Below are 57671 nucleotides of genomic sequence, written 5' to 3'. Positions count from 1 at the left end.
GCCGCACCTCGACGCCCTCCCGGCGCGCCGCCCAGCAGGCCACATTGGCGCCCGCGCCACCCGGCACCGTCCGGATCACCGCCGGCGTGTCCGTGCCCGTGGCGAGCGGCCCCCGGTGCCGGGCCACCACGTCCGTGATCACCTCACCGGCGACCAGCAGCGCCCCGCCCCGCACGACGCGCCTCACTCCCCGGCGGTCCACGCCGCCGCGACACGCGCCGCCAGACGCACGTTGCCCCGCACCGCGGCCAGATTCGCCGCCAGCGAGGCACCGTCGGTGCCCCGGACCAGATGGCCCAGCAGGAACGGTGTGACCCCCTGCCCCGACACCCCCTCCGCCTCGCACGCGCGCAGCGCCTCGTCCAGCACCCGTGCGTGCACCCCCGGATCCAGCTGCTCGCTCTCCGGAACCGGGTTGGCCACGACCAGCGCCGACCCCGGCCCGCCGAGCGCGTCCTGCGCCCGCATCGCCTCCGCCACCTGCCCCGGCGTGTCCAGCCGCCAGTCGACCGGATGCCCGGAGTCGGACAGATAGAAGCCCGGAAAACGGTCCGTGCCGTACCCGGCGACCGCCACCCCCAGGGTCTCCAGCCGCTGCAAGGTCGCGGGGACGTCCAGGATCGACTTCACCCCCGCGCACACCACGGTGATCCGGGTACGCGCCAGCAGCCCGAGGTCGGCCGACTCGTCCTGCGTCACCGTCCACTCCCGGTGCACCCCGCCGAGCCCTCCGGTGGCGAACACCCGTATGCCCGCACGCTCCGCCAGCAGCGCCGTGGCCGACACGGTCGTCGCCCCGCTCGCCCCGGCGGCCACCGCCAGCGGCAGATCACGGTGGCCCAGCTTGCGGATGCCGTCCTCGTTCGCGACCCGCTCCAGCTGCTCCTTGTCCAGGCCGGCCCGGGGGCGCCCGTCCAGCACGGCGATCGTCGCCGGGACCGCGCCCTCCTCCCGCACGACCGCCTCCAGCTCCAGCGCCACCTGGAGATTGCGCGGCCGGGGCAGCCCGTGCGCGATGATCGTGGACTCCAGGGCCACCACCGGCCGGCCCGCGGCGACCGCCTCCCGCACCTCTTCGGACACCATCAGCACCACGTGCCTGCCTCCTGTCTGCCGCCTCCCCTCATCTCTGGCGGGCCGCGCCCGCCGCCAAACCCCTTGCGTGCTGCCGCGCGGGTCACGGAGGCTGGCACACATGACGGACCACACGACTCGTCTCGACCACATCGTGCTGTGGGTGCGCGACCCCGTAGCCGCCGCCGGCTTCTACGAGGAGGCCGTCGGCCTCGACCCCGTCCGGCTCACCGACTACTCCGCGGGCGAGGCACCCTTCCCCTCGGTGCGGGTCAACGAGGACACGATCCTCGACCTCATGCCGCTGACCATGGCCGCACGCATGACCATGCTCCCCGGCGCCGCCGAAAGCTCCGGCCACCCCGTCAACCACGTCTGCCTGTCCCTGCCGGCCGACGGTTTCGACACCCTCCGCAGCCGCCTGCTGGAGCGGTCCGTACCGGTCACGGACCTCTCGCACGACTCCTTCGGGGCGCGCGGCCCGGCGAAACGCAGCTTCTACTTCCGCGATCCGGACGGCAACGTGTTCGAGGCGCGGCACTACGACTGACCGACCGGTGGCTCGCGTCCGGTGTGCCCGCGCCGTCAGAACAGCGGCTCGGGCAGCACACCCTCCAGGGCCAGCAGCCGCCGCTTGGTCTCCAGCCCGCCCCCGAACCCGCCGATGCCGCCGTCACGCTCCACCACCCGGTGACAGGGCACGACCACCGGCAGGGGATTGGCGCCCATCGCCGCCCCCACGGCCTGCCCGCCCCCCGGCTGCCCCACCCGGCCGGCCAGATCGCCGTACCCGACGACCGTGCCGAACGGCACCCCGGCGGCCAGCTCCCGCAGCACCTCGCGGTGGAAGCCCGATATCAGCGACCAGTCCAGCGGCAGCTCGAAGGACTGCCGCTCACCCGCGAGATACGCCTCCACCTGGCGTATCGCCTCGGCCAGCAGCGCGGAGCCGGACTGCCCGGCCGCCGCGCTGCCCAGCTCGGCCGGTTCCGCGCCGAACCGGGACGCCAGCCGCTCCAGGGCGCGGTCGCGCACCTCGTCCGCGGCGTGGAAGACGACGTTGACCAGGCCCTCGCGGGTCGCGGCCAGCAGCAGCGGGCCGATGGCGGTGCCCACGACGGTCCACACGACCGGCTGCTCGTCCTGCCCGTGGCTGTCCATGCGCCTCACCGTACGACCCGCCACTGACAACGCCCGGGCGGACGCCGCTGACCCGGACGGACGCTCAGCCGCCCACCGCGTCGCGGACCACGTCCGGCTTGTTGCTGATGATGCCGTCCACCCCGAACCCGGCGACCCGGCGGGCCGCGGCCGCGTCGTTCACGGTCCAGGTCAGCACCTCCATCCGCGCACCGTGCGGCCCCCGGAAACCGTGCACGGCGGCGACGTACGGGGCGGAGAGCGAACCGTGCGAGGGGTTGATCTGATCGGTGAAGGCCGCGTACGAGGCCAGGTCCGCGACGGGCGGCGTCCCGAGGAACCCGGTCTTCACCGCCGGCTTCAGAGCGTGCACCGTGCGCACGCTGTCCGCGCTGAAACTCTGCACGACCAGCCGGTCCCCCACGTGACCGGGGTCGAGCCACCCCTCGTTGCCGAGGACCTTGAGCGTCTCCCGTTCTATGCCCGGATAGAGCTGGGGGTTCTTGAGCTCCAGCAGCAGTTTCTGGTCGTAGCGCTCCATGCGGTCCAGGAACTGCTCGAGCGTCGGGACGCGCGCGCCCGCGTACGCGGCGTCGAACCAACTGCCCGCGTCCAGCCGGGCGATCTCCGCGGCGGTGAAGTCCTTCACCTTCCACGGGGCCCGGTCGGGGAAGACCTCCTCGACATCGGTGGTGCGCTGCAGGCTGTCGTCGTGCAGCACGACGAGTGCGCCGTCCTTGGTGCGCTGGACGTCGTTCTCCACCCACTCGACGTCCAGGGCGGCCGCCTTGTCGACGGCCGCGAGCGTGTTCTCGGGCGCGTACGCGGAGGCCCCCCGGTGGGCGACGACCACCGGGGCGCCCGCGTTCTCGGCGGCCCGCGCGGGGGAGAGCGGAAGCAGAAGGGCGGCGACCGCCAGGAACGCGGTGGTCGATGCGGTGACAGCGCGTGCGTGCATGCGTACTCCTCGCGTCGAGCGATCACGGTCAGCTCAACTCTGACAGCAGACGGTCGATTCGAGACGGGCACAGGATGACCACGGATTGAACGGAGTTGCCCGAACTCCGCACACTGGTGCCACACACCTGGGGCAAGGGCGTGTTTCTTTGCCGGAAAGTCGTTCGACCATTCCGGTGGGGGTCATACTCTCTGCGTCACCCGGGCCGCCCTCGCGGTCCTGGGAGGGGGGCTCACATCGGAACACCGCGGGACGTACAGGGCGGGAAGGGCAGCCGCGCATGCAAGGCACGGTCGACGGATTCAGCTACGGCCTGGTCACACCGCTGGTGGCCTTCCTCATGGCCTGCCTCGGCGGCGCCCTGGGCCTGCGCTGTGTCACCAGATCCATGACCGCCCCCCGGCCCTGGCGCCCCGCCTGGCTCGCCCTGGGCTCCGTGGCCATCGGCTCCGGCATATGGACGATGCACTTCATCGGCATGATGGGCTTCGCCATAGAGGGCACACCCATCCACTACGACCGGACCCTGACCTTCGCCAGCCTCGCCGCCGGCATCGTCATGGTGGGCACCGGGATCTTCATCGTCGGCTACCGGGGAGCCTCCGGAACGGCCCTGTTCACCGGGGGCACCGTCACCGGCCTCGGCATCGCCTCGATGCACTACCTAGGCATGGCCGGCATGAGCCTCGACGGGCGGCTGGAGTACGACACCGTCGTGGTCGCCGCCTCCGTGGTCATCGCCATGGCCGCCGCCAGCGCCGCCCTGTGGGCGGCGGGCCAGGGGCGGGGCTTCCTGTGGAGCGTGGGCGCGAGTCTCGTCATGGGGGTCGCGGTCACCGGCATGCACTACACCGGCATGGCCGCCCTCGACGTGCACGTCCACGGTACGGCCGTCCCCGCCGAGGGGGAATCCGCCGCCGCCCTGCTCGGCCCGCTGATGGTCGGCCCGCTCGCCTTCCTCGTCCTCGCGGGCATCGTCGTGATCTTCGACCCGCTGATGGTCACCGGCAGGTCCCGCGGACCCCGCGCCGAGCACACGCCCGGCATCCCCGCCCACTCCCCGGCCCACCGCCCCACGCGCTCACGGCTGCGCCGCCGCGGCCCCGTGGAACACCGCTCCCGGACCCCGCAGCGCCGCTGATCCGGCCCCGTTGTCAGCGGCGGGTCGTACGGTGGATGGCATGCGGCCCGTTTCCCAGATCGAACGCACGGTGGCGCCCTTCGAGGTCGTCAGTCCCTACCAGCCCAGCGGCGACCAGCCGACGGCCATCGCCGACCTCGCCCGGCGTGTCGAAGCAGGCGAGAAGGACGTCGTCCTGCTCGGCGCGACCGGCACCGGCAAGTCCGCCACCACCGCGTGGATGATCGAGAAGCTCCAGCGCCCCACCCTGGTCATGGCGCCGAACAAGACCCTGGCCGCCCAGCTGGCCAACGAGTTCCGCGAGCTGCTGCCGAACAACGCCGTCGAGTACTTCGTCTCGTACTACGACTACTACCAGCCCGAGGCGTACGTCCCGCAGTCGGACACCTACATCGAGAAGGACTCCTCCATCAACGAGGAGGTCGAGCGGCTGCGCCACTCGGCGACCAACTCCCTGCTCACCCGCCGTGACGTCGTCGTGGTCGCCTCCGTCTCCTGCATCTACGGCCTGGGCACACCGCAGGAGTACGTGGACCGCATGGTCCCGCTCCGCGTCGGCGACGAGTACGACCGCGACGAGCTGCTGCGCCGCTTCGTCGACATCCAGTACACGCGCAACGACATGGCCTTCACCCGCGGCACCTTCCGCGTGCGCGGCGACACCATCGAGATCTTCCCGGTCTACGAGGAGCTCGCCGTCCGCATCGAGATGTTCGGCGACGAGATCGAGGCGCTGTCCACGCTCCACCCGCTCACCGGCGAGATCATCAGCGACGACCAGCAGCTGTACGTCTTCCCCGCATCCCACTACGTCGCCGGCCCGGAGCGGCTGGAGCGCGCGGTCAACGACATCGAGAAGGAACTCGGCGCGCGCCTGAGCGACCTGGAGAAGCAGGGCAAGCTCCTGGAGGCCCAGCGACTGCGGATGCGCACCACGTACGACATCGAGATGCTCCGCCAGATCGGCTCCTGCTCCGGCGTGGAGAACTACTCGATGCACTTCGACGGCCGTTCGCCCGGCTCCCCGCCCAACACCCTGCTGGACTACTTCCCCGACGACTTCCTCCTCGTCATCGACGAGTCGCACGTCACCGTCCCGCAGATCGGCGCCATGTACGAGGGCGACGCCTCCCGCAAGCGCACCCTGGTCGACCACGGCTTCCGCCTTCCCTCCGCCCTGGACAACCGTCCCCTGAAATGGGAGGAGTTCCAGGAGCGAGTCGGCCAGACCGTCTATCTCTCGGCCACCCCGGGACAGTACGAACTCTCCCGCTCCGACGGCTTCGTCGAGCAGATCATCCGCCCCACCGGCCTCGTCGACCCCGAGGTCGTGGTCAAGCCCACCGAGGGCCAGATCGACGACCTGGTGCACGAGATCCGCGCGCGCGTGGAGAAGGACGAACGCGTCCTGGTCACCACCCTCACCAAGAAGATGGCCGAGGACCTCACCGACTACTTCCTGGAGCTCGGCATCCAGGTGCGCTACCTGCACAGCGACGTCGACACCCTGCGCCGCGTGGAGCTGCTGCGCGAGCTGCGCTCCGGGGAGTACGACGTCCTGGTCGGCATCAACCTGCTGCGCGAGGGACTCGACCTGCCCGAGGTGTCCCTGGTGGCGATCCTCGACGCCGACAAGGAGGGCTTCCTGCGCTCGGGCACCTCCCTGATCCAGACCATCGGCCGCGCGGCGCGCAACGTCTCCGGCCAGGTCCATATGTACGCCGACAAGATCACCCCGGCGATGGAGAAGGCCATCGACGAGACCAACCGCCGCCGGGAGAAGCAGATCGCCTACAACCAGGCGAACGGCGTCGACCCCCAGCCCCTGCGCAAGAAGATCAACGACATCGTCGCGCAGATCGCCCGCGAGGACATCGACACCGAGCAGCTGCTCGGCTCGGGCTACCGCCAGGCCAAGAAGGACGGCGGCGGCACCAAGGCGCCCGTTCCGTCCCTCGGCGGCAAGGCCGCGAAGAGTGCCAGGGGCGCCGGGGGCAAGGCGGCCGAGACCGTGCCGACCGACCGCCCCGCGGCCGAACTCGCCGGGCAGATCGAGGACCTGACCACACGGATGCGAGCCGCCGCGGCGGACCTCCAGTTCGAGATCGCCGCCCGGCTGCGCGACGAGGTGTCGGAGATGAAGAAGGAACTGCGGCAGATGCAGGAGGCCGGCCTGTCCTGACGTCCGGGCACGGGATGTGTTGCAAGAACGACACAAAGTGCGGGCCTGGGTGCGTCACTGTCAGTGCCCCTGCGTAGGGTTCTGACAACCGCGGTTCCGCGGCAACAGGGGACAGCTCGAGAGGGGAAACAGCGCGTGACCGTCAATATGACCAAGGGTCAGGCCATCAGTCTGCAGAAGGACGACGGAGGCAGCCTGACCGCGGTGCGCATGGGTCTCGGCTGGCAGGCGGCTCCCCGTCGCGGCCTGTTCGGCTCGCGCACCCGTGAGATCGACCTGGACGCCTCGGCCGTCCTCTTCGCCGACAAGCAGCCCGTCGACGTCGTCTTCTTCCGTCACCTGGTGAGTGACGACGGCTCCGTGCGCCACACCGGTGACAACCTCGTCGGCGGTGTCGGCCAGGGCGGCGACGACGAGGCCATCCTCGTCGACCTGTCGCGCGTCCCGGTCCACATCGACCAGATCGTCTTCACCGTGAACTCCTTCACGGGCCAGACCTTCCAGGAGGTGCAGAACGCGTTCTGCCGCCTCGTCGACGAGACCAACGGCCAGGAACTGGCCCGTTACACGCTGGCCGGCGGCGGCGCCTACACCGCCCAGCTCATGGCCAAGGTGCACCGCACCGGCTCCGGCTGGACCATGACGGCGCTCGGCAACCCGGCCAACGGCCGCACCTTCCAGGACCTGATGCCGGCGATCCTGCCGGTCCTCTAGGCACCCCGGGCGAAAACCGGCCCCCGGCGGGGCCGGTGAGCGGCACACGACCCATCACATGCGACGCAGGGGGACGAACGCGATGACGGCCGAGCTGGTGCGGGGACAGAACCACCCGCTCTCCCAGTCCCGTCTGGAGATCCGGATCTCGGCCGGCACACCGGTCGTGGCCGCGGCCGCGCTCGGCGACGAGAACGGCCGGATCCACGGGACCCAGTGGGTGGCCCACCCGGGCGCCCCCACCCAGCCCGGTCTGGAGGTGTCGCGTCAGGCGGCCGCCGACCACCGCCTCGCGGTGGACCTGGACGCCATGACGGACGCGGTGCACCGCGTCAGCGTGCTGCTCGCGCTGCCCGCCGCGGGCGGCGGCCCGGGACCCGCCCGGTTCGGCGCCGTGGCGGCCCCCTTCGTCGCCGTCACCGGCCTGGACGGCGACGAGATCGCCAGCTACACCATCACGGGCCTGGAGACCGAGTCGGCCGTCGTCGCGCTGGAGCTCTACCGGCGCCAGGGCGCCTGGAAGGTGCGCGCCGTCGGCCAGGGCTACGCGGGCGGTCTGGCCGAACTCCTCACCGACCAGGCACTCCCGGAGGCCGTGCAGCTCGCCGGGAGCATCAACGAGGCGGTCGCGCGGGGCCTCGCCCGCTCCGTGCAGGCACCCCCGCCCCGCCCGTCCGACGCCGACCGCTCCCGGCCGGCCGCCACCCCCGCGGTCGGGCCCGACCAGGGCGCCACCGCACCCCAGGGCGCACCCGGCCCGGTGCCACCGTCGTACGGCGGACAGCCCTCCGGCGGGCCCGGCCCGGGCGGACCGCAGCCGGCCTACGGCGCGGCCGGCGCCGCGGACCCGTCCGCCACCACCGGCGGCCCGGTCGACTACAGCCACCCCCGCCGGCGGAACTCCGCACCGCCACCACCCCCGCCCGCCGCCCCGCAGCCCCAGCCGGGGCAGCCCGCGCAGCCCGTCGCCGGGGACGCGACCGGCTGGTCCATGGAGGAACGGCTCTACAACCAGGTCTGGGGCATGTTCGAGGACCTGGCCCGCACCACCGCCGCCTACCGCAGCGCCGTCGACTTCGCCGAGTCGCGTATGGACAAGGAGCTGGAGCAGGCCCTGTCCGACCCGCGCAGCCGCATCGGCGGTCAGGGCGACGCCGCCCGCGAAGCCGCCCGGGCCCGGCACACCCAGCTCGTCGGCCGGGCCCGGGAATCCCTCGACCGGGACCTCGCCCAGCTCGTCGCCGAGGCCGAAGTCGTCGAACCCGCCCTGCCCCCGGCGTTCGCCCGCTGGGACAACCCCGTCTGGCACGCCTACCGGGTGCCGATGGAGATACCCATGGCGCTCCGCCTGGGCGACCTGCGCCTCCCGGAGGCCGACCCGATCCGCATCCCGATGCTGCTCCGGCTGCCGCTGGAGCGCGGACTGTGGATCGACAGCGGACGGGCCGACTCCGTCGACGGTTCCTTCACCGACTCCCACGACATGCGGCGCCTCGCCATGGAGACGGCGGTGGCGCACGCCGCCCGGCTGCTCGCCGTCTACCCGGCGGGCGAGTTCACCGTGCACGTCATCGACCCGGCCGGATCCGGCGGGCAGGCACTGGCTCCGCTGACGCAGACCGGTGTGCTGACGGCCCCGCCCGCCCAGGGCGCCGCGGGTGTCACGGACGTGCTGGGCAGGCTCACCCAGCGGGTCGACCTGGTGCAGATGGCGCTGCGGGGAGGCGCGCCGGACGCGCTGCCGCCCGGCTTCGACACCTCCCAGCAACTGCTGATCGTCAACGACTTCCCGCACGGCTTTGACGACCGGGCCGTGAACCAGCTGCGCTACCTCGCCGACGAGGGCCCGTCCGTCGGTGTCCACCTGATGCTGGTCGCGGACCGCGAGGAGTCCTCGGCCTACGGGCCGCTGCTGGACCCGCTGTGGCGTTCGCTGCTGCGGCTGACCGCCGTGCCCGACGATCATCTGGCAGACCCGTGGGTGGGGCACGCCTGGACGTACGAGCCGCCGCTGGTCCCGCAGGGCAGCCAGGTGCTGCGTCAGGTGCTCACCCAGGTCGCGTCGGCCCGCCGCGCATGGAACCGATGAACTCGCACACCACCCCACCAAGATCATGTAAAGCCTTCTGAGCAGGGCTTTTGTGGATTTCTTTACTGCGATCTTTACCAGCCCTTGGTGATTGGGTACTGTTGGGCGCACGGAGGGGAGTACTCCCTGTCTGTGCGGCGACCCCGTCAATACGGATCAGGCCAGATCCCGGGGCGTCGGCCCGAAGGACCGTCCGGACGCATGGAGCGCCGGAGGCCCGGGTGGAAGAGACCTCCGGCAGCGACGACGCTGACATTGCCTGTGTGACGTATCTGCCGGAGGCGCAGTGGATGTTTCCATGACCCTGTGGGTCCTGACGATCGTGGGCCTGTGTGCCCTCATCGCGGTCGATTTCTTCATCGGCCGCAAACCGCATGACGTATCCATCAAAGAAGCCGGTATCTGGACCATCGTCTGGATCGTCCTGGCCGCGCTCTTCGGCGTCGGCCTGCTGATCTGGGGCGGGGCGCAAGCAGGCGGCGAGTTCTTCGCCGGCTACATCACCGAGAAATCGCTGAGCGTCGACAACCTCTTCGTCTTCGTCCTGATCATGGCGAAGTTCGCGGTGCCGTCGCAGTACCAGCAGCGGGTGCTCCTGATCGGTGTCCTCATCGCCCTGGTGCTGCGCGCGATCTTCATCGCCGCCGGCGCCGCGATCCTCGCCAGCTTCTCGTGGGTCTTCTACATCTTCGGCGCCTTCCTCATCTGGACCGCCTGGAAGCTCATCCAGGAGGCCCGGGCCGACCAGGACGACGAGGAGTTCGAGGAGAACAAGCTGCTCAAGGCCGCCGAACGCCGCTTCGGTGTGGCCGACCGGTACCACGGCACCAAGCTGTGGATCGAGCAGAACGGCAAGCGGGTCATGACGCCGATGCTCGTCGTCATGCTCGCCATCGGCACCACGGACGTCCTGTTCGCGCTCGACTCGATCCCCGCGATCTTCGGGCTGACCCAGGACCCGTACATCGTGTTCACGGCGAACGCGTTCGCGCTGATGGGCCTCAGGCAGTTGTACTTCCTCATCGGCGGACTGCTGCGGAAGCTGGTCCACCTCTCCTACGGCCTGTCGATCATTCTCGGCTTCATCGGTGTGAAGCTGGTGCTGCACGCACTGCACGAGTCCGGGGTCCATGTCCCCGAGATCAGCATCCCCGTCTCGCTGGGCGTGATCTGCTCGGTCCTGGTCATCACCACGATCACCAGCCTCCGGGCCTCCCGCAAGCAGGCGGAGGCCGAGGCGGCCGCGGACCGGAGCGACAGCCCCGAGAAGAGCAGCATCGACGTCTGACCCCGTCGGACGCACAGGGAGACACGGGCACCGGGAGCACAGGGCAGCACATCGCCGACCACCGCTCCCGGTGCCCTTCTGTCTCCATCCGCGCCGCTCGCCGGCGCCGACCGAATTCGACTCGTACCAGGAGGCCATGCGTGACCATGACGACCCCGAGACGATCAGGAGAGCGCAGCGGAAGGACGCGCCGAGCGGCGGTGACACTCCCCGTCGCATCCACGGTCGGCCCTCGGGCGGCACGCTCCGGCAAAGTGCGGCGCGCCTTCACGTCTGCGACGATCGCACCGTGATCGCTTGGCTCAGGGCACTCGCGACCCGGTGGACGACCATCGTGCCCGTGTTCGCCGTGGTGCTGCTGCTCCTGACCTGGGGACGCGATCTGCCCGGCGGCATGGTCGTGGTGGTGACCCTGGTCCTCGCGGCGTCCGTGCTGGCCGCCGTGCACCACGCCGAGGTGGTCGCACACCGGGTCGGTGAGCCCTTCGGTTCCCTGGTCCTCGCGGTCGCCGTCACCGTCATCGAGGTGGCGCTGATCGTCACGCTGATGATCGACGGCGGGGACCAGAGCGCGACGCTCGCCCGGGACACCGTGTTCGCCGCCGTGATGATCACCGTCAACGGCATCCTCGGCCTCAGCCTGCTGGTCGGCTCACTGCGTCATGGCACGGCGGTGTTCAATTCGGAAGGCACCGGAGCGGCCCTCGCCACGGTGGCCACCCTGGCAACGCTCAGTCTCGTACTGCCGACGTTCACGACCAGCAAGCCGGGACCCGAGTTCTCCACCGTGCAACTCACGTTCGCGGCGGTCTCCTCGCTGGTCCTCTACGGCCTGTTCGTCGCGACCCAGACCGTCAGACACCGCGACTACTTCCTGCCGATAGTCAAACAGGGCGAAGCGGTCAAGCCGGAGGAGCACGCCCCCGCGCCCTCCACCCGCACCGCCATGATCAGCCTGGGCCTGCTGGGCCTGGCCCTGATCGGCGTGGTCGGCCTGGCCAAAGGAGTCTCGCCCACGATCGAGTCGGGGGTGGAGGCCGCAGGGCTGGGCCACTCCGTCGTCGGTGTGATCATCGCCCTGCTGGTCCTCCTCCCGGAGACCATCGCCGCGGTGCGCGCCGCGCGCCGCAACCAGGTGCAGACCAGCATGAACCTCGCCCTCGGCTCGGCGATGGCCAGCATCGGCCTGACCATCCCCGCAGTCGCGCTGGCCTCCCTCTGGCTCACCGGCCCACTCGTTCTCGGTCTCGGCAACACCCATATGGTGCTGCTCGCCCTGACCATGGTGGTCGGTGCGCTCACCGTGGTCCCCGGCCGGGCCACCCCCCTCCAGGGAGGGGTGCACCTGGTGCTGCTCGCCGCCTACCTCGAACTGGCGATCAACCCGTAGCGGCACCGCCCGCCCGGCGTCAGTACGTGACGGTGACGCGCCGGGCGGGCCCGTCGACCCGCACGACACCGCCGTAGGGAATCACCAGCTGCGGGTCGGTGTGGCCGAGGTCCACATCGAAGACGACGAGCGCGTCGGGCGCGTAGCACCGCATCGCCCGCATCACGGCCTCACGCTGCTCGGCGGCGTAGGCGGCGCCCTCCCCGGGAGGGAGCGGCCGCTCGAAGGACCACGTCTTCGGACGGCCCATCAACAGTGCCGCGAAACGCCCGAGCAGCCCCCGCTCACCCATGTTCCGCAGGGTGCGGAAGACCTCCTCCCCGCTCGGCAGCTCCTCCGAGGTCTCCAGGAACAGCACGCCACCGTCGTACTCGGTCAGGTCCCGCGCCACCCCGCGCCCGGCCATCAGCATCCAGCCGACGATCTCCAGACAGCCGCCCCAGGTGCGGCCCTCGACGACCCGGCCGGCGTTCACCCAGGTCCAGCCCGTGCCGGGCCGGGTCTCCGGCTCGGCGTCGAACGTGGCGGGGTCCGCCCAGTCACGGTCCAGATCGCGCCACCGTTCGGCGGGACGCAGTTCGTACGCGCCCGGGGTGAACAGAGCCGCCCGCAGGGACTCGGCCGTCTGCGGATGCAGGGCTCCGGGGCGGCCCAGCTCGACCATCACGCTCCCACCGTGGAACCCGACGATCCCGTTCTCGCGGAGAAAGGCGAGAAGGTTGGTGTTGTCGCTCATCCCGAAGAACGGCTTCGGGTTGGCGCGGACCAGCTCCCGGTCCAGCAGCGGCACCACGGTGATCTGGTCGTCGCCCCCGATCGAGGCGAAGACCGCCTTGATCCCCGGATCCGCGAAGGCGGCATGGATGTCGTCGGCACGCTCACGCGGTGTCGAGCCCATCCTGCGCGTCGCCGGATACTCGACCGGCTCCAGCCCGTACTCCTTGCGCAGCCGCTCCAGCCCCAGCTCGTACGGGAGCGGGAACAGCCCCGGAAGGCCGGAGGCGGGGGAGATCACGGCGACGCGGTCGCCCGGCGAGGGCTTGGGAGGGTACGAGAGGGTCGTCATGACGGGAGGGTAGGACCCCACAGGCCGGCAGCGCACCGTGATAAACCGGGGACGAGCAGCGGTTCCGCCGCGAGCCGTGACCACCCCGACGGACCGGAGGAACCGTGCCCCGCAACCTGGCCAACGCCCCGATCATGATCCTCAATGGCCCCAACCTGAACCTGCTCGGGCAGCGCCAGCCGGAGATCTACGGTTCCGACACGCTCGCCGACGTGGAGGCGATGTGCGCCAAGGCGGCAACCGCGCACAACGGCACGGTGGACCTGCGCCAGTCCAACCACGAGGGGCAGCTGGTGGACTGGATCCACGAGGCACGGCTGAGCCACTGCGGGATCGTCATCAACCCCGGCGCCTACTCGCACACCTCCGTGGCGATCCTCGACGCCCTCAACGCCTGTGACGGACTGCCCGTGATCGAGGTCCACATCTCCAACATCCACCGGCGCGAGTCGTTCCGGCACCACTCCTACGTCTCGCTCCGCGCGGACGGGGTCATCGCCGGTTGCGGAGTGCAGGGGTACGTCTTCGCGGTGGAGCGGATCGCGGCGCTGGCCGGTCCGGGACTGGCCGGCGCGTAAGCCCCGTCCGCCAGGAGGACGGCCCTTACCCGGATCACCAGCCCCGCGCGTGCCATTCCGGCAGGTGCGGGCGCTCGGCGCCCAGGGTGGTGTCGTTGCCGTGGCCCGGATACACCCAGGTCTCGTCCGGGAGGACGTCGAAGATCCGGGTCTCCACATCGTGGATCAGACGAGCGAACGCCTCCGGATCCTTGTGGGTGTTGCCCACACCACCCGGGAACAGGCAGTCACCGGTGAACACATGTGGGTGTCCATGGGGATCGTCGTAGACCAGGGCGATGGAGCCGGGGGTGTGCCCGACCAGGTGGCGGGCGGTGAGCTCCACCCGGCCCACGCGGATGGTGTCTCCGTCGTCGACCGGCACGTCGGTGGGGACGGGGATGCCCTCGGCGTCGTCCCGGCCGGCGTGGGTGCGGGCGCCGGTCGCGGCCACGACCTCGGCGAGCGCCTGCCAGTGGTCCCCGTGCCGGTGGGTGGTGACGACGGACGCGATGCCGTCGTCACCGATCGTGCCCAGCAGGGTCGACGCGTCGTTGGCCGCGTCGATCAGCAGCTGCTCGTCGGTGGCCCGGCAACGCAGCAGATAGGCGTTGTTGTCCATGGGGCCGACCGCGACCTTGGTGATCATCAGGTCCTTGAGTTCGTGCACGTCGGCTGGGCCGCCGACCGTCACCCGACCGCTGTACGTCATGGCCGCCAGCCTATCGCCGGAACCCGCGCGGGGTGAGATCTCACAGCGGGGGGAGCGACGGAAGGCTGCCGCCCCGCACCGCCAGCCGGGAGCCGTCCCGGCGGCCGGCGAGCCAGCCGAGCAGGTCCGCCGCCGTCCCCTCGACGGCGACCGGGCCGCCGTCCGCCCCGCCGCCGGTCGTCCAGGTCCGGCCGTCCACGGTGGCCAGGGCGGTCGACGGCACGTCCGCGTGACCGGTGAACCGCGCGGCGAGGAAGTCGATCTCCCGCACCGTGAACTCCTCCGGCAGGTCCTCCAGCTCGTAGCCGGTCCCGAGGTCCACGTGGTGCAGTTCCACCTCGGCCCACCGCCGGAACGGCACCCGTTCCGCCCGGTCCGTGACGCCGTTGCGCAGCTCCACCGTGCGCGACCAGTCCGCCGGGGCGTCGCCCGCCGCGCGGAAGCGCTCCGCGCTCTTGCGCAGATCGGCGAGCTGTGCGTCGAGGGGGCGCGGGGCACCCTCCTCGATGTCGGCGTCCCGGGCCTCGCCGGACACGTACATGGGACGCCCCTCCAGGACGTTCACCAAGGCGTCCGCGTTGCGGGCGAGGTGGGCCAGCACATGTCCGCGGGTCCACCCGGGCAGGCGTGACGACTGGGTCACAGCCGCGTTGTCCAGTGCGCCGACCGCGGTGAGCAGCCGCTCGGTAGCGGCTTGTACAGACGCCAGGTCATCAGCGTGATCAATCATGGTGCCGACCCTAGCCCTGTCACACCTTCGGGTGAAGGTGGCGAAGCGCCGCCCTAAATCGAATGCACGTGCTATAAGCTCGGAAGTGGCGTCGGGCATGCTGGAGAGCCGGGGTTTGTTGACAACCCGTGAATCCGAACCGGCGTTGTCAGTGGCTCCCCCTAGTCTGAGAAAGACGGGGGCCCCGCCCCTGTCACTTCTCTCAAGAAAGGTGCGGACCGGCGTGGCCGACCGTCTCATCGTCCGTGGAGCGCGCGAGCACAACCTCAAGAACGTCTCGCTCGACCTCCCGCGCGACTCGCTCATCGTCTTCACGGGCCTGTCGGGGTCGGGCAAGTCCTCGCTGGCCTTCGACACCATCTTCGCCGAGGGCCAGCGGCGCTACGTGGAGTCGCTCTCGTCGTACGCCCGGCAGTTCCTCGGCCAGATGGACAAGCCGGACGTCGACTTCATCGAGGGGCTCTCCCCGGCGGTCTCCATCGACCAGAAGTCGACCTCCCGCAACCCGCGCTCCACGGTCGGCACCATCACCGAGGTCTACGACTACCTGCGGCTCCTCTTCGCCCGCATCGGCAAGCCGCACTGCCCCGAGTGCTCCCGGCCGATCTCCCGCCAGTCGCCCCAGGCCATCGTCGACAGGGTCCTCCAGCTGCCGGAGGGCAGCCGCTTCCAGGTGCTCTCCCCGCTGGTGCGCGAGCGCAAGGGCGAGTTCGTCGACCTGTTCTCCGACCTCCAGACCAAGGGCTACTCCCGCGCACGCGTGGACGGCGAGACCGTGCAGCTCTCCAGCCCGCCCACGCTGAAGAAGCAGGAGAAGCACACCATCGAGGTGGTCGTCGACCGCCTCACCGTGAAGGAGAGCGCCAAGCGCCGCCTCACCGACTCCGTGGAGACCGCCCTCGGCCTCTCCGGCGGCATGGTCGTACTCGACTTCGTCGACCTCCCCGAGGACGACCCCGAGCGCGAGCGCATGTTCTCCGAGCACCTGTACTGCCCGTACGACGACCTGTCCTTCGAGGAGCTCGAGCCCCGCTCCTTCTCCTTCAACTCGCCCTTCGGCGCCTGCCCCGAGTGCACCGGCATCGGCACGCGCATGGAGGTCGACCCCGAGCTGATCGTCCCCGACCCGGACAAGAGCCTCGACGAGGGCGCCATCCACCCCTGGTCGCACGGCCACACCAAGGACTACTTCGACCGCCTGATCGGCGCCCTCGCCGACGCGCTGGGCTTCCGCACCGACATCCCCTTCGCGGGCCTGCCGCAGCGTGCCAGGAAGGCACTGCTGCACGGCCACAAGACCCAGGTCGAGGTCCGCTACCGCAACCGCTACGGGCGCGAGCGCCGGTACACCACGGCCTTCGAGGGCGCCGTCCCCTTCGTCAAGCGCCGGCACAGCGAGGCCGAGAGCGACGCCAGCCGCGAGCGCTTCGAGGGCTATATGCGCGAGGTGCCGTGCCCCTCCTGCGAGGGCACCCGCCTCAAGCCGATCGTCCTCGCGGTCACGGTCATGGGGAAGTCCATCGCCGAGGTCTCCGCGATGTCCATCAGCGACTGCGCGGACTTCCTGGGCGAGCTGAAGCTCACCGCCCGCGACAAGAAGATCGCCGAGCGCGTGCTGAAAGAGGTCAACGAGCGGCTGCGCTTCCTGGTCGACGTCGGGCTGGACTACCTGTCGCTGAACCGCGCGGCGGGCACCCTCTCCGGCGGCGAGGCCCAGCGCATCCGCCTGGCCACCCAGATCGGCTCCGGACTCGTGGGCGTGCTCTACGTCCTCGACGAGCCGTCCATCGGACTGCACCAGCGGGACAACCACCGGCTGATCGAGACCCTGGTCCGGCTGCGCGACATGGGCAACACGCTCATCGTCGTCGAGCACGACGAGGACACCATCAAGGTCGCCGACTGGATCGTCGACATCGGCCCCGGCGCCGGCGAGCACGGCGGCAAGGTCGTGCACAGCGGCTCGCTCAAGGAACTGCTCGCCAACACCGAGTCGCAGACCGGCCAGTACCTGTCCGGCAGGAAGGCCATCCCGCTGCCCGACGTCCGCCGCCCGCACGACCCGTCGCGCCGGCTCACGGTGCACGGCGCCCGCGAGAACAACCTCCAGGACATCGACGTGTCCTTCCCGCTGGGTGTGTTCACCGCGGTCACCGGTGTGTCCGGCTCCGGCAAGTCCACACTGGTCAACGACATCCTGTACACCCACCTCGCCCGCGAGCTGAACGGCGCCCGCAGCGTCCCCGGCCGGCACACGCGCGTGGACGGCGACGACCTCGTCGACAAGGTCGTCCACGTCGACCAGTCGCCCATCGGCCGCACCCCGCGCTCCAACCCGGCGACGTACACCGGTGTCTTCGACCACGTCCGCAAGCTGTTCGCCGAGACCACCGAGGCGAAGGTCCGCGGCTACATGCCGGGCCGGTTCTCCTTCAACGTCAAGGGCGGCCGCTGCGAGAACTGCGCGGGCGACGGCACCATCAAGATCGAGATGAACTTCCTCCCGGACGTCTACGTCCCGTGCGAGGTCTGCCACGGTGCCCGCTACAACCGGGAGACCCTGGAGGTCCACTACAAGGGCAAGTCCATCGCCGACGTCCTGAACATGCCGATCGAAGAGGCCATGCACTTCTTCGAGGCCGTCCCGGCGATCTCCCGCCACATGAAGACGCTCAACGACGTCGGCCTCGGCTACGTCCGGCTCGGCCAGGCCGCGACCACCCTGTCCGGCGGTGAGGCGCAGCGGGTGAAGCTCGCCAGCGAGCTGCAGAAGCGCTCCACCGGCCGCACGGTCTACGTGCTGGACGAGCCGACCACCGGTCTGCACTTCGAGGACATCAGCAAGCTGCTGACGGTCCTGTCCGGCCTGGTCGACAAGGGCAACACGGTGATCGTCATCGAGCACAACCTCGATGTGATCAAGACCGCCGACTGGGTCGTCGACATGGGCCCCGAGGGCGGTTCCGGCGGCGGTCTGGTCGTCGCGGAGGGCACGCCGGAGCAGGTGGCCGGCGTTCCGGCCAGCCACACGGGCAAGTTCCTGCGGGACATTCTGGAGCCGGGGAAGATCAGCGACGCCGCGCAGGTGAGTGCCCCGCGCAGGACCGCCACGGCGAGGAAGACGGTCGCGGCGAAGGCCGGCACCCGCAAGACCGCCACCAAGGCCGTCGACGGCGCGGCAGCCAAGAAGACGGCCGGCAAGGCCGCCGCGAAGAAGACCACGCGGGCCACCAAGGCCTGACCGGCACGGACCGCACGGACACGCGCCGTGCCGCAGGTGGCCACCGGGTCACCCCGCGGCACGGCGCGTGTCCGTGTGTCAGGTGTCCTGCGGCTCCAGTTCGTGCGCGTACGGCGGTTCCGCGCCCGCGCGGGAGCAGGTGACCGCCGCCGCGCGCGCCGCGAAGCCCAGCAGGCCCTGCCAGCCGTCCGCGCCCAGCGCGGCGAGGCCCTCGGCGCTGAGTGCGTCACGGGCCGCGAGACCGTGCAGCAGCGCCGCGTTCACCGTGTCACCGGCGCCGATCGTGTCGACCACCTCGACCCGCTCACCCGGCACCGTGTACTCGCCGCCCTCACGTGTGTACGCGGTCAGCCCGTCACCGCCCCGGGTGACCACGACCGCCGACGGGCCGGCCGCCAGCCATTCGCGCGGGGACCCGCCGAGCCAGTGGGCGTCCTCCTCGGAGAGCTTCAGCAGCGACACCGACGGCAGCCAGCCTGCGAACCGGGCCCGGTAGGCGTCGGCGTCCGGGATCAGTCCCGCCCGGATGTTCGGGTCCAGCGCCGTGAACACACCCCGCGCGGACGCGGTGCGCATCAGCTCCTCATAGGCGCTGGCGCCGGGCTCCAGCACCAGTGAGCAGGTCCCGAAGGACACCGCGCGGGCGCCGGCCGGCAGTGTGCCGGGCGTCCGGAACAGCCGGTCGGCGGTCCCCTCGACGTAGAAGGAGTACGCCGCCGAGCCGCCCGCGTCGACCGTGGCCACGGCGAGCGTCGTCGGCTCGTCGCCGCGCTGCACCGGCGACACGTCCACCCCGGTCTCCCGCAGCCGGTCCAGCAGCGCCTCGCCGAAGGCGTCACGGGACACCCGGGAGCAGAAGGCGGTGGGGGAGCCCAGGCGGCCCAGCGCCACTGCCGTGTTGTAGGGCCCGCCGCCCAGTGCCGGCGTCAACGCGGCGAGCGCACCCGCGCCGCGCGGTACCAGGTCGATCAGTGCCTCTCCGGCTACGACGATCACGAGGGGGTTCCCTTCTCCGGGGCGGTCGGACAGCCGCAGGACGTGCGGTGGACGAAGGTGCAGGGGAGCTGTTCGGTCCGTGCGGGCCGGTCCGGATCGGCGAGACGTTCCAGGAGCACCCGTACGGCCCGGGCGCCGATCTCCCTGCTGGGCTGGGCGACGGCCGTGAGGCGGGGGGAGAACAGATCCGCCCAGGGGAAGTCGTCGAAGCAGCACAGGGCGATGTCTTCTGGCACGGACAGGCCGTGGTCCCGCAGGGCACGCAGCGCGCCGATCGTCATGGCGTTGTTGGCCGTGATCAGCGCGGTGGGGCGGGCGCCGAGGGCCAGGAGGGCGGTGGTGGCCCGCTGTGCCCCCGCGGTCTCGGAGTCGCCGTGCACCACGATCCGCTCGTCGTACGGCAGCCCGGCCGCCGCCAGACCGTGCCGGTAGCCGGTGATCCGCCCGGTCGTCGTGCTGAGCCCCGGCAGTCCGGCGACCAGGGCGATCCGGCGGTGGCCGAGTCCGGCGAGGTGGGTCACCAGCCGGGCCGTCGGCTGCGTGCTCTCCGCGCAGATCTGGTCGAAGCGGAGCCCGTCGCCGTCCTCGGGCGCTTCGACCAGCCGGTCCAGGAACACGGTGGGCACGCGGTGGCGCCCGAGGTAGGCGAGAAGGTCGCGGGGCCGTGCGGACGGGGCGACGATCATGCCGTCCACCCGGCGCTCGTGGAGCAGCTGGACGACCTTGCGTTCGTGCCGGGGGTCGTCGTGGGGGTCGGCGATGAGGAGGCCGTATCCCTGTTCCAGGGCGGCGGCCTCCACGCCCTGGAGGATCTCCGTGAAGTACGGGTTGCTGATGGCGGACACCGCCAGGCCGATCGACCGGGTGCGGGAGGTGACCAGGGAGCGGGCCAGGGTGTTGGGGGTGTAGCCGAGTTCCTCGACGGCGTCGAGGACGGCCTGGCGGGTGTGGGGGAGGACCGGGCGGGTGCCGTTGAGGACGTGGGAGACGGTGGCGACGGAGACGCCTGCGGTGCGGGCCACGTCCGTCATGGTTGTCATGGCGCTCCGGTTTGGGGGCTGGGTGCTGGGTGGGGGCTGGGTGGGGGCTGGGGGCTGGGTCCCGGATGGGGACCGTATCCCATCCGGGAGGGGGCGTAAACGTTTGCGCAAGCGTTTACGCGAGCCGGGTCGCGTTGTGCCGGTGGCCGGGCTGGGCGGGGGTGTTGCGCAGCCCGGCGTTGCGGGGTGCCGTCGCGCCCACCCGTGCCGCTGGGGGTACCGCCCAGGCCTTTGAGGCACTGGGGGAGGCACGACTGCCCGCGGAGGGCGGAGGGCGGAGGGTGGGAGGGGGACCCGTTGGGGGTGGGGGTATCGTGCCTGGTGGTTGCGTTCTGTTGATGTGTTGCTTGCTGGAGTTCTCATGGCCGCCCGACCCGTCGCGAGTCGTCGTACCGTTCTGCGAGGGGCGGCACTGGCCCCTGTCGCCGGACTGGGGCTCTCAGCCTGCGGGGGTGGCGGTGAGGACAGGTCCGCTCCGCTGAGCGGGCCCGTCGAGCTCGGGCCGGAGAGCGAGGTCGCCGAGGGCGGCGCGAAGCTGTACCGGGATCACAATGTGGCGGTCAGCAGGAGCGGCGACGGCACCCTCAAGGCGTACGACACCCGCTGCACGCACGCGGGCTGCCCGATCAACAAGCTGGACGGGACGAAGCTGGTCTGCCCCTGCCACGGCAGCGAGTTCGACGTCACCACCGGCAAGGTGCTGCGCGAGCCGGCCGTGGCGCCCCTGAAGCCGCTGACCGTCGAGGTGAAGAACGGCACGCTGGTGGCCGCCCCGCAGGACTGACCGGAGTCACTCCCAGTCCCAGGCGATCCCCACGTAACCCGACCGCACGCGCGGTTCCACGAGGTGCACCGCGTGGTGCCGGCCCCGGAGCGGCAACTCCTGACGCCCCCCGCGCGGTGCCGCCGCCGAATGCTGGGTGAAGCGGTGGCAGCGCACCGGGAGCACCGCCGGGTCGAAGCCCACCTGGAGGGCGTACTGGCCGCCGGGGGAGTCCGCCCCGCGCACGTACTCGCGCGAGACCCCGGCCGTGCCGTCCTCGACGGCGTAGCGGAAGAGGAAGGTGTCGCCGGCTCGCAGCCGGGTGTCGAAGAGCAGCTCGGCGGCGAGCACACCGGTGTCCTGGTGGCGGCGGACGCGTCCGGTGCGGCAGTTCTCCAGGGCGTGTACGGTCATCCGCTCCGGCGCGGAACCGGGGTCGCCGCGGTGGACGGCCACATAGCGGTCGACGCCGTCCCGGTGTGCGCGCACGATGTGGTGCGACTCGCACTCCGCCAGCTCCCGGTGCGCGCCGATCCGTACCCGTTCGTGGTGCCCCAGGGTGTGCAGTCCGCCGTCGCGCGGGGTGCCGAAGTCCGCCAGCAGGCGTTCCAGGGCGCCCGAGGCCTCCACCAGGGAGCGGTAGGACCGGCCGGAGGAGCGGCGGCCCGCGGCGCGGTCGTCCGACTCGGCGAGCAGCCGGATCAGTGACTCCTCCGGCAGTTGCAGGATCTCCTCCAGCGCGCGTACCGCGCGCAGCGACTCCGGCCGCTGCGGACGGCGGGCGCCCTGCTGCCAGTAACTCAGGCTGGTGACGCCCACCCTCACGCCGTGGCGCGAGAGGTGGTGCTGCACCCGTTGCAGCGGCAGGCCCCGCGCGGCTATCGCGGCGCGCAGGGCGACGTGGAACGGGCCGCCACGCAGGGCCGAGTCCAGTTCCGCGGTGACGACGTCCGTGGTGATGACGTCCGCGGTGACGACGTCCGCGGTGGCGACGTGCGCGTGCTGTGTGGCGTGCGGCATGCAGGGGCCTTTCTGTGAATGTCCACAACGGCTGGTCAGACCGTTCGCGCGGGGCATCCCGGAGCCCGCCCCCGTCGGCGCGGCCGAGCCTTCACATCCGTACGCCGCCGTTCAGGCCCCGAGTTCCCCCGCATTGAAGCGTGTTGACCAAGTCCCGACAACACCTGACGCCCAACAGCGGCGCACACGTGCCGGGGGCCGCACCGGCCCCCGGGCCGGCACGGCCCTCGGGGCACGTACCGTGATGCGCTTTTCGTCCGCCCTCGGACAGGTCCTAGGACCCGGCGGATGCCTCCTGGTCGCGGAGGCGGGACAGGAGGCGCTTGGCGCGCACGATGTCCGGATCGCGCGGGTCGAGGGACTCGGGGAGCGCGTACCTCTCGTCCGCGTGGCGGCGGGACCGGGACGGTCGTCGTGGTTTCTCGATCCGCGTCTGTCGCATCCGACCAGCCCTCCGACTCGTGACCGCTCTCGTGGCCGCCCCCGCGGCCGTCTGCCGATCTCCGGGGACGGAACCCCCACCTTCCCGCTCACCGCCCGCCGTAACCCATCCGCGCGCCCACCGGGCCCCCGGCCGTCCACAGCCCCGCCGCGCTGTCGGTCCCCGCCAGTAGGGTGTGAGACATGGCCGACCCCTCCAGCTACCGCCCCAAACCGGGTGAGATCCCCGACTCACCGGGGGTCTACCGGTTCCGTGACGAGCACCGCCGGGTGATCTACGTCGGAAAGGCGAAGAGCCTGCGCCAGCGCCTGGCGAACTACTTCCAGGACCTGGCCGGACTGCACCCCCGCACGCGTTCGATGGTGACCACGGCCGCGTCCGTGGAGTGGACGGTGGTGTCCACGGAGGTCGAGGCGCTCCAGCTGGAGTACTCCTGGATCAAGGAGTACGACCCCCGGTTCAACGTCAAGTACCGCGACGACAAGAGCTACCCGTACCTCGCGGTGACGATGAACGAGGAGTTCCCGCGCGTGCAGGTGATGCGCGGTCACAAGAAGAAGGGCGTCCGCTACTTCGGTCCGTACGCGCACGCGTGGGCGATCCGCGACACCGTGGACCTGATGCTGCGGGTCTTCCCGGTGCGCACCTGCTCGGCGGGCGTCTTCAAGAACGCCGCCCGCACCGGCCGGCCGTGTCTGCTCGGCTACATCGACAAGTGCTCGGCGCCCTGTGTGGACCGCGTCTCCGCCGAGGACCACCGGGAACTGGCCGAGGAGTTCTGCGACTTCATGGCCGGCCGCACGGGCACGTACCTCCGCCGCCTGGAGCAGCGGATGACGGAGGCGGCCGAGGAGATGGAGTACGAGCGGGCGGCGCGCCTGCGCGACGACATAGGGGCCCTGAGGAAGGCCATGGAGAAGAACGCGGTCGTGCTCGCCGACGCGACCGACGCCGATCTGATCGCGGTCGCCGAGGACGAGCTGGAGGCGGCCGTCCAGATCTTCCACGTGCGCGGCGGACGCGTGCGCGGCCAGCGCGGCTGGGTCACGGACAAGGTCGAGGAGATCACCACCGGCGCCCTGGTCGAGCACGCCCTGCAGCAGCTCTACGGCGAGGAGACCGGCGACGCGGTCCCCCGGGAGGTCCTGGTCCCCGCCCTGCCGGACCCGGTGGAGCCGGTCCAGCTCTGGCTGACCGGGCGGCGCGGCTCGGGCGTGTCCCTGCGCATCCCGCAGCGCGGGGACAAGAAGGCCCTGATGGAGACCGTGGAGCGCAACGCCCAGCAGGCGCTCGTGCTGCACAAGACCAAGCGTGCCTCCGACCTCACCACGCGCTCGCGGGCGCTGGAGGAGATCACCGACGCCCTGGACCTGGACAGCGCCCCGCTGAGGATCGAGTGCTACGACATCTCGCACCTCCAGGGCGACGACGTGGTGGCCTCCATGGTCGTCTTCGAGGACGGGCTGGCCCGCAAGAGCGAGTACCGCCGCTTCCAGATCAAGAGCTTCGCCGGGCAGGACGACGTCCGCTCCATGCACGAGGTGATCACCCGCCGGTTCCGGCGCTACCTGGCGGAGAAGGAGCGCACGGGGGAGTGGACCGACGGCGAGGACCCGGGCGCCGGGACGCCGGCCGGCGGTCTCGCCGAGCCGCCCGCGAACACGCTCACCGAGGACGACGGCCGTCCCAGGCGCTTCGCCTACCCGCCGCAGCTCGTGGTGGTCGACGGCGGTGCCCCGCAGGTCGCGGCGGCCCAGCGGGCGCTGGACGAGCTGGGCATCGACGACATCGCCGTGTGCGGCCTCGCCAAGCGGCTGGAGGAGGTCTGGCTGCCGGGCGACGACGACCCGGTGGTGCTGCCCCGCAGCAGCGAGGGCCTCTATCTGCTCCAGCGGGTCCGTGACGAGGCGCACCGCTTCGCGATCACGTACCAGCGCACCAAGCGGGCCAAGCGCTTCCGCTCCAGTCCGCTGGACGACGTGCCCGGTCTCGGCGAGACCCGCAGGCAGGCGCTGCTCAAGCACTTCGGTTCGTTGAAGAAGCTGAGATCGGCGACAATCGACCAGATCTGCGAGGTTCCGGGCATAGGCCGCAAGACGGCCGAGACGATCGCCGGGGCCCTCGCACAGGCGGCACCCGCCGCCCCCGCCGTGAACACGGCGACGGGCGAGATCATGGATGACACGGAAGAACCCGGGCAGGCGACGGGTTCTCCCGGGGAGCCCGTGTCCACGGGCGTCCCGGACGAACGACGGGGGCAGGAACAATGACCGAGCACGAGACAGGGCCCGCGGCAGAGCAGGACGGGGCGCGGCAGCACACCGGCGGAACCGAGAACCGCGACAGCGCCCGCCGGAACGACGGAGCACAGGTGGAAACGGGCAAGGAAAAGGCCGGGGCGGCCGAGGCGGGCATCCCCGAGCTGGTGATCATCTCCGGCATGTCCGGGGCCGGCCGTTCCACGGCCGCGAAGTGTCTGGAGGACCTGGGCTGGTTCGTCGTGGACAACCTGCCGCCCGCGCTGATCACCACCATGGTGGAGCTCGGCGCGCGTTCCCAGGGCAACGTGGCGCGGATCGCGGTCGTCGTCGACGTCCGCGGCCGGCGCTTCTTCGACAATCTGCGCGAATCCCTCGCCGACCTCGACGGGCGGGGAGTCACCCGGCGGACGGTCTTCCTGGAGTCCTCCGACGAGGCCCTGGTGCGCCGCTTCGAGTCCGTGCGCCGCCCGCACCCCCTCCAGGGCGACGGCCGTATCGTCGACGGCATCGCCGCCGAGCGGGAGCTGCTGCGCGAGCTGCGCGGCGACGCCGACCTGGTGATCGACACCTCCAGCCTCAACGTGCACGAGCTGCGCGCCAAGATGGACGCCCAGTTCGCCGGGGAGGAGGAGCCCGAGCTGCGGGCCACCGTCATGTCCTTCGGCTTCAAGTACGGCCTCCCGGTCGACGCCGACCTGGTCGTGGACATGCGGTTCCTGCCCAACCCGCACTGGGTCCCCGAGCTGCGCCCGTACACCGGCCTCAACGAGGAGGTGGCGTCGTACGTCTTCAACCAGCCCGGCGCCAAGGAGTTCCTCGACCGGTACGCCGAGATGCTGCGGCTGATCGCCGCGGGCTACCGCCGTGAGGGCAAGCGCTACGTGACCATCGCGGTCGGCTGCACGGGCGGCAAGCACCGCTCGGTCGCGATGTCGGAGAAGCTCGCCGCCCGGCTCGCCGCCGAGGGTGTGGAGACGGTGGTCGTCCACCGGGACATGGGTAGGGAATGACACGACGCACTCCCCGGCTGAGCCGGCTGCGCAGAGCGGTCCCCGAGGGCCGCGCCGGCCGCCCGGTCGAGACCCGTGGCGCGAGACCGCGCCGCAGGGGCGCCCAGCCCAAGGTCGTCGCCCTCGGCGGCGGCATGGGCCTGTCCGCGTCGCTCGCCGCCCTGCGCCGGATCACCGGCGACCTCACCGCCGTCGTCACCGTCGCGGACGACGGCGGCTCCAGCGGGCGCCTGCGCGACGAACTGGGCGTGCTGCCCCCGGGCGACCTGCGCAAAGCGCTGGCCGCGCTGTGCGGGGACGACGACTGGGGCCAGACCTGGGCCCGGGTCATCCAGCACCGGTTCCAGTCCCAGGGCGATCTGCACGAGCACGCGGTCGGCAATCTGCTGATCGTCGCCCTGTGGGAGCAGCTCGGCGACCACGTCCAGGCTCTGGACCTGGTGGGCCTGCTGCTCGGCGCGCACGGGCGGGTGCTGCCCATGTCCGCCGTGCCGCTGGAACTCCAGGCCCTGGTCAAGGGCCACGACCCCCGGCGGCCGGAGGAGGTCGACACGGTCCGCGGACAGGCCACGGTCGCGCTCACGCCCGGCGAGGTGCAGTCCGTGCACCTGGTGCCGAACGATCCGCCGGCCGTGCCGGAGGCGGTGGAGGCGGTCCTCGACGCGGACTGGGTGGTGCTCGGACCCGGCTCCTGGTTCTCCTCGGTCATCCCGCACCTGCTCGTACCGGAACTGCTGGACGCTCTCATCGAGACGAAGGCGCGCCGGGTACTCTCGCTGAACCTCGCGCCGCAGCCGGGAGAAACCGAGGGCTTCTCCCCGCAGCGTCATTTGGAGGTTTTGGGACGACACGCCCCTAAACTCGCCCTGGACGTGGTGCTGGCCGACGAGGCCGCCGTGCCCGACCGCGACTCGCTGACGGAGGCCGCCAAGCGGTTCGGCGCCGCGGTCGAGCTGGCCCCGGTGGCCCGGCCCGACGGAAGCCCCCGGCACGACCCGGAGCTGTTGGCCGCCGCGTACGACCGTATTTTTCGGATGCATGGAAGGATCGGCCCATGGCGATGACGGCAGCGGTGAAGGACGAGATCAGCCGGCTCCCCGTCACCCGTACCTGCTGCAGGAAGGCGGAGGTCTCCGCCATTCTGCGGTTCGCCGGCGGCCTCCACCTGGTGAGCGGGCGCATCGTGATCGAAGCTGAGCTGGACACCGCGATGGCGGCGCGCCGGCTCAAGCGGGACATCCTGGAGATCTTCGGCCACAGCTCCGAGCTGATCGTGATGGCCCCGGGCGGACTGCGCCGGGGCTCGCGTTACGTCGTACGGGTGGTCGCGGGCGGCGACCAGCTGGCCCGCCAGACCGGTCTGGTGGACGGCCGGGGACGCCCGATCCGCGGTCTGCCCCCGCAGGTGGTCTCGGGGGCCACCTGTGACGCCGAGGCGGCCTGGCGCGGCGCCTTCCTGGCCCACGGCTCCCTCACCGAGCCGGGCAGGTCCTCCTCCCTGGAGGTGACCTGCCCCGGCCCCGAGGCGGCGCTCGCCCTGGTCGGGGCCGCCCGCCGGCTGCACATCGCCGCGAAGGCGCGCGAGGTGCGCGGGGTGGACCGGGTCGTGGTCCGCGACGGCGACGCGATCGGTGCGCTGCTCACCCGGCTCGGCGCGCACGAGTCGGTGCTGGCCTGGGAGGAGCGCCGGATGCGCCGCGAGGTGCGGGCCACGGCGAACCGGCTGGCCAACTTCGACGACGCCAACCTGCGCAGGTCCGCCCGCGCGGCTGTCGCGGCCGGTGCGCGGGTCCAGCGCGCGCTGGAGATCCTCGGGGACGACGTCCCCGAGCACCTCGCGGCGGCCGGCCGGCTGCGCATGGAGCACAAGCAGGCCTCCCTGGAGGAGCTGGGCGCGCTCGCCGACCCGCCGCTCACCAAGGACGCCGTGGCCGGCCGCATTCGCCGGCTGCTGGCGATGGCCGACAAGCGCGCCTCCGACCTCGGCATCCCGGGCACGGAGGCCAACATCGGCGAGGAACTGGACGACAAGCTCGTCGTCTGACGGGGTGGGTGAGCCGTCGGGCCGGTTCACCTGGCGGGCTCCGGCCGTCCGGCGAGGTCGGGCACATGGTGCTTCGCGCCGTCGGACGGTCGGTCGGTTCGACCGGCTCCTGCCGGTTCACCCGGCGATCAAGTCGTCCGGCGACCGTCTCGCCGGGCGATCCGGTCGCCCGGGCGCCGAATCGTCTCCCCGGTCGGCCCGCGCGGCAGTCCAGTCGCCTCTCCCAGCCGGGTCACCTGCCGGTTCGGTCGTCCGCCGGTCGGTTCGTCTGTCCGTGGGCTCGGCCGGAGGTCGGTTCGTCTGACGTCGAGTTGCCCGGCGGCCCGCCTCACCTGACGGCTCGGGGTCTCTGGCGGTCGGTTCGCCTGGCCGTCGGGGCCTTTGGCGCGGGGGCTGTCCGGCGGTCGGTTCACCTGACGGGCGGGTTGTCCGGCTGCCGGTTCGCCTGAGGGCACGTTGTCCGGCGCTCGGTTCGGTTGGCCGTCCGGTCGGCCGGGGGCCGGTTCACCTGGCGGCCGGTTCACCTCGCGGACGAGTCGCCCGGCGGTCTCGCCGCATCCGACCACCGAACCCTCCGACGGGGGATCAGAACCCCGGAGTCGGCGGCCACTCGGGTGAGCGGAGAGGGTTGTCATGTGTCGCGATGGCGCCCTTGACTCGATCATGTTGTGTCATGAGCCTGGCACCTGTTCGCCGCTGTGGCGGACCACTCTCTGGGGGGCTCATGAGACACAGAGCGAGATCGATCCTCGCTGTCGGCACGCTCCTGATCGGCGGAGCGAGCATCGCACCCATCGCCCAGGCACAGCCCGGTGACCCCGTGGCCTCCGACCCCGAGGAGGTCAAGGTCTTCCGCGCCGAGGTCCGCCAGGAGCAGGTGCCCCTGCTCCTGGCGGCCGGGCAGGACGGCCACGAGCTCGGCGAGCGGGTGCCCGACCGGGGCACCGCCACCGTCGAGGTCTACCTCACCGACGGACAGGCGCAGAAACTGGAGAAGCAGGGCGTCGACCTCACCGAGCACACCCTCTCCGCCCGCGCGGAGAGCCGGGTGGAGGACGCCGCCGAGGGCGTGTTCCGCCCGTACAGCGGAAAGGGCGGCCTCAAGGAGGAGATCCTGCGCACCGCGCGGGAGCACCCCGACCTCACCAAGGTCGTCTCCATCGGAAAGACGGTGCAGGGCAAGGACATCCTCGCCCTGAAGCTCACCAAGAAGGCCAAGCGGACCAAGGACGGCTCCAAGCCCGCCGTCCTCTACATGTCCAACCAGCACGCGCGCGAGTGGATCACCCCCGAGATGACCCGGCGGCTGATGCACCACTATCTGGACACGTACCGGACGGACAAACGGATCAGGAAGCTCGTCGACACCACCGAGCTGTGGTTCGTCCTCTCCGCCAACCCCGACGGCTACGACCACACCTTCACCGACGGCGCCAACCGCCTGTGGCGCAAGAACATGCGGGACGTCAACGGCGACGGAGTCATCGGCACCGGCGACGGCGTCGACCTCAACCGCAACTTCCCCTACAAGTGGGGCTACGACGACGAGGGCTCGTCCCCCCACCCCACCAGCCAGACCTACCGCGGCGCGTCCCCCGGCTCCGAGCCCGAGACCAAGGCCGTCGACGCCTTCCAGAAGCGCATCGGCTTCACCTACGGCATCAACTACCACTCCGCCGCCGAACTCCTCCTCTACGGAGTCGGCTGGCAGGTCGCCACCCCCACCCCCGACGACGTCCTCTACGAGGCCCTCGCCGGAACCCCCGGCAACTCGGCCATCCCCGGCTACCACCCGCAGCTCTCCTCGGAGCTGTACACCACCAACGGTGAGGCCGACGGCCACGCGGCCAACGTCAACGGCATGGCGATGTTCACCCCCGAGATGTCGACCTGCCAGACCGTCTCCGACGCCGACCCCGACGACGAGTGGGACGCGCGCGACTGCCGGTCGGGCTTCAACTTCCCCGACGACGAGAAGCTGATCCAGCAGGAGTTCGCCAAGAACATCCCGTTCGCGCTCTCCGTCGCCGAGTCCGCCGCCCACCCCGACCGGCCGTCCTCCGCGGTCGGCACCGAGGCCGCGGACTTCACCCCGGCCGCCTTCGGTACGTCGTACGCGCGCGGCGCCGGCCAGGAGGTCTCCGTCGTCGTCCGCAAGTCCGTACGCGACAAGGAGCTCAAGTACCGCGTCAACGGCGGCCGTACCCACGACGCGGACCTCAGGCGCTGGAGGGGCGGCGAACGGTACGGCGGTGAGGACAACCTCTACTTCGACGAGTACCGGGCGAAGGTCGGGCACGGCGATCCCGGCGACACGGTCGAGGTGTGGTTCACCGGCGAGGCCCGCCGGGGCAAGAAGGTCGCGAGCGAGCGCTTCACCTACACCGTGGCCGAACGCCCCCGCGCGGACGTCCTGGTCGTCTCCGAGGAGGGCGCGAAGGCCACGCACACACAGCGGTACGTCGACGCGCTCAGGGCCAACGGCCACCGCGCGGCGGTCTGGGACGTCGCCGAGCAGGGCGCCCCGGACGCGCTCGGCGTGCTGAGCCACTTCCGCACCGTCGTGCACCACACCGGCGCGGCCACCCCGGGCGTCGCCACCCAGCTCCAGCTGCGGGCCCACCTCAACGAGGGCGGCCGGCTGATCGAGGCGGGCGAGCAGGCCGGCGGCAGCGTCGACCTCGGCGGCGGAGCCCTCTCCGACGACTTCAGCCAGTACTACCTGGGCGCCTACAGCCGCACCTCCACCCCCGGGGCCACCGGATTCACCGGCGCCGGCAAGCTGAACGGCTTCACCGGGCCGCTCGGCGACACGCCCGGCAACCCGCTGGACGACGCCGGCGCCTACGGCGTCACCTCGGACGAACTGCCCGCCGCCCGGTACCCGCAGTTCGCGAGCGCCGGTGCCGGACGGTTCCCGGGCACGGTCAACCCGTACGGGCCCTACGCCGGCTCGTACATGGCCGCCGCCGTGCACACCGACGACGGCTACAAGCGCCTCACCCGCACGATCGACCTGACGGACGTCACGGCGGCCGAGCGGCCCGCCCTGCGCAGCCGGCTGCTGTGGGACACCGAACCCGGCTACGACCACGCCGTCGTCGAGGCGCACACCGCCGGCGCGGACGACTGGACGACCCTGCCCGAGGCCGGCGGTGCCACCCGCACCACCGTGCCCACCGAGTGCGCGGCCGGGTTCCTCCTGGACGGGCACCCCTGGCTGGAGCACTACCTGACGCTGTCCGACGACGGCTGCGCCGCGACCGGCACCACCGGGTCCTGGAACAGCCTGACCGGGTCCTCCGGCGGCTGGCAGCAGGTGGAGTTCGATCTGAGCGCCTACGCCGGGAAGACGGTCGAGGTGTCCCTCGCCCATGTCACCGACCCGGGCAGCGGAGGGCGCGGCGTCCTCGCCGACGAGGCCTCCCTGGTCGTCGGCGGCACGGCCACCGGGACGGAGGGTTTCGAGACCTCCCTGGGTGTCTGGAAGGTCTCCGGACCGCCCGCCGGCAGCCCGGCCGTACTGAAGGACTGGACCCGCACCGGAGAGCTGTTCCGGACCCATGGAGCGGTCACCACCGACGACACGGTGCTGCTGGGCTTCGGCCTGGAGCACCTGACCTCGGCGGCCGACCGGGCCGCGCTGCTCGGGAAGGCGCTGGACGCCCTCGACGGGTGACACCGCACGCCGGCGCGGGCCGGTGATCCGTAGCGAAATGGGGTGAGAAGGGTCCCTCGGTCGGGGCGGTACCTGCCCTACTGGCGGGTAGGTACCGCACTGCCGGGTATGGGACAACTCGATGTCACGGCCGGGGCCCCGGAGAGGTAGGGTCGACAGTGGTCGGGGACATCCCAAATACAGCTCGCCGGCGTCACAGCCGGCGTACCAACGAGGAGATCGGTTCGTGACGATCCGCGTAGGCATCAACGGGTTTGGCCGCATCGGTCGCAACTACTTCCGCGCATTGCTGGAGCAGGGCGCCGACATCGAGATCGTGGCCGTCAACGACCTGGGCGACACGGCGACCACCGCACACCTGCTGAAGTACGACACCATTCTGGGCCGCCTCAAGCAGGAGGTCTCCCACACCGAGGACTCCATCACCGTCGGCGACAAGACGGTCAAGGTCCTCTCCGAGCGCAACCCCGCCGACATCCCGTGGGGCGAGCTGGGCGTCGACATCGTCATCGAGTCGACCGGCATCTTCACCAAGAAGGAAGACGCCGAGAAGCACATCGCCGGCGGCGCCAAGAAGGTCATCATCTCCGCCCCGGCGAAGAACGAGGACATCACCCTCGTCATGGGCGTCAACCAGGACCAGTACGACGCGGCGAACCACCACGTCATCTCCAACGCCTCCTGCACCACCAACTGCGTGGCGCCGATGGCGAAGGTCCTCGACGAGAACTTCGGCATCGTCAAGGGCCTGATGACGACGGTGCACGCGTACACCAACGACCAGCGCATCCTGGACTTCCCGCACAAGGACCTGCGCCGCGCGCGTGCCGCCGCCGAGAACATCATCCCCACCACCACCGGTGCCGCGAAGGCCACCGCGCTGGTGCTGCCGCAGCTCAAGGGCAAGCTGGACGGCATGGCCATGCGCGTCCCGGTCCCGACCGGCTCCGTCACCGACCTGGTCGTCGAGCTCTCCCGCGAGGTCACCAAGGAAGAGGTCAACGCCGCCTTCCAGAAGGCCGCCGAGGGCGAGCTGAAGGGCTACCTCGAGTACACCGAGGACGCGATCGTCTCCTCCGACATCGTCAACGCCCCGGCGTCCTGCACCTTCGACTCCTCCCTGACCATGGTCCAGGAGGGCAAGAGCGTGAAGGTCATCGGCTGGTACGACAACGAGTGGGGCTACAGCAACCGTCTCGTCGACCTGACGGTCTTCGTGGGCAACCAGCTCTGAGCGTGGAGCGGACGGCCTGATATGAGTGCAGGGCTCGGACGGTGCGACGACGCGCCGTCCGGGCCCTGACGCACGTATCGGAGCGGACGCCCTCTTCCGATCACGAGCGAACACATTGCCGATCATGTTGCCGATCACGTTGCTCTAGCCAGGGAGCCCCTATGAAGACGATCGACGAACTCCTCTCCGAGGGTGTCGCGGGCAGGCAGGTCTTCGTCCGCGCCGACCTCAACGTGCCGCTGGACGGCACCACCATCACCGATGACGGCCGCATCCGCGCCGTGCTGCCCACCGTCAGGGCGCTCGCCGAGGCCGGCGCCCGCGTGGTCGTGGCCTCGCACCTGGGCCGCCCCAAGGGCGCCCCGGACCCCGCCTTCTCCCTCGCCCCGGCCGCCGCGCGCCTCGGCGAACTCCTCGGCGCCGGCGTCGCCTTCGCCACCGACACCGTCGGGGAGTCCGCCACCGCCACCGTCGCGGGACTCGCCGACGGACAGGTCGCGGTCATCGAGAACCTCCGCTTCAACGCCGGAGAGACCAGCAAGGACGACGCCGAGCGCGGCGCCTTCGCCGACCGGCTGGCCGCCCTCGCCGACGCGTACGTGGGCGACGGCTTCGGCGCCGTGCACCGCAAGCACGCCTCGGTCTTCGACCTCCCCGCCCGGCTGCCGCACTACGCCGGCCACCTCATCGCCACCGAGGTCGGCGTGCTCAGGAGGCTCACCGACGACGTCAAGCGCCCCTACGTGGTCGCCCTCGGCGGCGCCAAGGTCTCCGACAAGCTCGCCGTCATCGACCAGCTCCTCGGCAAGGCCGACCGCATCCTCATCGGCGGCGGCATGGCGTACACCTTCCTCAAGGCCCAGGGCCACGAGATCGGCACGTCCCTGCTGCAGGAGGACCAGCTCCCGGCCGTCCGGGAGTACCTGGAGCGCGCCGAGAAGAACGGCGTCGAGCTGGTCCTGCCGGTCGACACCGTGGTCGCGGCCGAGTTCCCCGACATGAAGACCAAGGCGCCGTCCCACCCCGTCACCGTCGCCGCGGACGCCATCCCGGCGGACCACATGGGCCTGGACATCGGTCCCGAGACCCGCACGCTGTACGCCTCGAAGCTCGCCGACGCCGGCACCGTCTTCTGGAACGGCCCCATGGGCGTCTTCGAGCACCCCGACTACGCCGAGGGCACCAAGGCGGTCGCCCAGGCCCTCATCGACTCCCCGGGATTCACCGTGGTGGGCGGCGGGGACTCCGCCGCCGCGGTCCGTACCCTGGGCTTCGACGAGCAGGCATTCGGCCACATCTCGACCGGAGGCGGCGCCTCCCTCGAATACCTCGAGGGCAAGACGCTCCCCGGCCTCGCCGCACTGGAGGACTGACCCTCAATGACCACCCGTACGCCGCTGATGGCGGGCAACTGGAAGATGCACCTCAACCACCTCGAGGCCATCGCCCACGTCCAGAAGCTCGCCTTCGCCCTGGCCGACAAGGACTACGAGGCCGTCGAGGTCGCCGTCCTGCCGCCCTTCACCGACCTGCGCTCCGTGCAGACCCTCGTCGACGGCGACAAGCTGAAGATCAAGTACGGGGCCCAGGACATCTCCGCGCACGACGGCGGCGCCTACACCGGCGAGATCTCCGGCTCCATGCTGGCCAAGCTGAAGTGCGCCTTCGTGGCCGTCGGCCACTCCGAGCGCCGGCAGTACCACGCCGAGACCGACGAGATCGTCAACGCCAAGGTGAAGGCCGCCTACAAGCACGGCATCACGCCCATCCTCTGCGTCGGCGAGGAGCTGGAGGTCCGCGAGGCGGGCAACCACGTCTCCCACACCCTCGCCCAGGTCGAGGGTGGCCTGAAGGACCTCCCGGCCGAGCAGGCCGAGACGATCGTGATCGCCTACGAGCCGGTGTGGGCCATCGGCACCGGCAAGGTCTGCGGCGCCGGGGACGCCCAGGAGGTCTGCGCCGCCATCCGCGGCAAGATCGCCGAGCTCTACACCCAGGAGCTGGCCGACCGCGTCCGTATCCAGTACGGCGGCTCGGTCAAGTCCGGCAACGTCGCCGAGATCATGGCGCAGGCCGACATCGATGGTGCCCTGGTCGGCGGCGCCTCGCTGGACGCCGACGAGTTCGTCAAGATCGTCCGTTTCCGTGATCAGTGAGCCGGACCGGGAGTAGGCCGTAGGGCCGATCCGTCGTACCCTTGCGGGGTCCAGTCGTGTGCTGGGCCCCGCGTCGTCCATCCGAATCCGAGGAAGTTGGTCCAGCCGTGGTTATGGGGTTCTCCATCGCCCTGATCGTCTTCAGCCTGCTGCTGATGCTGCTGGTGCTGATGCACAAGGGGAAGGGCGGCGGCCTCTCCGACATGTTCGGTGGTGGCATGCAGTCCTCCGTCGGCGGCTCCTCGGTCGCCGAGCGCAACCTCGACCGGATCACCGTCGTGGTCGGTCTGCTCTGGTTCGCGTGCATCGTGGCGCTCGGCGTCATGATGAAGGTGAACAACTGACCCGAGGGCGGTTTCCGCTCGCATTTCCCGTCAAGGCCCCATGTTCGGTACGCGTGGCTGAGCGCGGCCTATCATGGGGCTTGCGTCTGGATGCGAGGAAAGGTAACTCCTATCACTGGACGCGCGTTGGGCCTTACGTAGACTGAGGCGCTCGCGGCGAAGCGGAAGGCCGACTCGCTTCGCGGCACCATCACGCAGGGAGTTACGACCGTGGCAAGTGGCAACGCGATCCGGGGAAGCCGGGTCGGGGCGGGGCCGATGGGCGAGGCCGAGCGCGGCGAGTCCGCGCCGCGGCTGCGCGTCTCCTTCTGGTGCTCCAACGGGCACGAGACACAGCCGAGCTTCGCAAGCGACGCGCAGGTCCCCGATACCTGGGACTGCCCCCGCTGCGGCTTCCCGGCCGGGCAGGACCGGGACAACCCCCCGGACCCGCCGCGCACCGAGCCCTACAAGACCCACCTCGCCTATGTGCGGGAGCGTCGCAGCGACGCGGACGGCGAGGCGATCCTCGCCGAGGCCCTGGCCAAACTGCGGGGCGAAATCTAGTACCGGCCCGGACTCCGGACACCCTCGGTCCTCTTCACCGCTGATCAATTAGGTTGGGAACAGCCGGCACAGCGGGGACACCCAAGGAAGAAGGCTGAAGTCCGAGATGAACGCAGACGGCCGTACGAGGCTCAACCAGACGCCCGAGTGGACCGCACTGGCCAAGCACCGCGAGGAGCTCGGCGAGGTGCGGCTGCGCGAGCTCTTCGCCGCCGACCCCGGCCGGGGCACCGGGTACACCCTTCGGGTCGGTGACCTGTACGTCGACTACTCCAAGCATCTGGTCACCGGTGAAACCCTGAGGCTCCTGCGGGAGTTGGCCGCCGCCACCGATGTGTCCGGGCTGCGCGACGCCATGTTCCGCGGCGAGAAGATCAACACCACCGAGAACCGTGCCGTGCTGCACACCGCGCTCCGTGCCCCGCGGGACGCCGTGATCGAGGTCGACGGGGAGAACGTCGTCCCCGCCGTGCACGCCGTCCTCGACAAGATGGCCGACTTCGCCGGCCGGGTCCGCTCCGGTGAGTGGACCGGCCACACCGGCAGGCGCATCCGCACCGTCGTCAACATCGGCATCGGCGGCTCCGACCTCGGCCCCGCCATGGCCTACGAGGCGCTGCGCGCCTTCACCGACCGCGACCTCACCGTCCGCTTCGTGTCCAACGTCGACGGCGCCGACCTGCACGAGGCGACCCGGGACCTGGACCCGGCCGAGACGCTGTTCATCATCGCGTCCAAGACCTTCACCACCATCGAGACGGTCACCAACGCCACCTCCGCGCGGACCTGGCTGCTCGCCGCCCTGAAGGACGAGGCCGCCGTCGCCAGGCACTTCGTCGCCCTGTCGACGAACGCGGAGAAGGTCGCCGACTTCGGCATCGACACGGCGAACATGTTCGAGTTCTGGGACTGGGTCGGCGGACGCTACTCCTACGACTCGGCGATCGGGCTGTCCCTGATGATCGCCATCGGCCCGGACCGCTTCCGGGAGATGCTCGACGGATTCCGCATCGTCGACGAGCACTTCCGCACCGCCCCCGCCGAGTCCAACGTGCCGCTGCTGCTGGGTCTGCTGGGCGTCTGGTACAACAACTTCCACGACGCGCAGTCGCACGCGGTGCTGCCGTACTCGCACTACCTGTCGAAGTTCACCGCCTACCTCCAGCAGCTCGACATGGAGTCCAACGGCAAGTACGTCGGCCGGGACGGGCGCGAGGTCGACTGGCAGACGGGGCCGGTGGTGTGGGGCACCCCGGGCACCAACGGGCAGCACGCCTACTACCAGTTGATCCACCAGGGGACGAAGCTGATCCCGGCCGACTTCATCGGCTTCGCCGAGCCCGTCGCCGAACTGAGTGACGAACTCAAGGCGCAGCACGACCTGTTGATGGCCAACTTCTTCGCGCAGACCCAGGCCCTCGCCTTCGGCAAGACCCCGGACGAGGTGCGCGGCGAAGGCGTGCCGGAGGAACTCGTCCCGCACAAGACGTTCAAGGGCGACCACCCCACCACCACGATCCTGGCACGCGAGCTCACCCCGTCCGTGCTCGGCCAGCTCGTCGCGCTCTACGAGCACAAGGTGTTCGTGCAGGGCGCGATCTGGAACATCGACTCCTTCGACCAGTGGGGCGTCGAACTCGGCAAGGTCCTCGCCAAGCGCGTCGAGCCCGCCCTCACCGAGGGCGCGGACGTTCCCGGCCTGGACCCCTCCACCAAGGCCCTCGTCGCCACCTACCGGGAGCTGCGCGGGCGGCGGTGAGCACCCTGCGGCGCAAGCGGGCGGCAGGAGGCCGCCCGCTTACCGTAGAATCCCCGGCGATCATCGCAGCGAGCGCTCGGGGGAGCACAAGGTGGCACGTACGTCCGGAAGTTGGACCGGAGGCACACTCAGGGCCCGGACCTTCCTGAAACCCCACCACGTGGCGAAGGCGGTGTTCCACCCCGCGTGGATCCCGCCGTCGCTCGACCCGTCCATCGAGCGGCTCAAGCGCGTCCGGGTCATCGCCGGAGCGGTCGCGTCCATCGGCGTCTACACCGTCCTGGAGGGCGGTTTCCAGGTCACGGAGCTGCTGGAGAACGCGCTGACCGCCTCGGCGGTGCTGCTCCTGCTCACCCCGCTGACGGTCGGCGTGATGCTCTTCGTCTGGCGGGGCACCGGTACCGTGCGGCAGTTGAAGGTGCCGCTTCTCAACTCCCTCAAGCTGCTGCTGCTGTTCATCGGCTGCGTGGTCGCACTGGTGCTGCTGGTGCAGTCGACGAGCGCCGCCGGGGGCAACCCCCTGATGATCCTGGGGGTGGGCGCGGCCATGATGTGGATGCTCGTCTTCGTCGCCTCCGGCGCCGTGCGCGTCTCCGGCAACTTCTTCGGCACGGCCGCGGTGCACCGCTGTCTGCCCGCGCTGCTCGCCACGGTGACCACCTGGCTGATGGCGATCCCCGACCTCGTCACCGGCGATCTGCACGGGCTCAGCCTCACCATGGGCATCGTCTTCATCCTCGGCGCACCGGTGACCGTCTCGGCGATCGCCCTCGCGGAGGTGGGGCGGCTGAAGCGGCGCTACGGGGTTCGGCTGGGGGCGCATCCGGTGAGTCTGCCGCCGATGCCGCCGCCGATGCCTCCGCCCGTGCCGCCGGCGGGGCTGCCGCATGTGCCGCCCCAGGGGAATCCGTATGTCCGGGGTGGGGGCGGCTGACCGGCTGACGTCGTCGCGCCGAGGGTTTCCTCGCCCCCGCCGCCCCTTCCCGTCCCGTCCTGGGGCTCCGCCCCAGACCCCGCTCCTCAAACTCCCCCGGAGGGGGTACCCCCAGAGGGGCTGGAATCAGCCCCTCCGGCGTTTGCGGAGCCGGGGGTTCGAAGGCAGCGCCCCCGGAATGCGGGTCAGGCTGCCGCGCTCAGGGTGTCCGCGAGGCGGCGGCGGGCAGCGCGTGCGGCCGGGAGCGCGGCGAGGGCGGCGGCACCCAGCACCGCGGCCGTGCCGACGAGCAGCAGGAGTACGGGGGAGGGCCCCTGGGCGATCCCGGCGCCGATGCCGCTCGACCTCCCCTGGGCGTTGATCAGCCAGTGCGCCAGCGGCAGCCCCAGGGCCATGGCGAGCACCACCGCCACCAGGGCCGTACCGGCGGTGGCGGTGACCGTGACGGCGGTGATCTGCCGGGGGGAGAGGCCGATGGCCTTGAGCGCCAGCAGATCGCGCTCGCCCTCGCGGACCGTGCCGCCGATCGCCGTCAGCAGTTCGATCAGCCCGATCAGCGCGAGGACCACGACCAGTCCCAGCACGACCGCGCGCAGCGGGGACAGCCCGTCCGCCGGATTGGTCACCGTGTGCACGTCCAGATGGCCCCGGCCCGCCTCGGCCAGCCGGGCGGCGACCGCCTCCGGGTCGGCGCCGGACTCCAGCCGGAGCTGGTAGAGGCTGGGCCGCAGGTCCGGGTCGTTGGCGCGGAGGGTGTCCAGCGAGGTGGAGATGACCCGGCCGGCGTTCTCCGGTTCGATGCTGCGGCCGACGATGTGCAGGATCTGCGGCTGGTCGCCGACGGTCATGCGCACCCAGTCGCCGACCCGGACGTGCAGCAGATCGAGCAGCCCCTGCCCGGCCACCGCCTCGTCGGGCCCCCGCGCGGGGCGCCCCTCGGCCAGCGTGAACGGGTACGGCTCCCGGTGGGTGCCCAGTCCGCGCAGGGCGATGGTGGCGGTCTGGCCCGGGACCAGCGCGGCCACCTCCACGCCCGGGTAGGCGGCGACGACCTGCGGATCGCGCTCCAGCAGCGCGCGGGCCTCCCGGTCACCCAGCGAGGCGTCCGCGCGGACACCGAGCGCGGTGGGCATCCCCATCCGCTCGGGACTGCTGTGGAAGCGGTCGATGGTGGTCCAGGCGCTCAGCGCCACCACGATCAGCAGCAGCGGCAGCGCCAGCCTGCCCACCGCGCCCAGCGAGCGCGGCCGGAGGGTGAACGCCTTGTGCCAGCCCAGGACCAGCGCCGGTGGCACCCCCGCTCCCAGCGCCCGCCGCGCCACACCGGTCAGCCGCCCCGCCGGGGGTGCCACGGGCCGCGGCACCGGCACGGGCGGCACCCGTCCCGCCCGCCAGGCGGCCAGCCCGGTGGTGGCGCCGATGAACAGCACCGCCCCCGCCGGTACGGCGAACAGCGCCACGGTGTGCCCGGGCAGCCCCCGCCACACCTCGACCGCCTCGCCGAGCCGACCCGGCACCGCGCCGCCCAGCGCCCCGGTCAGCGCGGCGGCGGCCACCGCTCCGAGCAGGGCGTAGACCAGGTGCTGGAGCACGAAGACCCGGACGACCTGGCCGGGCGTGAAACCGATCGCCTTGAGGATGGACAGATCCCGCAGATGGCCCCGGATCCGGGTGGCGATCGCCCCGTGCACGGCGAACCCGGCGGCGACCAGCGCGCCCAGACCGAACAGGCCGAGCACCTGCCCGAGCAGCCGGTTGTCGCCCTGCGCCTCGGCGCGTGCCTGCTGCCAGGTGGCCACCTCGCCGATCGCCCCGGCGCCCAGCTCGGTCACCGCCCGCTGCACCGCGTACCCGGTGTCGCCCGGATCGGACAGCCGCAGCCCGACGACCTGACCGCCCGGTTCCGGCACGGCCGAGGGCAGGGCCCACACCAGGCCCGTGCGCTCACCCGGCCGGTAGCGCGGCTCGGCGCTGTCGGCGATCCCCACCACGGTCAGTCTCCGCGCGGTGCCGGGCACGGTGAGCGTGTCACCGGGGGCGGTCAGCAGCGCCCGGGCGAGCCGGCTCTCCAGGACCACCCCGTCCGGGGTGGCCGGGTCCAGCCAGTGCCCGGAGGTGATCAGCGGGCGGCCCACCCCGGGCCTGGCCGGAGTGCCGCGCAGTTCCACGGAGGCACGGCCGCCCTGCGAGGCGAGCGTGACGGAGGCCGTCGGGTAGGGGCCGGCGACCGACTCCACCCCGTCCAGACGGGCCAGCTTCCCGGCATCGGCGGCGGTGGTGGTGTGCAGCGTGACGTGCGCGCCCCGCGCCTGCGTGAAGACCCGCTGCCAGGGGTTGGTGGCGTAGCCGAACAGGGCCGCGGCCAGCAGCAGGGACGCGACGATGCCCGCGGTGGCGAGCACCAGGAACAGCGCCTCGCCGCGGTGCGTGCGCAGATCGGAGTGCGCCCAGCGCAGGGTCGCCCGCACCGGCGGTCAGTCCCTCGGACGACGGTCGTGACGGCGCATGTCAGTCCTTTAGCTCCAGCACACCCGATATCCCGGTCCGGCGCGGCGGTGTGCCGCCGTCCAGCTCCGCGTCGTCGGCGATCCGGCCGTCGAAGAAGCTGATCACCCGGTCCGCGGCGCTCGCCAGCCGGGCGTCGTGCGTGACCAGCAGGATCGTCTGCCCGCGCTGGTGGAAGCGGGACAGCAGCCGCATCACCTCGCGGGTGCCCTTGCTGTCCAGGCTGCCCGCCGGTTCGTCGGCCAGCAGCAGCGGCGGATGGTTGACCAGCGCCCGCGCGAGCGCGACCCGCTGCTGCTCACCGCCGGACAGCTCGCCCGGCATGCTGCGCTCCTTGCCCGCGAGTCCGAGCTCGGCGAGGAGTTCCTCCCGCCCGGCGCGGGCCTTCCTCGGAGCGACCCCGGCGAGCAGGGCGGGCAGCTCCACGTTGTCGGCGACCGACAGATCGGAGACGAGGTTGAAGAACTGGAAGACGATCCCGATGCGCCTGCGGCGCTCCACCGCCCAGCGGGCCTCGCCGTAGCCGTCGGTGCACTCGCCGTCCAGCCAGATGCTGCCCGCGTCCGGGCGCTGGAGCCCGCCGAGCAGATGCAGCAGCGTCGACTTGCCGGCTCCGGACGGGCCGGTGATCGCCACGAACTCGCCCCGCGCCACCCGCAGGTCGACCCCGCGCACGGCATGCGCCGGGGCGCCCTCGCCGTGGTGCGTCTTGACCAGGCCTTCGGCGCGCAGCACTTCAGCGGTGTGCTCGCTCACTGAAGCTCCTCCAGCTCTTCCTGGCACCGTTCCAGCCAGTCGAGGTCGGCCTGCAGATGCAGCATCGCGCCCTCGATCAGCAGATGGGAGATGCGGTTGTCCCGGTCCTCGGCGGCGGCCAGCTTCGACAGCTGCCGCATGGTGTTCAGATACTGGCGCCGCTGTCTGTTGATCAGGGCGATCTGGTCGGCGAGACCGGTCTGCGGGGCCAGGGCCAGTTTCATGAAGAACTCGTCCCGCACCCGCGGTTCGTCCGCCGTCTCCTCGTACCAGGCGCGCAGCGCCTCCCGCCCGGCGTCGGTGAGGTGGTAGACCTTCTTGTTGGGCCGGCTCGACTGCTCGATGTCCTCGCCCTCGATCAGTCCGGTCTTCTCGAGGCGGCCGAGGGTGACGTAGATCTGGCCGACGTTCGGCTGAGGGTACGCGGAGCCCAGCAGTTGCTCAAGGTCCTGCTTGAGCTCATAGCCGTGGGCCGGGCCACGGGCGAGCAGCGCCAGGAGGGGCAGCCGCACTCGTGCTCTCCTCCTCGCGTCCTGTGGGCAATGTGCCGCAGGCCCTAGTATCGCCCATACCTAACGGGTATACATGGCCTCTGACCCCGGCAAGGGTGCCCGGGTGCCGGTGTACAGGGAGGAACCTATGCGGTGGATCCATGCCGCGGGTAGGGGCCTCCTCGTCCTGGTCGTGGTCCTGACCGGTTACGTCGCCTCCGGAGCCGGGGCGGGAGAGGCGGCCGGGAGCGGTCGCGGACCGCTCACCCTGGCCACCGCCGGGGACCTCACCGGCTATCTCGGCACCGTGCTCGACGGCTGGAACCGCACGCACCCCGGCGAGCAGGTCACCCTCGTCGAGCTGCCGGACTCCGCCGACGAGACCCGCGCACAGATGATCACCGACCTGCGCGGCGGTGAGCGCGGCCGGTTCGACGTGCTCAACATCGACGTCAGCTGGACCTCGGAGTTCGCGGCCGCCGGGTGGATCAGCCCGCTGCCCCGTGACCGCTTCCCGCTCGGCACCTTCCTGCCCCCGGTCGTGGGCACCGCGACCTACGACGACCGGCTGTACGCCGTCCCCTACGTCACCAACGCCGGGCTGCTGCTGTACCGCAAGGACGTCCTCGACGCGGCGGGCGTCCCCCCGCCGCGCACCTGGGCCGAGCTGGAGCACACCGCGAAGACCCTCGCCCCCGAGCACGGACTCGGCGGCTACGCGGGCCAGTTCCTCCCCTACGAGGGTCTGACCGTCAACGCGGCCGAGGCCGTCTACTCGGCGGGCGGCACCGTCCTCGGCGACGAGGGCGAACGGGTCACCGTGAACTCCCGCGCGGCCCGGGAGGGCATCGGCTTCCTGGCCCGCGGCATCCGTGAGGGCTGGATACCCGAAGAGGCGCTGACGTACAAGGAGGAGGAGTCCAAGCAGGCCTTCCAGGACGGCAGGCTGCTCTTCCTGCGCAACTGGCCCTACGCCTACGTCGCCGCCTCCGGGCCGGGCTCCGCGGTCGCCGGCAAGGTCGGTGCCGTACCGCTGCCGGGGCCCGACGGTCCGGGCACCAGCGTGCTGGGCGGCTCCAACCTGGCCGTCAGCAGCCACGCCCGGCACCCCGACTCCGCCGCGCGCCTCATCGCGTACCTCACCAGCGAGCGCGTCCAGCGCCAGGTGCTCACCCGCGGCGCGCTGCCGCCCGTACGGGCCGACCTGTACGACGATCCCGAACTGGTCCGGCGGTTCCCCTACCTGCCGACCCTGCGCGAGAGCGTGCGCGCCGCCGCTCCGCGCCCCAAGAGCCCGCACTACGACCAGGTGAGCCTGGTGGTGCAGGCGGTGGTGCACGACGCGATGACCGGGCGGCAGACGCCCGAGGCCGCGGTGCGCCGACTGGCGGGCGAGCTCGCCGCCGTCTCCTCGCGCTAGACCGAGAAGCGGACACCTTCCCGTCACCGGGCTGCTAGTTACTTGTTAGGTAACGCCGACATCTCAACTGTGCCCGTTACATCCTCTTATCTCCCTATACGTCGACGGCAACCGCCCGGTAGCTTGGGCGACTTCATTGACACCGTCTCGACACCCCTACCTAACATGCATGCATAACGAACAGCGCTCCTCACAGACGGGTCAATGGGGTGAACAGGCACTACTGGTGGCGTGACGCGGTGATCTACCAGGTGTACGTCCGCAGCTTCCTGGACAGCACCGGTGACGGCATCGGCGATCTCGCCGGGGTCAGGGCGGGACTGCCCTACCTGAAGAAGCTCGGCGTGGACGGGATCTGGCTGAGCCCCTTCTACCCCTCGCCGCAGCACGACCACGGCTACGACGTGGCCGACTACCGCGACGTGGACCCGGTCTTCGGCGACCTCGCCGAGTTCGACCGGCTGGTGGCCGCCGCCCGCCGCCTCGGCATCAAGGTGCTGCTGGACATCGTCCCCAACCACTGCTCCGTCGAGCACCCCTGGTTCCGTGAGGCCCTCGCCGCCGCCCCCGGCAGCCCCGGGCGCGCCCGCTTCCACTTCGCCGAGGGCCGCGGACCGGACGGCGCCGAGCCGCCCAACAACTGGCACGCCATGTTCGGCGGCCCCGCCTGGACCCGCGTCACCGAGCCCGACGGCCGTCCCGGCCAGTGGTACCTGCACATGTTCACGCCCGAACAGCCGGACTGGAACTGGCGCGAGCCCGAGGTCGCCGCCGAGTTCGACCGCACCCTGCGCTTCTGGCTGGACCGGGGCGTCGACGGCTTCCGCATCGACGTCGCCGCCGGCCTGTTCAAGCACCCGGAACTGCCCGACTCCCCGGACCCGGAGGCCGACGCCCGCACCCGCGACTCGGTCAACCCGCTCGCCTGGAACCAGCCCGAGGTGCACGAGGTGTGGCGGCACTGGCGCGCGGTGTGCGAGGAGTACACCGCCCGCGACGGCCGGGAACGGCTCCTGGTCGGCGAGGTCTCCGTGCCCACCGCCCGCGAACACGCCCGCTACGTCCGCGCCGACGAACTCCACCAGGCCTTCTTCTTCGACCTGCTCGGCGCCCCCTGGGACGCCGACGCCTTCCGCAAGGTCATCTCCGAGGCCATGCAGGACATCGCCGGCACCGGCTCGACCGTCACCTGGGTCCTCAACAACCACGACCAGGTCCGCACCGTCACCCGCTACGGCGAACCCGCCCCCGAGGGCAGCGGCCTCGGCGCCGCCCGGGCCAGAGCCGCCGCCCTCCTCATGCTGGCCCTCCCCGGCGCCGCCTACATCTACCAGGGCGAGGAACTGGGCCTGCCCGAGGTCGTCGACCTGCCCGACGACGTCCTCACCGACCCGATCTTCCGCCGCACCGGCAACCGGGCCCGCATACGCGACGGATGCAGGGTGCCGCTGCCCTGGTCGGGGCAGGCCTCCCCGTTCGGCTTCACCTCCGGTGCCCTCGCCAAACCCTGGCTGCCGCAGCCCGAGTACTTCGCCGAATACGCCACGCACCGCGCCCTCGCCGACACCCGCTCCTCCTGGCACCTGTACCGCGACGGTCTGCAACTACGCGCCGCCCTGGAGCAGTTGGGCGAGGGCACCCTGCGCTGGCTGGACACCCAGCCCGGCGTCCTCGCCTTCGCCCGAGGCCACGACCTGGTCTGCGCCGTCAACTTCGGCACCGCCCCCGTACCCGCTCCGGTCCCCGGCACCCCGCTGCTCGCCAGCGGGCCCTGCCCGCCCGGAGTGCTCCCCGGCTCCACCGCCGCCTGGTGGATCGACGGCTCCTGAGAAGCAAGTCCGGTCAACTCCCGTATCCCGAAGGGACATCGATGATGATGCGACGACGTACCACCCTGCTCACCGGATGCACCGCCCTCGTCCTCGCGCTCGGCGCCACCGCCTGCGGCGGCGGCGAGCCCGTCGCGGCCGGCGGCGGCGACAAGTCGCTCGACGGCCAGACCGTCACCGTGGCCGGCGTCTGGTCCGGCAGCGAGCAGAAGAACTTCCAGAAGGTGCTCGACGCCTTCACCGAGAAGACCGGCGCCAGGACCCAGTTCGTCTCCACCGGCGACAACGTCTCCACCGTCGTCGGCAGCAAGATCGAGGGCGGCACCGCCCCCGACGTCGTGATGGTCCCGCAGGTCGGCGTGCTCAAGCAGTTCGCCGAGAACGGCTGGCTCAAGCCGCTCGACAAGAAGGTCACCGCCACGGTGGGCGAGAACTTCGCCGAGGTCTGGCGGAACTACGGCAGCGTCGACGGCACCCTGTACGGCCTCTACTTCAAGGCCGCCCACAAGTCGACCGTCTGGTACAGCCCCGAAGCCCTCGAACAGGCCGGCGTCACCCCGCCGAAGACGTTCGACGCCATGCTGGAGGACGGACGGACCGTCTCCGACTCCGGACTCGCCGCCTTCTCCGTCGCCGGACAGGACGGCTGGACCCTCACCGACTGGTTCGAGAACGTCTACCTCTCCCAGGCCGGACCCGAGAAGTACGACGCCCTCGCCGCACACGAGATCAAGTGGACCGACCCGACGGTGGTCGAGGCGCTCACCACCCTCGGCACGCTCTTCAAGGACAAGCAGCTCATCGCCGGCGGCCAGAAGGGAGCCCTCAACACCGACTTCCCCGGATCCGTGGAGAAGGTCTTCGGCCCCGAGGCCGAGGCCGCCATGGTCTACGAGGGCGACTTCGTCGCCGGTGTCGCCAAGGACCAGTTCGGCAAGGCCATCGGCACCGACGCGAACTTCTTCCCCTTCCCGCCGGTCGGTGACGGCGAGGCGCCCGTGGTCAGCGGCGGCGACGCGGCCGTCGTCCTCAAGGACGGCAAGAACGGCAAGGCCGGCATGGCGCTCCTGGAGTACCTGGCGAGCCCCGAGGCCGCCGCCGTGTGGGCCGAGGCGGGCGGCTTCCTCTCCCCGAACAAGAAGCTCGACCTCTCCTCCTACGGCGACGACGTCACCCGCGCCACCGCCGAGTCCCTGATCGCCGCCGGTGACTCGGTCCGCTTCGACATGTCCGACCAGGCCCCCGCGGCCTTCGGCGGCACCAAGGGCGCCGGTGAGTGGAAGATCCTCCAGGACTTCCTGCGCGACCCGGCCGACCCGGCGAAGACCGCGGCCGAACTCGAGGCCGCCGCCGCCAAGGCCTACGGGAACTGACGGCCATGACCGCCACCGTGGTGAAAGAGGCGAGCCCTCCGGCACCTGTGCACCCCGACGGCGCGCGCGGCCGCCGCCTGCGCCGTCGGGGGCGGGTCATCGCCCTGCTGTTCGTGTTCCCCGCGCTGCTCCTGCTGGGCGCGCTGGTCGTCTACCCCGTGCTGTTCTCCGTCGGCCGCAGCCTCTTCGACGCCACCGGCAACGAGTTCGTCGGCGGGGAGAACTACGCCGAGATGTTCCGCGACCCGACCACCCTCACGGCCATCCGCAACACGGCCGTCTGGGTCGTCGTCGCGCCCACCCTGCTCACCGGGCTCGGCCTGATCCTGGCCGTCCTGGTGGAGAAGGTCCGCTGGGCCACCGCCTTCAAGCTTCTGCTGTTCATGCCGATGGCGGTGTCCTTCCTCGCCGCCGGCATCATCTTCCGGCTCGCCTACGACGAGGACCCGGACAAGGGCGTCCTCAACGCCGCCGTCGTCTCCGTCCACGACGCCTTCCGGGGCAGCTCCTCCTACCCGGCCGCCCGGGCGCGTGACGGCGAGGGGCTGACCAAGGGGACGGACGGGTCGTACAGCACCGGCGCGGACGTCTCACCCGGCGGTACGACGGCGGCGCTGGGGCTGGTCGGCGTCGCCCCCAAGGACCTGCCGGGCGACGCCGAACCCGCCTCCGCGGCGGCGGCCGGGAAGGCCGGCGCCGACGAGGTGCGCGGCGTGGTCTACCTCGACTTCACCCCCGGCGGCGGAGGCGAACCGGGCGTCGTCGACCGGGAGGAGAGCGGGCTGCCCGGCGTCACGGTCGAAGCGGTGCGGGACGGCGGGACGGTCGCGCGGACGACCACCGCGGCCGACGGCTCCTTCCGGTTCACGGGCCTGGACAGCGGCTCGTACGCCCTGAGGCTGCCGTCGTCGAACTTCGCCGCGCCCTACGACGGCATCTCCTGGCTCGGCCCGGCGCTCGTCACGCCCGCGATCATCGGGGCGTACCTGTGGATCTGGACCGGGTTCGCGATGGTGCTGATCGGCGCGGGGCTCGCCGCCCTGCCCCGGGACGCCCTGGAAGCGGCCCGCATGGACGGCGCCAACGAATGGCAGATCTTCCGCCGGATCACCGTCCCGCTGCTGGCACCGGTGCTGACGGTCGTCTTCGTGACGCTGGTGATCAACGTGATGAAGGTCTTCGACCTCGTCTACATCATCGCGCCCGGACCCGTGCAGGCGGACGCGACCGTGCTGGCGACACAGATGTGGCTGGTGTCGTTCGGCGGCGGCAACAACCAGGGGCTGGGCAGCGCGCTCGGCGTCCTGCTGCTGCTCCTGGTCATCCCGGCCATGGTCTTCAACGTCCGCCGTTTCCGAAGGAGTGAACGATGAACGCGGTGCGGCGCGCGCTGGGCAACACGGTGGTGCAGGCCTTCCTGGTGGTCGTCGGGCTGGTGTGGATGACCCCGCTGGCCGGTCTGTTCCTCTCCTCGCTGCGGTCGGCCGAGGACACGGCCAAGGGCGGCTGGTGGACCGTCTTCACCAGCCCGGGGGAGCTGTCCTTCGACAACTACTCGGCGCTGCTGGAGAACTCGGGCATCACCCAGGCGTTCTGGAACACCGTGCTGATCTCGGTGCCGACGACCGTGCTGGTCGTGGTGGTCGCCGCGCTCGCCGGATACGCCTTCGCCTGGCTGGACTTCCCGGGGCGTGAACCCGTGTTCCTGGTCGTGGTCGCGCTGTTGGTGGTGCCCGTGCAGATCGGGCTGCTGCCCGTCGCCAAACTCTTCGGGCAGCTCGGGCTGTTCGGGACGATCCCCGGTGTCGTGCTCTTCCATGTGGCGTACGGGCTGCCGTTCGCGGTGTTCCTGCTGCGGAACTACTTCGCGGAGATGCCGAAGGAGATGCTGGAGGCCGCGCGGATGGACGGGGGGAGCGAGTGGCGGATCTTCACCCGGCTGGTGCTGCCCGTGGGGCGGCCGGCGATCGCCTCGCTCGCGATCTTCCAGTTCCTGTGGGTGTGGAACGACATGCTGGTGGCGTTGTTGTTCGCGGACAGTTCTTCGCAGCCGTTGACTGTGCAGTTGCAGTCGCAGATTCGGCAGTTCGGGAGCAATGTCGATGTGCTCGCGCCGGGGGCGTTCTTGTCGTTGATCGTGCCGGTGGTCGTGTTCTTCGCGTTTCAGCGGCACTTCGTGCAGGGGGTTATGGCGGGGTCGGTGAAGTAGGGGTGGGGCGGTGGGGGATTTCGCCCCCGCCGCCCCTTCCCGTCCGGTCGCCGGGGCTGTGCCCCAGACCCCCGTTCGGCCCTGCGGGCCTCGTCCTCAAGCTCCCCCAGAGGGGGTACCCCCAGACGGGCTGTTCAAGAGGGCGTGGGGGAGTTGGGATGCCGCTGGGGCGTCCAGGAGCCACAGGGTGCGGGTGGTGCCCTTCGCGCCTGCTGCCGGGGCCTGGATCTCGCCGGCGCCCGAGAGGGCGACGGCGGCTGCCTCCGCCTTGTCCTCGCCCGCGGCCAGGAGCCAGACCTCCCTCGCCGACCGGATGGCCGGGAGGGTCAGGGTCACCCTGGTCGGCGGTGGTTTGGGGGCGCCGTGGACGCCCACCACCGTGCGTTCCGACTCGCGGACCGCGGGGAGTTCCGGGAAGAGGGACGCCACATGGGTGTCCGGGCCGACGCCCAGCATCAGGACGTCGAACGCCGGGACCGGGTCGCCCGCGGCGGCCAGTTCCTCCGCGTAGGCGGCGGCCGCCGCGTCCACGTCCGATCCGTGCGGGCCGTCCGACGCGGGCATGGCGTGCACGCGCTTCGGGTCCAGCGGCACCGCGTCGAGCAGCGCCTCACGGGCCTGGGTGACATTGCGGTCCGGGTGGCCCTCCGGCAGGAAGCGTTCATCGCCCCACCACAGGTCCAGCCGGGACCAGTCGACCGCGTCCCGGGCCGGGGCCTGGGCCAGTGCGGCCAGCAGCCCGTTGCCGTTGCGGCCACCGGTCAGGACCACGGACGCCGCACCCCGGGAGGCCTGCGCGTCCACGATCCCGGTGATCAGCCGGGCCGCGGCGGCCCGCGCCATCAGCTCCTTGTCCCGGTGCACGACCAGCTGCGGTGTCGTACTCATTTCGCCGCCGCCTTCTTCACCGGTGCCTGCGCCGTCGCCCGTTCCGCGGGCGCTTTCGCAGCCGACTCGACGGGAGCGGGGACCGCTTCCCGTTCTCCTTTGGCCGGAGCATCGGCCCCGTCCGCGGACTTCAGGCGTTCCACGCCGTACCGCAGCGCCGAGGCGTAGGTGTCGTCCGGGTCGAGCCGGCGCAGCTCCTCCGCGATGAGCTCCGCCGTCTCCCGGCGCTTGAGCGCCACCGCACGCTTGGGCTGGCCCTGTATGGACAGCGTCGCCAGCGAGCCGTCGGCGCGGTCCAGCGCGATCGGCCCGCAGTCGGTGTCCATGCGGACCGCCGTGAGGCCCGGACCGCCGGAGTGCGAGCGCTTGACGGGGACGTCCAGCCGGTCCGCGAGCCACATCGCCAGCAGCTCACAGCTCGGGTTGAACTCCTCGCCCTCCACCTCCACGCCCTGCACCTCGCAGGCGACCTGGTCCAGCGCCGCGGCCAGCATCGAACGCCACGGCGTGATGCGGGTCCACGACAGGTCCGTGTCGCCGGGGGTGTAGGCGTCGGCGCGGGCGGCGAGCTCCTCCACCGGCTTCTCGCAGGCGTAGGTGTCGGTCACCCTGCGCTGGGCCAGCGCTCCCAGCGGGTCGCTGGCCGGGTCCAGCGGCGCGTTCACCGGCCACCACACCACCACCGGGGCGTCCGGCAGCAGCAGCGGCAGCACCACCGACTGGGCGTGGTCGGCGACCTCGCCGTAGAGCCGGAGGATGACGGTCTCGCCGGTGCCGGCCTCCGCGCCGACCCGGACCTCGGCGTCGAGCCGGGACTGGGTGCGGTCGCGCAGCGAGCGGGAGACGCGCTTGATGACGACGAGGGTGCGCGAGGGGTGCTCGTGCGAGGCGTCGCTCGCCGCCTTCAGGGCGTCGTAGGCGTTCTCCTCGTCCGTCACGATGACCAGCGTGAGCACCATGCCGACGGCCGGGGTGCCGATGGCACGGCGGCCCTTCACCAACGCCTTGTTGATCTTGCTGGCCGTGGTGTCCGTGAGGTCTGTCTTCATGGCCGGCGCCAGCTCCGTCCGTCTCGCTCGAGCATTTCGTCCGCCTCGACGGGTCCCCACGTACCCGCCGGGTACTGGGCCGGCCTGCCGTTGGCGTCCCAGTACTCCTCGATCGGGTCCAGGATCTTCCAGGACAGCTCGACCTCCTCCGTGCGCGGGAAGAGGTTGGAGTCGCCGAGCAGCACATCGAGGATCAGCCGCTCGTACGCCTCCGGGCTGGACTCGGTGAACGACTCGCCGTAGGCGAAGTCCATCGAGACGTCCCGGATCTCCATCGACGTGCCCGGCACCTTGGAACCGAAGCGGACCGTGACGCCCTCGTCGGGCTGGACGCGGATGACGATCGCGTTCGAGCCCAGTTCCTCGGTGGCGGTGGAGTCGAAGGGGGAGTGCGGGGCCCGCTGGAAGACGACGGCGATCTCCGTCACCCTGCGGCCCAGCCGCTTGCCGGTGCGCAGGTAGAAGGGGACACCCGCCCAGCGGCGGTTGTCGATGCCCAGCCGGATCGCCGCGTAGGTGTCGGTCTTCGAGGAGGCGTCGATGCCCTCCTCCTCCAGATACCCGACCGCCTTCGCGCCGCCCTGCCAGCCGGCCGCGTACTGCCCGCGCACGGTGTCCCGGCCCAGGTCCTTCGGCAGCCGCACGGCACCGAGCACCTTGGTCTTCTCCGCGGCCAGCGCGTCCGCGTCGAAGGACGCGGGCTCCTCCATCGCGGTCAGCGCGAGCAGCTGGAGGAGGTGGTTCTGGATGACGTCACGGGCGGCGCCGATGCCGTCGTAGTAGCCGGCCCGGCCGCCGATGCCGATGTCCTCGGCCATGGTGATCTGCACGTGGTCGACGAAGGACCGGTTCCAGATCGGCTCGAACATCGTGTTGGCGAAACGCAGCGCCAGGATGTTCTGGACGGTCTCCTTGCCCAGGTAGTGGTCGATCCGGAACACCTGGTCCGGCGCGAACACCTCGTGGACGATCGCGTTCAGCTCCTCGGCCGACTTCAGGTCGTGGCCGAACGGCTTCTCGATCACCGCGCGCCGCCAGGACCCGTCGGTCTGGTCGGCCAGCCCGTGCTTCTTCAGCTGCTGGATGACCACCGGGAAGGAACGCGGCGGCACCGACAGGTAGAAGGCGAAGTTGCCGCCCGTGCCCTGCGCCTTGTCCAGCTCCTCGATCGTGGCGCGCAGCCGTTCGAAGGACTCGTCATCGTCGAAGGTGCCCTGCACGAACCGCATGCCCTGGATGAGCTGCTGCCAGACCTCCTCGCGGAAGGGGGTGCGGGCGTGCTCCTTGACCGCGTCGTGCACCTCCTGGGCGAAGTCCTCGTTCGCCCACTCCCGGCGGGCGAAGCCCACCAGCGAGAAGCCCGGGGGCAGCAGCCCCCGGTTGGCGAGGTCGTACACGGCCGGCATGAGCTTCTTGCGTGACAGGTCGCCCGTGACGCCGAAGATGACCAGGCCCGACGGCCCCGCGATACGCGGGAGCCGCCGGTCCGCCGGGTCACGCAGCGGATTGCTGCTCGACAAGGTCTCAGCCCTCCGAAGGGGCGAGGCGCTGGAGCTCCGCCTCGGTCGACTTCAGCAGGTCGTTCCAGGACGCCTCGAACTTGTCGACGCCCTCGTCCTCCAGAAGCCGCACCACCTCGTCGTAGGGGATGCCGAGCGCCTCGACCGCGTCGAGGTCGGCGCGCGCCTGCTCGTAGGTGCCCGCGACGGCGTTGCCCCGGATCCCGCCCTGCTCCTCGGTGGCGAACAGCGTCGCCTCCGGCATGGTGTTCACCGTGTTCGGCGCCACCAGCTCGTCCACGTACATCGTGGCCTTGTACGCCTTGTCCTTCACACCGGTCGACGCCCACAGCGGACGCTGCTTGTTGGCGCCGGCGCGCTCCAGCGCGCTCCAGCGGTCCGAGGCGAAGACCTCCTCGTACGCCTGGTAGGCCAGCCGCGCGTTGGCGATGGCGGCCTTGCCGCGCAGCGCCTTGGCCTCGTCGGTGCCGAGCGCGTCGATCCGCTTGTCGATCTCGGTGTCCACACGGGACACGAAGAAGGACGCCACGGAGTGGATCTCCGACAGGTCCAGGCCGCGCTCCTTGGCCTTCTCCAGACCGGTCAGGAACGCGTCCATGACCTTGCGGTAGCGCTCCAGGGAGAAGATCAGCGTCACGTTGACGCTGATGCCCAGACCGATGGTCTCGGCGATCGCCGGGATACCGGCCTCGGTCGCCGGGATCTTGATCAGCGTGTTGGGGCGGTCCACCAGCCAGGCGAGCTGCTTGGCCTCGGCGACCGTCGCGCGGGTGTCGTGCGCCAGCCGCGGGTCGACCTCGATCGACACCCGGCCGTCCCGGCCGTCGGTGGCGTCGAAGACCGGACGCAGGATGTCGGCGGCGTCCCGGACGTCCGCCGTCGTGATCATGCGGATGGCCTCTTCGACGGTGACCTTGCGGGCGGCCAGGTCGGTCAGCTGCGTGTCGTAGCCGTCGCCCTCGGAGATCGCCTTCTGGAAGATCGTCGGGTTGGTGGTGACGCCCACGACGTGCTGCTGGTCCATCAGCTCGGCGAGGTTGCCGGACGTGATCCGCTTGCGCGACAGGTCGTCCAGCCAGATCGCGACGCCTTCGTCGGAAAGGCGCTTCAGTGCGTCTGTCATGGAAATTCCATCTCCTACGTGTCGTTGTGTGAGCGTCAGCGCTGGGTCGCGGCGAGCGATTCCCGGGCCGCGGCGGCCACGTTCTCGGCGGTGAAGCCGAACTCCTCGAACAGCACCTTGCCGTCGGCGGAGGCCCCGAAGTGCTCCAGGGAGACGATGCGGCCGGCGTCACCGACGTACTTGTGCCAGGTGAGGCCGATCCCCGCCTCGACGGCCACGCGCGCCTTCACGGAGGGCGGCAGGACGCTGTCCCGGTACCCCTGGTCCTGCTCCTCGAACCACTCCACGGACGGCATCGACACCACGCGCGTGGGCACACCGTCGGCCTGGAGCCGCTCCCGCGCCTCGACGGCGACGTGCACCTCGGAGCCGGTGGCGATCAGAACGACCTCCGGCTCGCCGCCCTCGGCCTCGAACAGCACGTAGCCGCCCTTCGCTGCGTCCTCGTCGGGCTCGTACGTCGGCACGCCCTGGCGGGTCAGCGCCAGACCGTGCGGGGTGCCCTTGCCGAACTCCTTCGTCCAGCGGGTGAGGATCTCCCGCCAGGCGATCGCGGTCTCGTTGGCGTCCGCCGGGCGGACCACGTTCAGACCGGGGATGGCGCGCAGCGAGGCCAGGTGCTCGACCGGCTGGTGCGTCGGGCCGTCCTCGCCCAGACCGATGGAGTCGTGCGTCCACACGTACGTCACCGGCAGGTGCATCAGCGCCGACAGCCGGACCGCGTTGCGCATGTAGTCGGAGAACACCAGGAAGGTGCCGCCGTAGATGCGGGTGTTGCCGTGCAGCGCGATGCCGTTCATCTCCGCGGCCATGGCGTGCTCACGGATGCCGAAGTGGATCGTGCGGCCGTAGGGGTCCGCCTCCGGCAGCGGGTTGTCACCGGGGAGGAACGACGACGTCTTGTCGATCGTGGTGTTGTTGGAGCCCGCCAGGTCGGCCGAGCCGCCCCACAGCTCCGGCACCACCGCGCCGAGCGCCTGGAGCACCTTGCCGGACGCGGCACGGGTGGCGACACCCTTGCCCGGCTCGAACACCGGGATCGAGTCCTGCCAGCCCTTGGGCAGCTCGCCCGCGGCGATGCGGTCGTACTCGGCGGCGCGCTCGGGGTTGTTGTCCCGCCACTGCTGGTAGGACTTCTCCCACACGGCACGGGCCGCCTGGCCCCGCTCCAGCGCCTTGCGGGTGTGGCCGATGACCTCGTCGGACACCTCGAACGTCTGCTCCGGGTCGAAGCCCAGCACCCGCTTGGTGGCGGCCACCTCCTCGTCGCCCAGCGCCGAGCCGTGGGAGGCCTCGGTGTTCTGCGCGTTCGGGGCCGGCCAGGCGATGATCGAGCGCATGGCGATGAAGGACGGCTTGTCCGTGACCTTCTTCGCCTCCTGGATCGCGGCGTGGATCGCGTGCGGGTCCAGGTCGCCGTCCGGCTTCGGGGCGACCCGCTGCACGTGCCAGCCGTAGGCCTCGTACCGCTTGACGGTGTCCTCGGAGACGGCCGTCTCGGTGTCGCCCTCGATGGAGATGTGGTTGTCGTCCCACAGCAGCACCAGGTTGCCCAGCTTCTGGTGCCCGGCCATCGAGGACGCCTCGGCGGAGATGCCCTCCTGGAGGCAGCCGTCACCGGCGATGCAGTAGACGTAGTGGTCGAACGGGGACTCGCCCGGGGCGGCCTCCGGGTCGAACAGACCGCGCTCGTAGCGGGCGGCCATCGCCATGCCCACCGCGTTGGCGACACCCTGGCCCAGCGGGCCGGTCGTGGTCTCCACGCCCGTGGTGTGGCCGTACTCCGGGTGGCCGGGAGTCTTCGAGCCCCAGGTGCGGAACGCCTTCAGATCGTCCAGCTCCAGGCCGAAGCCGGCCAGGTACAGCTGGGTGTAGAGGGTCAGGGACGAGTGACCGGCGGACAGCACGAAACGGTCGCGCCCGACCCAGTCGGCGTCCGCCGGGTCGTGCCGCATCACCTTCTGGAAGAGGGTGTACGCGGCAGGCGCCAGGCTCATCGCCGTACCCGGATGGCCGTTACCGACCTTCTGTACGGCATCGGCGGCCAGGATGCGGGCGGTGTCCACGGCCCGCTGATCCAAGTCGGTCCACTCGAGGTCTGTGGTGGTCGGCTTAGTGCTCACCCTGAGTCAGGGCTCCTCTCCACATGCATTCGGACGGCCGGTGAAATGCCCACCGGCGTGGTCGAGCCTACCCCCGTAGGACGCGCGTTCTCCCGAGTCGTTCCAGAGTGCGGGCAGTGCCGTCGATCCGCCTCCTGACTGGGAAGTTTCCGCATTCGGCAGATGAATACGGAGCCGCTCATCCGGGTGCTCAATCGAGCCGCGAGCCGCACCTCGGAGGGCGCCGTCCAACACGAGCCGACCCCCGCGAATGTCCGGGTCTGGGCAACGTCTACAGTGGCGTGGTACGCGCGAGCCTTTACCGCCACTTCACCTGGGCAGGCTTGCTGGGATGTCTCTGTAGGGGTGTACGTGACGGCCGTTGAATCCCGTCCAGCGGGAGTGCTGGGTAGCAGTCAGAGCACCGCACATCGGCCGTTCAAGGCCCGTCTGATGGCCTTCGTGGCGCTCACCAAGCCGCGGATCATCGAGCTGCTCCTCATCACCACCGTTCCGGTGATGTTCCTGGCGGAGCAGGGCGTGCCCGACCTGAAGCTGGTGCTGCTGACCTGTGTCGGCGGCTACCTGTCCGCGGGCGGCGCCAACGCGCTCAACATGTACATCGACCGCGACATCGACGCGCTGATGGACCGCACCTCGCAGCGTCCGCTGGTGACCGGAATGGTCAGCCCGCGCGAGTGCCTCGCCTTCGGCATCACGCTGGCCGTCGTCTCGACCCTGCTGTTCGGCCTCACCGTCAACTGGCTCTCCGCCTGGCTCGCCCTCGGCGCGCTCCTCTTCTACGTCGTCGTCTACACGATGATCCTCAAGCGGCGGACGTCGCAGAACATCGTGTGGGGCGGCATCGCCGGCTGCATGCCGGTGCTGATCGGCTGGTCCGCGGTCACCAACTCGATGGCGTGGGCGCCGGTCATCCTCTTCCTCGTCATCTTTTTCTGGACACCGCCGCACTACTGGCCGCTGTCCATGAAGGTGAAGGACGACTACGCGCGCGTCGGCGTGCCGATGCTGCCGGTCATCGCCGGCAACAAGGCCGTCGCCAAGCAGATCGTGCTCTACAGCTGGGTCATGGTCGGCGTGTCCCTGCTGCTCACCCCGCTCGGCTACACCGGCTGGTTCTACACGGCCGTCGCCCTCGCGGCGGGCGGCTGGTGGCTGTGGGAGGCCCACGCGCTGCTGAACCGCGCGAAGGCCGAGGTGACGGGCGGCAAGCTCAAGGAGATGCGCCTGTTCCACTGGTCCATCACCTACGTGTCGCTGCTCTTCCTCGCCGTCGCGGTGGACCCGTTCCTGCGCTGACCGCTCTTCGTACGGCGCCCGGGCGGGGTACGTGGTCAAGGCCACGGACCCCGCCCGTCGCCGTTTGATCTACCCGTCGGTAGCATCCTGGTCATGGCAGACACGCAGCAGGTGGACCCGAAGGCCGGGAAGAAGGCGGCCCGGCTCGCCCAGCAGATCGGCGGCTTCGCCAAGGCGCACGGCGGCACCGAGGGGCAGATCCAGTATCTCGGGCAGCGCGGCGCCCGGATCGTCCTCGTCGGCGAGGACGGCGCATGGGGCGACGTCTTCGCCCCCTCGATGGACATCGCCCACAAGGCCGTCGAGAAGGCGGGCATCACCGTCCACGAGGAGTTCGACGGCGAGTTCGCGGCGAAGGTGAGGACGGGACCGTACGAGTGGAGCCGGATGGCGGGCATCCAGGTCGGCGGCCCTTCGAACAGCTGATTCCGGCCGGGGCAACACCTACTCACCGGTTCACCCGTTAGGACGTGCAGGCAGCGACCGCGTCCACACGGGGAGAGCCCGGAGATGATCGACCCGCCGTCCCTCGTGGACCAGTACTGTCACGGCGTACTCCGCACGGAGCTGGGCCTC

General features: G+C 71.1%; 49 protein-coding genes (2 of these 49 running past the window's edge). 30 read left to right on the top strand and 19 right to left on the bottom strand.

Annotation, left to right across the window (positions count from 1 at the left end; translation table 11 throughout):
- On the bottom strand, nt 1–202 hold the 5' portion of the coding sequence (locus ACZ434_RS17725; protein WP_468456702.1) for a carbohydrate kinase family protein. 731 nt of this gene lie to the left of the window's left edge; 202 of the gene's 933 nt are visible here — the first part of the coding sequence; its start codon is at nt 200–202; its stop codon lies beyond the left edge, outside the window.
- Nucleotides 184–1095 (bottom strand): pseudouridine-5'-phosphate glycosidase, encoded by a 912-nt coding sequence (locus tag ACZ434_RS17720; RefSeq protein WP_468456700.1) that lies wholly within the window; start codon nt 1093–1095, stop codon nt 184–186. The genes ACZ434_RS17725 and ACZ434_RS17720 overlap by 19 nt, the downstream gene beginning before the upstream one ends.
- A 100-nt stretch (nt 1096–1195) precedes the next feature.
- Here ACZ434_RS17720 and ACZ434_RS17715 point away from each other — a divergent pair, with 100 nt between their 5' ends.
- A complete protein-coding gene (locus ACZ434_RS17715) occupies nt 1196–1624 on the top strand; it encodes a VOC family protein (protein ID WP_468456698.1) in 429 nt (142 codons plus the stop codon).
- A gap of 35 nt (nt 1625–1659) precedes the next feature.
- Here ACZ434_RS17715 and ACZ434_RS17710 read toward each other — a convergent pair whose 3' ends face one another.
- Together ACZ434_RS17710 and ACZ434_RS17705 are read right to left on the bottom strand one after the other, a co-directional pair.
- Nucleotides 1660–2235 carry a methylated-DNA--[protein]-cysteine S-methyltransferase gene (locus tag ACZ434_RS17710; protein ID WP_468456696.1) on the bottom strand — a complete coding sequence of 192 codons (576 nt, stop codon included), beginning with the start codon at nt 2233–2235 and terminating at the stop codon, nt 1660–1662.
- A 64-nt stretch (nt 2236–2299) separates the two neighbouring features.
- Nucleotides 2300–3172 (bottom strand): glycerophosphodiester phosphodiesterase, encoded by an 873-nt coding sequence (locus ACZ434_RS17705; protein WP_468456693.1) that lies wholly within the window; start codon nt 3170–3172, stop codon nt 2300–2302.
- Nucleotides 3173–3452: 280 nt separating this feature from the next.
- Between ACZ434_RS17705 and ACZ434_RS17700 the strand changes: the two genes are divergently transcribed.
- From ACZ434_RS17700 to ACZ434_RS17675, 6 genes are all read left to right on the top strand, one after another.
- Complete coding sequence (locus ACZ434_RS17700; RefSeq protein WP_468456691.1) at nt 3453–4313, top strand: MHYT domain-containing protein; 861 nt, start codon at nt 3453–3455, stop codon at nt 4311–4313.
- Between the two features lie 40 nt (nt 4314–4353).
- Complete coding sequence (gene uvrB / locus ACZ434_RS17695) at nt 4354–6495, top strand: excinuclease ABC subunit UvrB (protein WP_468456689.1); 2142 nt, start codon at nt 4354–4356, stop codon at nt 6493–6495.
- Nucleotides 6496–6630: 135 nt separating this feature from the next.
- Nucleotides 6631–7209 carry a TerD family protein gene (locus tag ACZ434_RS17690; protein WP_468456687.1) on the top strand — a complete coding sequence of 193 codons (579 nt, stop codon included), beginning with the start codon at nt 6631–6633 and terminating at the stop codon, nt 7207–7209.
- 82 nt (nt 7210–7291) lie between these two features.
- Nucleotides 7292–9298: a TerD family protein gene (locus ACZ434_RS17685; protein WP_468456917.1), complete on the top strand. Its 2007-nt coding sequence runs from the start codon at nt 7292–7294 to the stop codon at nt 9296–9298.
- A 286-nt stretch (nt 9299–9584) separates the two neighbouring features.
- The gene (locus ACZ434_RS17680; RefSeq protein ID WP_468456685.1) at nt 9585–10586 is read left to right on the top strand and encodes a TerC family protein; all 1002 of its coding nucleotides are present in this window, start codon (nt 9585–9587) and stop codon (nt 10584–10586) included.
- 289 nt (nt 10587–10875) lie between these two features.
- Nucleotides 10876–11976: a calcium:cation antiporter gene (locus tag ACZ434_RS17675; RefSeq protein ID WP_468456683.1), complete on the top strand. Its 1101-nt coding sequence runs from the start codon at nt 10876–10878 to the stop codon at nt 11974–11976.
- A 19-nt stretch (nt 11977–11995) separates the two neighbouring features.
- Here the strand turns inward: ACZ434_RS17675 and ACZ434_RS17670 are convergent, their stop codons facing one another.
- On the bottom strand, nt 11996–13042 hold the full coding sequence (locus ACZ434_RS17670; RefSeq protein ID WP_468456681.1) for a S66 family peptidase: 1047 nt from the start codon (nt 13040–13042) through the stop codon (nt 11996–11998).
- A 104-nt stretch (nt 13043–13146) separates the two neighbouring features.
- On the opposite strand from ACZ434_RS17670, the gene aroQ reads away from it, so the two are divergent.
- On the top strand, nt 13147–13620 hold the full coding sequence (gene aroQ / locus ACZ434_RS17665; RefSeq protein ID WP_468456679.1) for a type II 3-dehydroquinate dehydratase: 474 nt from the start codon (nt 13147–13149) through the stop codon (nt 13618–13620).
- 34 nt (nt 13621–13654) lie between these two features.
- Here the strand turns inward: aroQ and ACZ434_RS17660 are convergent, their stop codons facing one another.
- Nucleotides 13655–14311, bottom strand: coding sequence for an MBL fold metallo-hydrolase (locus tag ACZ434_RS17660; RefSeq protein WP_468456677.1), 657 nt, complete (start codon nt 14309–14311; stop codon nt 13655–13657).
- A 40-nt stretch (nt 14312–14351) separates the two neighbouring features.
- A complete protein-coding gene (locus ACZ434_RS17655) occupies nt 14352–15041 on the bottom strand; it encodes a maleylpyruvate isomerase family mycothiol-dependent enzyme (RefSeq protein WP_468456675.1) in 690 nt (229 codons plus the stop codon).
- Nucleotides 15042–15264: 223 nt separating this feature from the next.
- On the opposite strand from ACZ434_RS17655, the gene uvrA reads away from it, so the two are divergent.
- Nucleotides 15265–18282 carry an excinuclease ABC subunit UvrA gene (gene uvrA, locus ACZ434_RS17650; protein ID WP_468456673.1) on the top strand — a complete coding sequence of 1006 codons (3018 nt, stop codon included), beginning with the start codon at nt 15265–15267 and terminating at the stop codon, nt 18280–18282.
- A 78-nt stretch (nt 18283–18360) separates the two neighbouring features.
- Here uvrA and ACZ434_RS17645 read toward each other — a convergent pair whose 3' ends face one another.
- Complete coding sequence (locus ACZ434_RS17645; RefSeq protein ID WP_468456671.1) at nt 18361–19278, bottom strand: carbohydrate kinase family protein; 918 nt, start codon at nt 19276–19278, stop codon at nt 18361–18363.
- Nucleotides 19275–20318 carry a LacI family DNA-binding transcriptional regulator gene (locus tag ACZ434_RS17640; RefSeq protein WP_468456669.1) on the bottom strand — a complete coding sequence of 348 codons (1044 nt, stop codon included), beginning with the start codon at nt 20316–20318 and terminating at the stop codon, nt 19275–19277. Before ACZ434_RS17640 ends, ACZ434_RS17645 begins: the two co-directional genes overlap by 4 nt.
- 361 nt (nt 20319–20679) lie before the next feature.
- Between ACZ434_RS17640 and ACZ434_RS17635 the strand changes: the two genes are divergently transcribed.
- A complete protein-coding gene (locus ACZ434_RS17635) occupies nt 20680–21102 on the top strand; it encodes a Rieske (2Fe-2S) protein (protein ID WP_468456667.1) in 423 nt (140 codons plus the stop codon).
- A 6-nt stretch (nt 21103–21108) separates the two neighbouring features.
- On the opposite strand, the gene ACZ434_RS17630 is transcribed toward ACZ434_RS17635, so the two are convergent.
- Nucleotides 21109–22101 carry a hypothetical protein gene (locus ACZ434_RS17630; protein ID WP_468456665.1) on the bottom strand — a complete coding sequence of 331 codons (993 nt, stop codon included), beginning with the start codon at nt 22099–22101 and terminating at the stop codon, nt 21109–21111.
- 274 nt (nt 22102–22375) lie between these two features.
- Entirely contained in the window at nt 22376–22543 is a 168-nt protein-coding gene (locus ACZ434_RS17625) for a hypothetical protein (RefSeq protein ID WP_468456663.1), read from the bottom strand.
- A gap of 182 nt (nt 22544–22725) precedes the next feature.
- Here ACZ434_RS17625 and uvrC point away from each other — a divergent pair, with 182 nt between their 5' ends.
- The 12 genes from uvrC (at nt 22726) to ACZ434_RS17565 (ending at nt 38510) form a co-directional block, all read left to right on the top strand.
- Nucleotides 22726–24813, top strand: coding sequence for an excinuclease ABC subunit UvrC (gene uvrC, locus ACZ434_RS17620; protein WP_468456660.1), 2088 nt, complete (start codon nt 22726–22728; stop codon nt 24811–24813).
- The gene (gene rapZ / locus ACZ434_RS17615) at nt 24810–25814 is read left to right on the top strand and encodes an RNase adapter RapZ (protein WP_468456658.1); all 1005 of its coding nucleotides are present in this window, start codon (nt 24810–24812) and stop codon (nt 25812–25814) included. Before uvrC ends, rapZ begins: the two co-directional genes overlap by 4 nt.
- Nucleotides 25811–26878 carry a gluconeogenesis factor YvcK family protein gene (locus ACZ434_RS17610; RefSeq protein ID WP_468456656.1) on the top strand — a complete coding sequence of 356 codons (1068 nt, stop codon included), beginning with the start codon at nt 25811–25813 and terminating at the stop codon, nt 26876–26878. The genes rapZ and ACZ434_RS17610 overlap by 4 nt, the downstream gene beginning before the upstream one ends.
- Nucleotides 26869–27858 carry a DNA-binding protein WhiA gene (gene whiA, locus ACZ434_RS17605; protein ID WP_468456654.1) on the top strand — a complete coding sequence of 330 codons (990 nt, stop codon included), beginning with the start codon at nt 26869–26871 and terminating at the stop codon, nt 27856–27858. Before ACZ434_RS17610 ends, whiA begins: the two co-directional genes overlap by 10 nt.
- Before the next feature lie 724 nt (nt 27859–28582).
- Nucleotides 28583–31537: a M14 family metallopeptidase gene (locus ACZ434_RS17600; protein WP_468456652.1), complete on the top strand. Its 2955-nt coding sequence runs from the start codon at nt 28583–28585 to the stop codon at nt 31535–31537.
- Between the two features lie 226 nt (nt 31538–31763).
- The gene (gene gap / locus ACZ434_RS17595) at nt 31764–32771 is read left to right on the top strand and encodes a type I glyceraldehyde-3-phosphate dehydrogenase (protein WP_468456650.1); all 1008 of its coding nucleotides are present in this window, start codon (nt 31764–31766) and stop codon (nt 32769–32771) included.
- 161 nt (nt 32772–32932) lie between these two features.
- Nucleotides 32933–34144, top strand: coding sequence for a phosphoglycerate kinase (locus ACZ434_RS17590; RefSeq protein WP_468456648.1), 1212 nt, complete (start codon nt 32933–32935; stop codon nt 34142–34144).
- Between the two features lie 6 nt (nt 34145–34150).
- Entirely contained in the window at nt 34151–34927 is a 777-nt protein-coding gene (gene tpiA, locus ACZ434_RS17585) for a triose-phosphate isomerase (RefSeq protein WP_468456645.1), read from the top strand.
- 113 nt (nt 34928–35040) lie between these two features.
- A complete protein-coding gene (gene secG / locus ACZ434_RS17580) occupies nt 35041–35271 on the top strand; it encodes a preprotein translocase subunit SecG (RefSeq protein WP_468456915.1) in 231 nt (76 codons plus the stop codon).
- Nucleotides 35272–35481: 210 nt separating this feature from the next.
- On the top strand, nt 35482–35817 hold the full coding sequence (locus ACZ434_RS17575; protein WP_078066843.1) for an RNA polymerase-binding protein RbpA: 336 nt from the start codon (nt 35482–35484) through the stop codon (nt 35815–35817).
- Nucleotides 35818–35923: 106 nt separating this feature from the next.
- Nucleotides 35924–37576, top strand: a complete 1653-nt coding sequence (gene pgi / locus ACZ434_RS17570; RefSeq protein ID WP_468456643.1) for a glucose-6-phosphate isomerase — start codon at nt 35924–35926, stop codon at nt 37574–37576.
- Nucleotides 37577–37736: 160 nt separating this feature from the next.
- On the top strand, nt 37737–38510 hold the full coding sequence (locus tag ACZ434_RS17565; RefSeq protein WP_468456641.1) for a hypothetical protein: 774 nt from the start codon (nt 37737–37739) through the stop codon (nt 38508–38510).
- Between the two features lie 185 nt (nt 38511–38695).
- Here ACZ434_RS17565 and ACZ434_RS17560 read toward each other — a convergent pair whose 3' ends face one another.
- From ACZ434_RS17560 to ACZ434_RS17550, 3 genes are read right to left on the bottom strand one after another with little or no spacing between them, the layout of a single operon-like run.
- Nucleotides 38696–40978 carry an ABC transporter permease gene (locus tag ACZ434_RS17560; protein WP_468456639.1) on the bottom strand — a complete coding sequence of 761 codons (2283 nt, stop codon included), beginning with the start codon at nt 40976–40978 and terminating at the stop codon, nt 38696–38698.
- Nucleotides 40979–41018: 40 nt separating this feature from the next.
- Nucleotides 41019–41771 carry an ABC transporter ATP-binding protein gene (locus ACZ434_RS17555; protein WP_468456637.1) on the bottom strand — a complete coding sequence of 251 codons (753 nt, stop codon included), beginning with the start codon at nt 41769–41771 and terminating at the stop codon, nt 41019–41021.
- Complete coding sequence (locus tag ACZ434_RS17550; RefSeq protein WP_468456635.1) at nt 41768–42283, bottom strand: PadR family transcriptional regulator; 516 nt, start codon at nt 42281–42283, stop codon at nt 41768–41770. Before ACZ434_RS17550 ends, ACZ434_RS17555 begins: the two co-directional genes overlap by 4 nt.
- 127 nt (nt 42284–42410) lie before the next feature.
- Between ACZ434_RS17550 and ACZ434_RS17545 the strand changes: the two genes are divergently transcribed.
- From ACZ434_RS17545 to ACZ434_RS17525, 5 genes are all read left to right on the top strand, one after another.
- Entirely contained in the window at nt 42411–43682 is a 1272-nt protein-coding gene (locus ACZ434_RS17545) for an ABC transporter substrate-binding protein (RefSeq protein WP_468456633.1), read from the top strand.
- 209 nt (nt 43683–43891) lie between these two features.
- Entirely contained in the window at nt 43892–45511 is a 1620-nt protein-coding gene (locus ACZ434_RS17540; RefSeq protein WP_468456631.1) for a glycoside hydrolase family 13 protein, read from the top strand.
- A 44-nt stretch (nt 45512–45555) separates the two neighbouring features.
- Nucleotides 45556–46884, top strand: coding sequence for an ABC transporter substrate-binding protein (locus tag ACZ434_RS17535; protein ID WP_468456912.1), 1329 nt, complete (start codon nt 45556–45558; stop codon nt 46882–46884).
- A gap of 5 nt (nt 46885–46889) precedes the next feature.
- Complete coding sequence (locus ACZ434_RS17530; RefSeq protein WP_468456629.1) at nt 46890–48257, top strand: ABC transporter permease; 1368 nt, start codon at nt 46890–46892, stop codon at nt 48255–48257.
- Nucleotides 48254–49093 carry a carbohydrate ABC transporter permease gene (locus ACZ434_RS17525; protein ID WP_468456627.1) on the top strand — a complete coding sequence of 280 codons (840 nt, stop codon included), beginning with the start codon at nt 48254–48256 and terminating at the stop codon, nt 49091–49093. Before ACZ434_RS17530 ends, ACZ434_RS17525 begins: the two co-directional genes overlap by 4 nt.
- 96 nt (nt 49094–49189) lie before the next feature.
- Here the strand turns inward: ACZ434_RS17525 and pgl are convergent, their stop codons facing one another.
- Genes pgl through tkt form a run of 5 tightly spaced genes read right to left on the bottom strand, consistent with a single transcriptional unit; the run spans nt 49190 to nt 55796 of the window.
- Nucleotides 49190–49981, bottom strand: a complete 792-nt coding sequence (pgl, locus tag ACZ434_RS17520) for a 6-phosphogluconolactonase (RefSeq protein ID WP_468456625.1) — start codon at nt 49979–49981, stop codon at nt 49190–49192.
- Nucleotides 49978–51030, bottom strand: coding sequence for a glucose-6-phosphate dehydrogenase assembly protein OpcA (gene opcA, locus ACZ434_RS17515; protein WP_468456623.1), 1053 nt, complete (start codon nt 51028–51030; stop codon nt 49978–49980). The genes pgl and opcA overlap by 4 nt, the downstream gene beginning before the upstream one ends.
- Complete coding sequence (zwf, locus tag ACZ434_RS17510) at nt 51027–52550, bottom strand: glucose-6-phosphate dehydrogenase (protein ID WP_468456621.1); 1524 nt, start codon at nt 52548–52550, stop codon at nt 51027–51029. The genes opcA and zwf overlap by 4 nt, the downstream gene beginning before the upstream one ends.
- A gap of 4 nt (nt 52551–52554) precedes the next feature.
- Nucleotides 52555–53673 (bottom strand): transaldolase, encoded by a 1119-nt coding sequence (gene tal, locus ACZ434_RS17505; protein WP_468456619.1) that lies wholly within the window; start codon nt 53671–53673, stop codon nt 52555–52557.
- A gap of 35 nt (nt 53674–53708) precedes the next feature.
- Nucleotides 53709–55796 (bottom strand): transketolase, encoded by a 2088-nt coding sequence (gene tkt, locus ACZ434_RS17500; protein ID WP_468456617.1) that lies wholly within the window; start codon nt 55794–55796, stop codon nt 53709–53711.
- 345 nt (nt 55797–56141) lie between these two features.
- Between tkt and ACZ434_RS17495 the strand changes: the two genes are divergently transcribed.
- The 3 genes from ACZ434_RS17495 to ACZ434_RS17485 form a co-directional block, all read left to right on the top strand.
- Nucleotides 56142–57095, top strand: a complete 954-nt coding sequence (locus tag ACZ434_RS17495; RefSeq protein WP_468456615.1) for a heme o synthase — start codon at nt 56142–56144, stop codon at nt 57093–57095.
- Nucleotides 57096–57188: 93 nt separating this feature from the next.
- Nucleotides 57189–57521: a hypothetical protein gene (locus ACZ434_RS17490; protein WP_468456613.1), complete on the top strand. Its 333-nt coding sequence runs from the start codon at nt 57189–57191 to the stop codon at nt 57519–57521.
- Between the two features lie 84 nt (nt 57522–57605).
- Nucleotides 57606–57671: the start of an amidohydrolase family protein gene (locus ACZ434_RS17485; protein ID WP_468456611.1), read on the top strand. It continues 1041 nt past the right edge of the window; 66 of the gene's 1107 nt are visible here — the first part of the coding sequence; its start codon is at nt 57606–57608; its stop codon lies beyond the right edge, outside the window.

The organism is Streptomyces sp. NPDC030893, from assembly GCF_055571535.1.
The sequence above is the reverse complement of the archived record's forward strand: the minus strand, read 5'-3'. Positions and strand labels throughout refer to the sequence as shown.

Excerpts from the sequence above, each read along its gene's own strand:
- ACZ434_RS17545 (WP_468456633.1), top strand. The coding sequence starts at position 42,411 with ATGCGGTGGATCCATGCCGCGGGTAGGGGCCTCCTCGTCCTGGTCGTG.
- ACZ434_RS17625 (WP_468456663.1), bottom strand. The coding sequence starts at position 22,543 with ATGCGACAGACGCGGATCGAGAAACCACGACGACCGTCCCGGTCCCGC.
- rapZ (WP_468456658.1), top strand. The coding sequence starts at position 24,810 with ATGACCGAGCACGAGACAGGGCCCGCGGCAGAGCAGGACGGGGCGCGG.
- tal (WP_468456619.1), bottom strand. The coding sequence starts at position 53,673 with ATGACAGACGCACTGAAGCGCCTTTCCGACGAAGGCGTCGCGATCTGG.
- ACZ434_RS17490 (WP_468456613.1), top strand. The coding sequence starts at position 57,189 with ATGGCAGACACGCAGCAGGTGGACCCGAAGGCCGGGAAGAAGGCGGCC.
- ACZ434_RS17535 (WP_468456912.1), top strand. The coding sequence starts at position 45,556 with ATGATGCGACGACGTACCACCCTGCTCACCGGATGCACCGCCCTCGTC.
- secG (WP_468456915.1), top strand. The coding sequence starts at position 35,041 with ATGGGGTTCTCCATCGCCCTGATCGTCTTCAGCCTGCTGCTGATGCTG.
- pgi (WP_468456643.1), top strand. The coding sequence starts at position 35,924 with ATGAACGCAGACGGCCGTACGAGGCTCAACCAGACGCCCGAGTGGACC.
- whiA (WP_468456654.1), top strand. The coding sequence starts at position 26,869 with ATGGCGATGACGGCAGCGGTGAAGGACGAGATCAGCCGGCTCCCCGTC.
- uvrC (WP_468456660.1), top strand. The coding sequence starts at position 22,726 with ATGGCCGACCCCTCCAGCTACCGCCCCAAACCGGGTGAGATCCCCGAC.
- ACZ434_RS17685 (WP_468456917.1), top strand. The coding sequence starts at position 7,292 with ATGACGGCCGAGCTGGTGCGGGGACAGAACCACCCGCTCTCCCAGTCC.
- ACZ434_RS17590 (WP_468456648.1), top strand. The coding sequence starts at position 32,933 with ATGAAGACGATCGACGAACTCCTCTCCGAGGGTGTCGCGGGCAGGCAG.
- ACZ434_RS17600 (WP_468456652.1), top strand. The coding sequence starts at position 28,583 with ATGAGACACAGAGCGAGATCGATCCTCGCTGTCGGCACGCTCCTGATC.
- uvrB (WP_468456689.1), top strand. The coding sequence starts at position 4,354 with ATGCGGCCCGTTTCCCAGATCGAACGCACGGTGGCGCCCTTCGAGGTC.
- ACZ434_RS17705 (WP_468456693.1), bottom strand. The coding sequence starts at position 3,172 with ATGCACGCACGCGCTGTCACCGCATCGACCACCGCGTTCCTGGCGGTC.
- ACZ434_RS17640 (WP_468456669.1), bottom strand. The coding sequence starts at position 20,318 with ATGACAACCATGACGGACGTGGCCCGCACCGCAGGCGTCTCCGTCGCC.
- ACZ434_RS17700 (WP_468456691.1), top strand. The coding sequence starts at position 3,453 with ATGCAAGGCACGGTCGACGGATTCAGCTACGGCCTGGTCACACCGCTG.
- ACZ434_RS17655 (WP_468456675.1), bottom strand. The coding sequence starts at position 15,041 with ATGATTGATCACGCTGATGACCTGGCGTCTGTACAAGCCGCTACCGAG.
- pgl (WP_468456625.1), bottom strand. The coding sequence starts at position 49,981 with ATGAGTACGACACCGCAGCTGGTCGTGCACCGGGACAAGGAGCTGATG.
- opcA (WP_468456623.1), bottom strand. The coding sequence starts at position 51,030 with ATGAAGACAGACCTCACGGACACCACGGCCAGCAAGATCAACAAGGCG.
- ACZ434_RS17660 (WP_468456677.1), bottom strand. The coding sequence starts at position 14,311 with ATGACGTACAGCGGTCGGGTGACGGTCGGCGGCCCAGCCGACGTGCAC.
- ACZ434_RS17635 (WP_468456667.1), top strand. The coding sequence starts at position 20,680 with ATGGCCGCCCGACCCGTCGCGAGTCGTCGTACCGTTCTGCGAGGGGCG.
- tpiA (WP_468456645.1), top strand. The coding sequence starts at position 34,151 with ATGACCACCCGTACGCCGCTGATGGCGGGCAACTGGAAGATGCACCTC.
- ACZ434_RS17715 (WP_468456698.1), top strand. The coding sequence starts at position 1,196 with ATGACGGACCACACGACTCGTCTCGACCACATCGTGCTGTGGGTGCGC.
- ACZ434_RS17530 (WP_468456629.1), top strand. The coding sequence starts at position 46,890 with ATGACCGCCACCGTGGTGAAAGAGGCGAGCCCTCCGGCACCTGTGCAC.
- ACZ434_RS17525 (WP_468456627.1), top strand. The coding sequence starts at position 48,254 with ATGAACGCGGTGCGGCGCGCGCTGGGCAACACGGTGGTGCAGGCCTTC.
- ACZ434_RS17630 (WP_468456665.1), bottom strand. The coding sequence starts at position 22,101 with ATGCCGCACGCCACACAGCACGCGCACGTCGCCACCGCGGACGTCGTC.
- ACZ434_RS17670 (WP_468456681.1), bottom strand. The coding sequence starts at position 13,042 with ATGACGACCCTCTCGTACCCTCCCAAGCCCTCGCCGGGCGACCGCGTC.
- ACZ434_RS17710 (WP_468456696.1), bottom strand. The coding sequence starts at position 2,235 with ATGGACAGCCACGGGCAGGACGAGCAGCCGGTCGTGTGGACCGTCGTG.
- ACZ434_RS17610 (WP_468456656.1), top strand. The coding sequence starts at position 25,811 with ATGACACGACGCACTCCCCGGCTGAGCCGGCTGCGCAGAGCGGTCCCC.